A 56,723-nucleotide genomic window follows, 5' to 3' on the forward strand; every position below is an offset into this window, starting at 1 on the left:
GAAGCCACGCGAGAGGGAAGCCACGCGAGAGGGAAGCCACGCGAGGGGGAAGCCACGCGAGGGGGAAGCCACGCGAGGGGAAGCCACGCGAGGGCCACGCCACGCGAGGACGAAGCCACGGGGCGAGCGCCTCATCCGAGGTGGGACGACGCGACGACCTACTGCCCCGACGCGCGACGCTCGAGGAGCCGGCGCACGTGATCCTCGATCTCGGTGTCGTCGACGTAGCCCATCGCGGCGTACGGCGAAGGGGCGGCTGCGGCGACGGGTCGTACCGACTCGATCGGCGTGGGCGCCTGCTCTGCGGCGATCTCGCGGGCCGCCTCTTCGCGAGCGGCCGCGCGGAGGGCCTCACGGGCGATCTGCTCGTCGACGACGGCCGCCGCGCGCGAGCCCGCAGACGCGACCAGGGGACGCGGCAGCTCACGCGGCGTCCAGGTCGGGCGGGGCGTCGGCACCAGGGCGACATCCTGCAGCTCGGGCGACGACGCGCGGACGACGACGGCCTCGACGGGAGCCTTCGCTCCGCGCGAGGCGACGACCGCAAGGCGACGGAGTGCGACGAGAGAGGCCACCACGACGACGGCGCCCGACACGATCAGCACGGGAGCCGCGCCTCCGACAGCCGGTACGACACCCGCGATGATCGCCGCGAGACCGACGATCCCCGAGGTGGCGAGAGCAAGACGGAAGCGCCGACGCGCCTGAGCCCGGCGCGCTTCGGGCCGAACCGCGACCGCCGCGCGTTCCGCGTGGGCGCGCTCGACGGCCGCGATCTTCTCGGCGTGCGTCTTCTCGAGCGCCGCAGCGCGCTCGGCGCGAGCAACCTCGACCGCCGCAGCGCGCTCGGCGCGGGCCAGCTCGACAGCCGCCGCTCGCTCGGCGCGAGCGACCTGCACGGCCGCGGCGCGCTGCTCCCGCACCAGGTCGCGATCGCGTGCGCTCTCGAGCCGCGCGACCTCGAGACGTGCTTTCGCCGCGGCCAGTTCGGTCTTGGTCTTCTTGGCCTGAATCTGGCGGGCGAGCTTCTGCTGCTGGTGGGCCGTGCGCGCGGTCAGTTCGAGCTGCACCTCTCGCGGAATCTCAGCGGTCTCGGCGAGCACCCGAAGGGCCTGATTGAGACGGACGGCATTGCGCTCCGCAGAGGTGAACCGGTGTCGGCTCTGCCATGACGGCAGCAGGTACACCAACCACAGCGCGACCGCGACGAAGACGATCACGCCGCCGCCCAGAACCTGCCCACCCATGGGTCAAAGGTAGGTCACCGGGAGATCACGGCGCGGCATCCTCCCGCGTGTCGTCGCGACCTTTCGGCACGAATGCGGAAGGAACGCTCAGATGCGGTCGGAGGGGGGAACGCGCGCGGCGTCGGGAGGCACCTGGCCGCGGTTCCACCGATCGAGCACGCCGTGCGGGACCTCTTCGCGCACGAGGGCGAACGCGTAGTGGTCGCGCCAATCGCCGTCGATGTGGATGTACTTGCGACGAAGCCCTTCGTAGCGGAAGCCGAGCTTCTCGACGACGCGCAGACTCGCGTGGTTCTCGGGGCGGATGCAGATCTCGACCCGGTGCAGATTGAGCGACGTGAAGCAGATGTCGGTGGCCATGGCGACCGACACGGTGGTGATGCCGCGCCCGGCGTACCCCTCGGCGACCCAGTACCCGATGGTGGCCGAGGCGAGCGAACCGCGCGAGACGCCCCAGACGTTCAACTGACCGGCGACCTCGTCGCCCCACTCCATGACGAAGGGGACGCCGAGGCCGTCGCGGTACTGCTGCAGGAGGCGACGGATACCCAGCCGCATGTCGAACGACACCGGCCCATCCGGGCTCGTCGCCTCCCAGCGTCGCAACCACGTGCGGTTGTCGATCAGCTGCTGCTGGAGGACGCGCGCGTCGCGATTGCGGATGAGACGGATCGACACCTCACCGTGCCGTCTCGGGATGGAAAGATCCATGGAACCTCGCGGAGTCAGAGACCCTGCGCGAACTCCTTGAACCACGGACGCAGGGCCGGGCCCAGGTCGTCACGGTCGGCGGCGAGCTGGACGATCGCCTTGATGTAGTCGACGCGGTCGCCCGTGTCGTAGCGGCGGCCACGGAAGACCACACCGTACACACCGCCGCCGTCGCCGCCACCGGTGGCGAGCTCTTCGAGAGCGTCGGTCAGCTGGATCTCGCCGCCCTTGCCGGGCTCCGTGTGCTCCAGGATGCCGAACACGTCGGGACCGAGCACGTAACGGCCGATGATCGCGAGGTTCGAGGGGGCGTCTTCGGCCTTGGGCTTCTCGACCAGCTTGGTGACCTTGACGACGCCGTCTTCGTCGGTGGGCTCGACCGCGGCGACACCGTAGAGGTGGATGTGCTCGGGGTCGACCTCCATGAGCGCGATGACGGTGGCGCCGCGCTTGTCGTACTCCGCCATCATCTTGGTGAGCAGCGGGTCGCGCTCGTCGATGAGGTCGTCGCCCAGGAGCACGGCGAAGGGGTGGTCGCCGACGTGGCTGCGCGCACGGAGCACGGCGTGGCCGAGACCGCGCGGCTCGCCCTGGCGCACGAGGTGGATGTCGGCCAGGTCGGAGGAGTGCTCGACCTTCGCGAGCTTCGCGTCGTCGCCCTTCTCGCGCAGCTTGGCCTCGAGCTCGGGCATCGAGTCGAAGTGGTTGGCGATGTTGTTCTTGTTGCGCCCGATGATGATCAGGACGTCATCGATTCCGGCTCCGGTCGCCTCTTCGACGACGTACTGGATGGCCGGCTTGTCGACGACGGGGAGCATCTCCTTCGGCATCGCCTTCGTGGCAGGAAGGAAGCGAGTACCGAGACCGGCGGCCGGAATGACGGCCTTGAAGGGCTTATGAGGCATGGGCATACCTTAGCGGGGACCGATGACGCTCCTGTAACAGCCGCGCACGTAGACTTACGCCCATGCCGGACCGGATCGAGCAGGCCAAACGCGCGCTCCGCGCCGACCTGCGCGAACGTCGCCAGACCCTCTCCGCGCACGCGCGCGAGGTCGCCGAGGCCGGTGTCACGCAGCAACTCGACGCGCTGGTCGAGCGTCTGGGTGCGCGCAGCATCTCGTGCTTCCTGTCGACGCCGACCGAGCCCGGCACGCACGCCTTCGTGGCCGGCGCCGTGGCGCGTGGCATCCGGGTCCTGCTTCCGATCTCCCGCGACGACGGGTTGCTCGACTGGAGCGTCGCGACGCCCGACGCCGAGATCGCCGAGGGGTTGTTCGGCATGCCCGAACCCGTCGGCGACGTGCTCGGACCCATCGCGGTCAACGACGTCGATCTGCTGATCATCCCCGCCGCCGCCGTCGACCGCACCGGGATGCGACTGGGGTGGGGCCGTGGCTACTACGACAAGACGCTGGGCTCGATGGAGAGATGCCCGCCGGTGTACGCCGTCGTCTTCGACACCGAGTTCGTCGACGACGTGCCCCGCGACGTGCACGATCAGCCCGTGACGGGCGTGGTCACCCCCACGCGGACGCTCGCGATCTCCGCTCACACCGCCTGAACACCCGAAGGAACCCGATGCCCACCTACTCGTACGCCTGCAAGCAGTGCGGCCACCGTTTCGACGCCGTGCAGTCCTTCTCGGACGCCGCCCTCACCGAGTGCCCCGAGTGCGGCGGCGAGGTGCGCAAGCAGTACGGGTCGATCGGCGTGACCTTCAACGGGTCGGGCTTCTACCGCACCGACTCTCGTGGGTCGTCAGCGACCTCGTCGAACGCAAGCGGTGGCGGCTCGTCGTCATCTTCGACATCATCGAAGTCGGAAACGAAGGCGTCCGCCCCGTCCTCGGCCTCCTGAGCCGCGGTCGGCGCGGCAGAAGGGGAGCCAGCGCATGATCAAGGGATTCAAGGAGTTCATCCTCCGCGGCAACGTCATCGACCTCGCGGTCGCCGTCGTCATCGGCGCCGCATTCACGGCGGTGGTGAACGCCATCGTCACGGCGCTCATCAACCCGCTGATCGAGATCTTCTACGTGCCGAACGAGAGCGGCGAGGTCGGACCGACCTTCACCGGCATCTACGGACAGCAGGTGGTCTTCCCCCTCGGCGGGCTGCTGACCGCGATCATCAGCTTCTTCGCCGTGGCTCTGGTGGTCTATCTCGTGTTCGTCTACCCGATGAACCGGTGGAAGGCGCTCGCTGCGGCACGCGCGGGCGTCAAGGACTCGGCCGCCGACGAGCCGAAGCTCCCGACCGAGCAGGAACTGCTCGTGCAGATCCGCGACCTGCTGGAGCGCCAGAACAACAAGGCGTGACCCGCGAACGGCGTCCGCACCCGGATACTTCCCGGTGCGGGCGCCGTTCCGGTTCTCGCCTCAATAATGCGGCGGGACGTCGCGCAGCATGCGGTCGTCGTTGGGGCCGGATGCCGCGGGCTTCGCGCCGGCGCCTCGCTCGCGGTCATCGGCCGGTGCCGGTTCGGCCGTGGTGCCGGGTGCTGGCAGAAGCCGCGCGCGGCGCGACCCGCGCACGCGGACGACCGGCTGGCGCACGGGCTGGTCGCGGGGCCCGGAGGCTTCGACAGGCTCAGCCTCCTGCGTTCCGGCACGGTGACCGGAGGCTTCGACAGGCTCAGCCTCCTGCGGCGGAGCGGAGGTCCCTGAGCCTGTCGAAGGGACCGGGACCGCGCGCAGGGCGTCGCCCCGGGTGGCATCCGGAGTATCCGTCATCGACGCTCAGCCGGGAAGATCGAGCGGCTCGGTCGTCGACTCGGGCGCGCCCGCGTCGGGCGCGGCTCCGAGCAGTTCGGCGATCTTCGCCGCAACCCCCGCGGGGTCGCTGTACAGGTCGAACGCGTGCACCCGCACGTAGTGCCAGCCGAGGCGGCGCAGGATCTGCGGGCGCAGGCGGAGCGTCTCGCGCAGGGACTCCCCGATCGTCTCGGGGTCGCTTTCGGCGACGACGGCCTTGCCCTTGTATCGCGCGACGAGCGGCAGCAGGCCGCGGTAGTCGACGTCGACCTCGACGCCGAGGCGGCGGAGCTCCCGCGCGAGGGCGCGGGTGAGCGGGTCGGCGAGATCTTCGAGCCGGCTCTCGCGGCCGCGCGAGGCGACGTTGCCGAGGATGCCCATGAGGGTGGCCGCACCGTGCTCGAGGCGACCGTCGTCGAAGGCCGACGGCCGGATCGACGACACGATCACCATCGAGCGGCGCGCACGGGTCATGCCCACCGTCAGCAGTCGTTCGCCGTCGGGCGTGGACAGGTCGCCGAAGTCGCTGAGGACGCGGCCGTGTCGGGTGAGGCCGAACCCGAGCGAGAAGACCACGCGGTCGCGGCTCTCGGCCACCGACTCCTCGAGGGTCAGCACGGCGAAGGGCTCCGCGGCATCGCGCGAGACGAACTCGGCGACATCCGAGCGACCGGCGAGCGCGGCGACCACGGCCGCGCGCACGCGCTCGGCGTGCTTGCGGCTGGCCGTCACCACCATCAGCGACTCGGAGGCGCGGTTCACGGCGTGCTCGACCACGAGGGTCACCACACGGGCGACCTCGGCGTCGGGGCTCTCTACCGCGCCGCTGACCGGGTCGGGCGCACCGACGCCGCCCTCGACGTAGTCGACGCTCAGGCTGCCGCGACCGAGGTACGACCCCGCCCAGGGCAGCGACACGATCTCGCCGCCGTAGAAGGCGTCGTTCACCAGCTGCGACAGGTCTTCGCCGCCGGCGCGGTAGCTGCGGGTGAGCGTCTCGACCGGCAGCAGCTCGGCGACGCGCTCGAAGACCGACACCTCGTCGAACGGCACGTCGTCGGCGTCGTCGGGCGCGGGGGCGATCGCGGCGCTCACGCGGAACGGCGTGGGCTTCTGCACGACCGGATCGCCGAAGAGCACGACCTGGCGGGCGCGGCGCAACGCCGGTGTCGCCTCGGCCAGGCACAGGGCCGCGGCATCCGCGATGATCACCACGTCGAACGCGAGGTCGTTCGGCACGTCGGGCACCTCGTAGGGCGACGCGAGCCACACCGGCGCGAGCGTGCGCAGCAGAAGGGGCGCGGCATCCGAGATCTCCTGCGCGGTGTGCAGGCCGTCTTTCAGCGCGCGTTTGAGGGCGGCGGCCTCGTCGGCGTGATCGACGATGCCGATGCGCCACTGCGTCGCGAGCTGCGCGGCCAGCAGCGGACCGGCCGCCGCGGCGTGGGCTTCGTCGACGAGGCGGAAGTCGCGTTCGAGGCGGTCGACCACGCTGGTGTTCGCGCCCAGCAGCGCGCGGTCGGTGCGCAACAGGTGCTCGAGCGCCGACTGCCACCACGCGAACTCGAGCTCGGCGCCGACGCGCTCCTCGGGGACGTGGCGCACCGAGAGCTCGACGAGCAACTGCTCGAGGCCGAGACGCGCGAGCTCGGAACGCAGCTGCGCGCGCTCGACGAGGTTGTCGAAGAACGTCGACTCCGCGGCCAGGCCCGCGAGCGTGCGCACCAGCCGCTGCACCGGCAGCGTCGCGAGGCGCTCGGATCCCTGTCGGCCGAGGATCTGATCGAGCTCGCCGAGCAGGGCGTCGGTGCGCTGCCAGGCGACGTTCACGTCGGCGAGACCCAGGGGCACCTCGGGGGCGACGCCGGCCTCGACCACGCGCTGCCATTCCGTGCGCTGCTGCTGGATGCGCACCAGCGCCTCGTACATGTCCGGCACGTGGACGCCCGGGCGCACGTACTCCTTCGACAGGCGCTTCAGGCGGCGGCGGTTGGGGCCGCTCATCGCGGAGGCGTCACGGCGGGGCGAGTGCGCGTCGATCAACTCGCCCAGCGGACGCTCGAAGACGGTCGGGCTGAAACGGTCGAGCGACTCGCGGATGCCCTGCAGCAGTTTGAGGTAGGCACCCAGCTCCGACACCGTCTGGAAGGGCCGCATGCGCGTCTTGGCGATGAGCTCGTACCCGCGTTGGAGCAGGCGCGGCACCTCGTGCGTGTGGAGCTTCCCGGCGAGGTCGTGCGCGGCACGCGCGTCGTCGGTGCGCGTGAAGCTGACGCCGTACCAGGGCGAGTCGTCGGGTCCGAACCGGAACTCCCCCAGACGAGCGGCCATCGCGAGGGCGCGCGCCGCGGCATCCCGTCGTCCGGCGAGCTTCTCGAGGGTGGCGATGTCGAATCGGGCCTCGGTCGACGGGGCCGGAGACGTGGATGCCAGGGACGTCAGGGCGCGCAGCACCTCGAGCGCCGAGACGCCCAGGGCCAGGTGCGGCTCGGTCACCGCCGAGCGGTAGTCGCGCAGGACAGTGCGCAGGCGCACCAGCGCGTCGTCGATCTCGGCGACCTTCGGCTGCTCGGCCTTCTCGTTGCGGCTGATCGCGCGGATGAGGTCTCGGCGCACGTGGTTCGGCGAGACGGCGAGGCCCGTGAGCCCCACACCGGCGAGGCGATGCCGGATGCCGTCGAGCGTCGACCGACGCGCGCTCACGACGAGCACGCGCTTGTTGTCGCGCACGAGCTGGCCGATCGCGTTGATGACCGTCTGCGTACCCCCCGTGCCGGGGAGGGTGTGCACCGCGAGCGAGTGGCCGGCGGCGATGCGCGCGAGCACGCGCTCCTGCTCGGCGTCGGCGTCGAGCAGCAGCGTGTCGGCGGCGGGGGTGCGCTCGTCGGGGCTGACGATCACCGGGTCGTCACGGCGCACGGTGATGCGCGCACGGTCGTCGTGGTGGCCGGCGAGCGCGTTGAGCAACGTGTCGTCGAGGTCCATGGTGTCGCGGGCCATGCCCGACGACACGTCGGCGAACGACGAGATCACCAGACGGGGGTGCACGACGAAGGTCGGCACGTGCGTCGTGAGACGACGGATGTGGTCGATGACCGGCTGCGGCTTGAACACGCCCTGGTCGTAGGCGAGACCGGCGAGGGCGGCGCTGTCGATCTGGATGCCGAGGTGCGTGCGGAAGGCGCGAGCCAGCTCGGGGTTCATGACGAAGGCGCCGTGCAGCTTGAGCTCGAAGTCGCCGTGGTGACGACGGATGGCGAGCGGGCGCAGGAGGACGGGGGCCGACCACTCCACTCCCCCGATCTTCCACGCGGAGAGACCGACGGCCAGGTGCACGGGCTCGAGGCCGCGTGCCGTGCGCAGCTCGACGTTCTTGGCGGTGATGCGCTCGGCGGCCAGGCGCGCGGTGCGCAGCGCCACCTCGTCGCGGAAGAGGTTGGACAGCATCGTCGCGCGGCCCGTGATGAACTGCGGCAGCGAGCCCGGGTGCGCCTTGGTGATGTCGATGCCGGCGTCGCGTGCGTCGTCGAAGCGCAGGAGGGTCGATCGTCCGCCGAGGGCCGCCGCCTCGGCACGGATGCGGTCGCGCTCGGGGTCGGCGACGTGGCGCACCACGATGCCGGGCTCCGACAATCGCAGCTCGCCCGGATCGACGGACGACACCGTCTCGTCTCCGTCGGCGCCGTTCACGGCACCGTCCTCAGCTCGCCACACACCTGCCAGACTAAGCCGGGCTCCTGTGGATCGCTTGCAGCGGGCGCGAGTTTCGCGGTAATCGGCGACACGCCGCACCACCGGCACTTCCTCCCCAACGTCGAGGTTCGCGGCATCCTCCACCGATCGGCGAGACGACCCGGCGGGGAGGTTCGAGTCTCGTGAGGATGGGCGCATGAACACAGTCACCAGCACCGAGTACGACAGTCCCATCGGGCCGATCCTGCTCACCTTCGTCGACGACGCCCTCGTGCGGCTGCATGTCGCCCACGACGGGATCGATCCGGCCCGGGCCGAGATCGCGCAGCGATTGGGGGTCGTGCCCGAGCCCGCCTCGTCCGCCGGCGCCGCGCTCGCCCGGCAGCTCGACGAGTACTTCGACGGAAAGCGGCGGGCATTCGACATCGCTCTGGACTGGCGCCTCGTACGCGGTTTCACCCGCGCGGCCCTGGAGGCGTCGCTCGAGATCCCCTACGGCGAGGTCGCCTCGTACGGCGAGGTGGCGGTGATGGCCGGCGCACCTCGCGCCGCGCGCGCGGTCGGAACGGCGTGCGCGTCGAGCCCGTTCTCGATCGTCGTGCCGGTGCACCGGGTCGTGCGGGCCGACGGCGCTCTCGGGGAGTACGGCGGGCATCCCGAGGTGAAGGAGTTCCTGCTGTCGCTCGAGAACGAGACGGTGCTGGCCGAGGGGCTTCGCGTCGGGGCGTGACGGGGAGGGTGGCGCGCGGGCGCAGGGTGCGGTGACCCCGCGGCGGGCGCGTTCGGAGATGCGCGGTCGACGGCCCGTGACGCCTGGGGCGAAGACGGCGGAATGGGCGCGGGCGACGCGTGGGCGGCCCCGGGCGCGACGATGCCCGGCCCCGCGGGCGAGAGCCGGGCGCGACGATGCCCGGCCCCCGCGAGCGGGAACCGGGCATCGGGTGTCGTCAGTGGTTCGACGCCTTCTCGGCGCCGAAGCCGGTGAGCGAGCGCACGTCCATCTCGGCGGCCTTGCGGCGGTCTTCGGCGGTGCGCGAGGTGACCGAGCCGAGCCAGCCGAGCAGGAACCCGAGTGGGATCGACACGATCCCGGGGTTGTTCAGCGGCCAGATCGCCACCCCCGTGTTCGCGAACACGCTGGTGGGCGTGCCCCAGAACACCGGCGAGAGCAGGATCAGCACGAGGGCCGACCCGAGACCGCCGTACATGCTCCACACCGCGCCGCGCGTGGTGAACCTGCGCCAGAAGAGCGAGAACAGGATGGTCGGCAGGTTCGCCGAGGCCGCGACGGCGAAGGCGAGCGCGACCAGGAACGCCACGTTCTGACCCTGCACCCCGATACCACCGAGGATCGCGAGCACGCCGATGACGATCACGGTTCGACGCGCCACCTTGACCTCGCCGTCGGGCGGGACGTCGCCCTTCTTGACGACATTGGCGTAGATGTCGTGAGCGAACGACGCGGCCGCCGTGATCGTCAGCCCCGCCACCACCGCGAGGATTGTCGCGAACGCCACCGCCGAGATGAAGCCGAGCAGGAGGGGGCCGCCGAGAGCGAGCGCGAGCAGCGGTGCCGCCGCGTTCACGCCACCGGGAGCGGCCAGGATCGCCTCGGATCCCACGAGCGCGCCCGCACCGTAGCCCAGCACGAGGGTGAGGATGTAGAACAGACCGATCAGCCAGATGGCCCACACCACCGAGCGACGCGCCTCCTTGGCGGTCGGCACGGTGTAGAAGCGCATCAGCACGTGCGGCAGGCCCGCGGTGCCGAGCACGAGGGCGAGGGCCAGCGAGATGAAGTCCCACGGATTCTTGCCGTACTGCAGGCCCGGGGCCAGGACGGCATCCCCCTTCGGAGAGGCCGCCACCGCGCTCTCGAGCAGCGTGTTGAGGTTGAAGCCGTTGATCGCCAGCACCCATACCGTCATGACGAGCGCGCCGCCGATGAGCAGGAACGCCTTGACGATCTGCACCCAGGTCGTGCCCTTCATGCCGCCGATGAGCACGTACACGATCATCAGGATGCCGACGACCGCGACCACGATCGACTGACCCACCCGCTCGGTGATGCCCAGCAGCAGCGACACCAGTCCGCCGGCGCCGGCCATCTGCGCGAGCAGGTAGAAGAAGCACACGGCGAGGGTGGTGATGGCCGCGGCCATGCGCACGGGCCGCTCCTTCAGTCGGAACGACAGCACGTCGGCCATCGTGAACTTGCCGGTGTTGCGCATGAGCTCGGCCACCAGCAGCAGGGCCACCAGCCACGCCACGAGGAAGCCGATCGAGTAGAGGAAGCCGTCGTAGCCGTTGATCGCGATCGCCCCGACGATCCCGAGGAACGACGCGGCCGACAGGTAGTCCCCGGCGATGGCGAAGCCGTTCTGGGGGCCGGTGAACGACCGGCCGGCAGCGTAGTAGTCGGCCGCGGTCTTGCTGTTGCGGCTGGCGCGGATCACGATGAACAGCGTCACCGCGACGAAGGCGCCGAAGATCGAGATGTTCAGCACCGGGTTGTTCTCGACCGTCTGCACGGCGGCGTCGAGCTGGGCGAAGACGTCGTTCACGACCGACCCCCCTCAGCCTTCTCGAGCTCCGCGCGCAGCTGCTCGGCGCGCGGGTCGAGCCGCCGGTTGGCGTAGGCGACGTAGCCCATCGTGATGGCGAACGTGGTGACGAACTGCCCGAGCCCGAACAGCAGCCCGACCGTGATCGCCCCCGACACCGGCTGGGCCATGAACCCGGGCGCGAACGACGACAGCAGAACGTAGACGAAGTACCAGACGAGGAACGCCACGGCCAGAGGGAAGACGAAGCTGCGCTGGCGCCTCTTCAACTCCTGGAACGGGGCGGACTCCTCGACCGCGATGTAATCGATGCCGCCCGTGGGGGCGTCGTCGATGCGACGATCCGTCATGTGGCCTCCTTGCCTCATGAAACCGACGCAGCACTGCGCCGGAGGGGGGACCGGGCCGTGGAAACGCTCCCGGTGATAGGGTCGACGCTACGAAACGCGGCGATGAAGCCGTCACCCCCGGAAGTAGGTAGTGCGTGGCAGCACCGTCCGCTCTTCGAGACGACGCGAGCCTGGTGTCGCACGCCGTCGCCGAACTCGCTCGGCGCACGCACTTCCCCGTCGCCTTCGGCGGGTTGGAGCACAACGGCGCCGTGCACGTCACGACGATCGTCGGCGCGCGCACCCGCAGCATCGACGGCCTGGTCGTGCACGCGTCCCGCGGGCTGGGCGGCCGCGCACTCGTCGAACGGCGTCCGCGGATGACGCTCGACTACCGCACCTCCCGCTCGATCACCCACGACTACGACCGCGCCATCCTCGGCGAAGGGATCGCGACGCTGTTCGCCGTGCCCGTGCTCGTCGGCGGCGCCGCGCGCGGCGTGCTGTACTGCGGGTCGTGGGCGCAGTCGCCGGTCGACGACGTCCAGGCGCGGCCCGCCTTCGACGTCGCCGGCGAACTCGGTGTCGAGCTGCACGTGCGCGCTGAGGTCGAAAGACGCCTGGCCGACACCCCCGCGCCGGAGGGCGGTCTGGGCGCTGGAGCACGCGAAGAGATCCGGGAGAGCTACGCGCAGTTGCGCAGCATCGCCGCGACGATCGGCGACGACACCGTGCGCCGACGCCTCGAAGACGTCGAGGCCCGCCTCGCCGCCCTCACCGGTGACGCGCCGAGCGCCTCGGTCGACGCCGACCTGCATCTCTCACGGCGCGAGATCGACGTGCTCGCGTGCGCGGCGGTGGGGTCGACGAACGGCGAGATCGCGGCATCCCTCGGTCTTCGGGAGACCACCGTGAAGTCGTACCTCGCCTCGGCGATGTCGAAGCTCGACGCCTCCACGCGCCACGCCGCGGTCACCCGCGCGCGTCGCGCGGGACTGCTCCCCTGACGGCGGCCACGCACGTGGGAAAACCCTGGCAATGGATGCCAGAGGTTGAGGACGCTGCCGATTCTCGGCATCGTGGCTGACTCCTGTCGTCGATCAGAGAAGGAGAGTCACCCATGCTGACGCTCACCGAAGAGGCCACGACCGCTGTGAAGACCATCACCGCGCAGTTCCCGGATGCCGCCGCGGGCGGTGTGCGCATCGAGGGCGCGGGCTCGCCCGAGTCGCAGTTCCGGCTGTCGGTCGTCGACGCGCCCGTCTCGGGCGACGCCGTCGTCGAGAACGCCGGAGCGCGTGTCTTCCTCGACACCGATGCCGCCGCGGTGCTCGACGACCGCGTGCTCGACGCGCAGATCGACCCGCAGGGCGCTGTGCAGTTCGCGGTGACCACCGCCGCCTGAGCGCGTCGCCTGAGCGAACGATGCCCCGGTCATGCGCCGGGGCATCGTCGTGTCTGCGCGGGGTCGCGCGTCGGCCCCGCCGCCCGCGCGACGGCATCCGGCGCGAGACCGTCACGGACCGCAGCCCGGATGCCATCTCGCCGCCGTCCGCGGACAGCGTGACCGGCGCGAGCCGCGCCCGCCTCAGCCGCGGAAGAGCACGACCTCGTTGGTCGGCTGGTCGTAGACGAACTGCAGCGCGGTGTCGGCAGGGAAGTCCGTGTGCTCGAGCTCGGGCGATCCCGGAAGCAGCCGCACCGTTGCGGCGGCGGGGAACGTGCCCGCCGAGCAGGCGGGCGCGATGTACTGCCCGTCGTAGCTCCAGCTCGCCGCCCCCTGGGCGGTGACGAGCGCCGGCTGATAGACGGTCATGCAGTACTCGCCCGCGCCGAGGGCGCCGCCGGGCGGCGTGACGATGGCGCGGAAACCGTGCGTCTCGGTGAAGGCGATGGCCTGATCGGCGGGACCCAGCGCGAAGAAGTCGGGCACGTCGAAAGCCGGGTCGGGGGTGACGCGCGCCACCTGCACGGCATCCGGTTGCAACGGATGGGTCTGCACGCGCTGCACGACGGTGAGCGCGACGGCGCAGCTCACGGCGACGAGGGCTCCGACCGCGACCAGCACGACGGTCGAACGCTGCGGACGCGGCCACGCGAAGCGTCGCAGCCGCCCGTCGTCGGCATCGGTCGTCGGTTCGTCGCGCGTGCCATCGGAGGTCTGCTCTGCGACATCGGTTGCGCGTTCCGCCGGCCCGGGCCCCTGATGGTCGCCCCGGGGCGGCCACGCGGCGGGTTCGGGTGTTCGCTCCGGGAGCGCCGCCGTCGCGGTATCCCGACTCTCCAGCTCGGCCAGGCGGGCGAGGGCGACGGGATCGGAGGCGATGTCGGCGTCTTCGGCGTAGGCGCGCCGCCGGAGGACGGCCAGTTCGTCGTCATCGATCCCCATCACCCGATTCAATCAGGCCGTCGCACCGCGCGCCCCGTCATCCCGGCCCCGTGAACCCGAACCCCCGTGCGGTGAACGACCCTCAGCCGCGGAACACGACGATCTCATCGTTCTCCGCGTCGTAGACGAACTGCAGCGCGGTGCCGGCGGGAAAAACGGTCTGCGCCCGCTCGGGCGAGTCCTCGCGGAGGAAGATCGTGGAGCTCGGGGGGAAGACTCCGGCGCCGCAGGTGCCCATCAGGAACGAGTCGCCGTCGTAGGAGAATCCGCCGCCCTCGTCGGTGGACAGCAGCGCGGGCTGCCACACGGTCATGCAGCGCGACGCGTTCTCCGAGCTGCGGTACGACGGCAGCGTGACGACTCGGAATCCTTCGAACTCGGCATAGGCGGTGATCTCACCCGTGATCCCCTGCGCCAGCGCGGTGGGCACCGGAAAGGCCGGATCCGGCGACAGCCGCGCGATCTGCGTCGCCCCCGCCTGCAGGGGATCGGCCTGCACGCGCTGCACGAGGGTGAGGGCCGTGGCGAGGGTCGCGAGCACGAGGGCCGCGACCACCAGCAGGATCACCGTCGACCGGCGCGGGCGCGGAAACGTGAACGGGGGCGCGGCGGGCTCGGCATCCGGGGTCCGTTCAGCGTCCGGGATCTGCTCGGCACCCGGGGTCTGGTCGGCATGGGCGACGCCGGGGGCCGCTTCCGCCTCCGGCGAGGACGCGACGTCGTTCGTGGCGCTCGCCCGCTCTTCCAGCTCGATCAGCCGACGGAGGGCGGCCGGGTCGGCCGCGATGTCGGCGGAGGGCGAGTAGGCCCGGCGGCGCAGCTGCGCGAGTTCGGCGTCGTCGTCGAAAGACATGAGGCGATTCAATCAAGCGGAGCGGCTCGCGTCGCGTGGCACCCCGGTTGATCGACCATTGCTTACCCTGGCGGGGGTGCGCGGGCTCGACGCCCCCGGGCGTCGGATTGCGCGGACTTGACGCCACGCCCGAGCGCGCAGGCCCCGGGTGCGCGCACGCGACGCCCCGCCGGGCGTCCGGTCGGCAGGCTCCACGCCCCGCCGAGCGTCCGGTCGGTGGGCTCGACGCCCCGCCGCAGGACGGGCAGCGGACACACCTGCAGTCCGTGCTGAAGCGCCCGGGCGCGAAACGGTCAGCGACCGGTGAACGCCGGCGCGCGCTTGGCCTGGAACGCCGCGAAGCCCTCGCGGTAGTCGTCGGTGCGCGCGAGGGCGGCCTGCGCGCGGTTCTCGAGCGCCATCGCCTCCCACAGGCCCAGCCGCTCGTCGCGGATCGCCGTGACGATGCGCTTGCTCGCGCGGAACGCCTCCGTGGGACCGCTCGCCGTGCGACGGGCGGCGAGCTCGGTGGCATCCTGGATCTCGGATGCCGCGACCACCCGCGAGAAGAGTCCGGCGCGCACGGCCTCCTCGCCCGTCAGCAGCCGCCCGGTGTAGATGAGATCGAGCGTCGCGTGCGTACCGAGACGCTCCACGAAGAGGGCGTGACCGCCGGAGTCGAGCGTCGCTCCGAGCGCGGCGAAGGGCGAACCGATCTTCGCGTCGTCGGCGACGAAGACGACGTCGGTCGCGATGAGCAGCCCGAGCCCGACGCCCAGGCACGCCCCGTGGGCGGCCGCGAAGGTGGGAGCAGGGAAGGATGCCATGCGGCGCAGCAGCGGCGAGAGCGTGTCGTCGAGGTATCCGGCGACGTCGTCGGTGGCCGGGTCGACGCCGGAGATGTCGCGGCCTGCGCAGAACGACGGCCCCTCACCGCGCAGCAGCACCGCGCGCGCCCCGTCGGCCTCGGCGCGGTCGTACGCCTCCGCGAGCGCGTGCAGGGCGTCGAGGCCGAGCGCATTGCGGCGGGCGGGCGCGTTCAGCGTGATGACGGCGAGGTCACCGGCGTTCGCGTAGTCGATCACGGCAACCTCTATCCGTCGTAGTCGACGCAAACCGCGTCGGAGGTCGGGTGCGACTGGCAGGTGAGCACGTAGCCGCGCTCGATCTCGTCGGGCTCGAGGGCGTAGTTCTCGGTCATCGACACCGACCCCTCGACCACGCGGGCACGGCAGGTGCCGCACACTCCCCCGGCGCACGCGAACGGCACGTCGGGGCGCACGCGCAGGGCGGCGGCGAGGATCGTCTCGTTCGCGGCGACCGGACTGTCGACGTGGGCGGACTGCCCGTCGAGCGTGAAGTCGATCGAGCGGACGGGCTCGTCGGCGCGCACGCGCACGGGGCGCGCACCCCCGGTCTGGGCGGGGGCGTTTCCGTCGCCCGCGGTGAACAGCTCGAAGCGCACGCGCTCGCGCGGCACACCAGCCTCGGCGAGTGCCTCGCGGCAGACCTCGACGAGTGCGAAGGGTCCGCAGAGGAACCACTCGTCGACGGATGCCGGGTCGATCAGCCGCGACAGGATCAGGCGCAGTCGTTCCTCGTCGAGCCGACCCGAGAAGACGGGCGCCGCGCGCTGCTCGCGCGAGAGCACATGGTGCAGCGTGAGGCGCGAGGGGTAGCGGTCCTTGAGGTCGGCGAGCTCGTCGACGAACATCACGTCGGTCGAGGAGCGGTTCGCGTAGACGATCGTCATGCGGCTGTCGGCGGAGCGCTCGAGGACGTCGGCGGCGAGCGCCATGATCGGCGTGATGCCCGAGCCGGCGGCGATCGCGACGACGTGCCCGGTGGCGGTCGAGGCCTTCGACACGAACGTGCCCTGCGGGCTCATGACGTCGACCTCGTCGCCGGGACGCAGCCCCTCGTGCGCCCAGCTCGAGAACCGGCCGTCGGGGTCGCGCTTGATGCCGACGCTGATCGCGCCACGGGCGGGCGGGCGGCACAGCGAATACGAGCGACGCAGCTCCTCGCCCTCGACCGTGGCCCGCAGGGCGACGTACTGGCCGGGCGCGTAGTCGAAGGCGTCGGCGATGTCGTCGGGGACCGCGAAGGTCACCTCGATCGCGGTCGGGGTGAGGGGTCGCACGTCGGCGACGCGCAGGGTGTGGAAGCGGGCGCGGGTCGGGCGCGCGGCGCCGGCGGTCGAGGTCGCGGCGTCCGCGGCGGTGGGCGCCGGGTCGGTGGTGAGCGCGGCGGGGACCGCGGGGCCCGAGGGAGTGGCATCTGTCATCGTCATCAGAGGGCCTTGAAGTGGTCGAAGGGTTCGAGGCAGGCGCGGCATTCCCACAGCGACTTGCACGAGGTCGAGCCGAAACGTGAGACCTCGCGGGTGTCGAGCGAACCGCAGCGAGGACAGGCGACGCTGAGCTTCAGGCGGATGGGACCCGCCGGAGCGCGTCCGGTGGGCGGGGCGATGCCGTACTCGGTGAGCTTGCGCTTTCCGGCGTCGCTCATCCAGTCGGTCGTCCAGGCGGGGGTGAGCGTCGTCTGCACCACGGCGTGGTCGAACCCGGCGGCGGTGAGGGCGAGCACGATGTCGTCGCGGATCGCCTCGACCGCGGGGCATCCCGAATAGGTGGGCGTGATCGTGACGGTGACGGTGTCGCCGTCGAGACGCACGTCGCGCAGCACGCCGAGATCGTCGATGGTGAGCACCGGCACCTCGGGGTCGACGACCGCGGCCACGACCTCTCGTGCACGGTCCACGCTCACCACGTCGCCCCCGGGTGCCGGCGGGCAAGCACCTGCATCTCGGCGAGCAGGGGCCCGAAGGCGGGGTGGTGGATGCCACGGCGCCCGCCCGCGGACGATGCGGGGATGGTGGGGACCGGCACGTCCTCCTCGGCGAGGACCGCGGAGAGCACGTCGTCGACGCGGGACCGCAGCGTCGACGGCCGCACGGCGACACCGTCGAGGCGGTCGTGCAGCGGCTCGTCGCGGAAGAGCTCGTCGAGGAACGCCCACGTGTCGTCGAGCGCGACGAGAAGTCGCCGGCGCGACTCGTCGGTGCCGCCGGCCAAGCGCAGGGTCCACTGCACGGCGTGATCGCGGTGGTAGTCGACCTCTTTCTCGGCCTTTGCGGCGACCGCGGCGAGGACCGGATCGGTGGATGCCGCGAGGTCGCGGTACAGCTCGAGCAGATACGCCGAGGCTAAGAGCTGACGGGCGATCGTGTGGGCGAAGTCGCCGTTCGGCAGTTCGAAGAGCCAGGCGCTGCGGAACTCCCGCTCGTCGCGCCAGTAGGCGAGGTCGTCTTCGCTGCGCTCGTCGCAACTGCCGGCGTAGCGCAGCAGCGAGCGCGCGTGACCGAGCAGGTCGAGCGCGATGTTGCCGAGGGCGACGTCTTCTTCGAGCTCGGGGGCGCGGGCGACCCAGCCGCAGAGGTTCTGCGCGAGGATCAGCGCGTCGTCGCCGAGCCGCAGCGCATAGGCGGCGACGTCGGGGTCGGTGGCGCGGTCCTCTCCCCCGGCGAACTCGGCGGTGAGGTCGCGGGCGTCGAGCGAGACGTCGCCGTGCGGGTCGGTGGCTTCGACAGGCTCAGCCACCCGCGCGGCGTCAGGTCCCTGAGCCTGTCCGAGGGACCGGGCTTCTGCTTCGACGGGCTCGGCCACCGCCCCTGCGCCGGCCAGAGGTCCCTGAGCCTGTCGAAGGGACCGGGATCCGCTTTCGGTCGAGATGCTCACAGGTGCGGCACCCCCTCGGAGGCGGTGTAGTACACCGCGTGCCGGAAATTCTTGCCCGCCGGCGACTCGAAGAACGCACCCTTCTGTCCCGGATCGCTCGTCGTCACGGCATCCGAGGGCACGACCCAGACCGACACGCCCTCACCGCGACGCGTGTAGAGGTCGCGGGCGTTGCGCACGGCGAGTTCCGCGTCGGGGGCGTGAAGCGATCCGACGTGCACGTGGCTCAGGCCGCGGCCCGCGCGCACGAAGACCTCCCACAGGGGCCAGGTCTCGGCGGGGCTGCCGCCGGGGGTGGCCATCAGGCGGCCGCCTTCGCGCTCTTCTTCGCGGCGTACGCCGCCGCGGCCTCGCGTACCCAGGCGCCCTCTTCGTGGGCGTCGCGACGGTGCTGGCGGCGCATCGTGTTGAGCGGCCCGCGGCCGGCGAGCACCTCGTGGAACTCGGTCCAGTCGATCTCACCCATGTCGTACTGCCCGGTCTCGTCGTTGTAGCGCAGCTCGGGATCGGGCAGCGTGACGCCGAGCACGGCCGCCTGCGGCACGAGCATCGACACGAAACGCTGGCGCAGCTCGTCGTTGCTGAAGCGCTTGATGTTCCACGCCATCGACTGCGCCGAGTTCGGTGAGTCGTCGTCGGGGGGTCCGAACATCATCAGACTCGGCCAGTACCAGCGATCCACGGCATCCTGAGCCATCTCGCGCTGCGCGTCGGTGCCCCGCATGAGCGTCAGCAGGATCTCGAACCCCTGCCGTTGGTGGAACGACTCTTCCTTGCAGATGCGCACCATCGCGCGGCCGTACGGGCCGTAGGACGCGCGGCACAGCGGCACCTGGTTGCAGATCGCGGCGCCGTCGACGAGCCAGCCGATCGCACCCATGTCGGCCCAGGTCGGGGTCGGGTAGTTGAAGATCGACGAGTACCGCGCCTTTCCGTCGACCAGCTGCTGCGTCATCTCGTCGCGCGTGATGCCGAGGGTCTGGGCGGCCGAGTAGAGGTAGAGGCCGTGGCCGGCCTCGTCCTGCACCTTGGCGAGCAGGATCGACTTGCGCTTCAGGCTCGGCGCCCGGGTGATCCAGGCCCCCTCGGGCTGCATGCCGATGATCTCGGAGTGCGCGTGCTGCGAGATCTGGCGGATCAGCGTGCGGCGGTAGCCCTCCGGCATCCAATCGCGCGGCTCGATGCGGCCGTCGGCCTCGATGAGGGCGTCGAACATGGCCTCGCCGTCGAGTGCGTCCGTGGGGGGCGCGGTCATCGTCATCGTCGACTCCTTTACAGACCGATCGTTCAGTAAAACTGTACCCGAGGGCGCAACCCGCCGCAACGGCCCCGCCCACACACCCCACCCCCTGGATGACTTGCGCTCTCTGCACGACGCAACAGCCTCCCAACGAACACACGGCGCAAGTCACCCCACCCGCGCGCGGCCCCGCCGCCGCGCAGACGGCCGCGCGACCTCTTGGATGACTTGCGCCCTACGCCCGGCACGACAGCCTCCCGGCGAACACACGGCGCAAGTCACCCCACCACGCGCGGCCCGGCCCGCCGCGCGGAAAACCCCTCACCCTGGGATGACTTGCGCCCTACGCCCGGCGCAACAGCCTCCCGGCGAACACACGGCGCAAGTCACCCCACCCCGCGCGACCCGGCCCGCCGCGCGGAGAACCCCTCACCCTGGGATGACTTGCGCCCTACGCCCGGCACGACAGCCTCCCAACGAACACACGGCGCAAGTCACCGCACTTCGGGCCGCACGACCGCGAGTCCCCGCCCGCAGGCGAGTGCCACATGCACGGGCCGCGGCCAGCGGGCCGCGGGCCACAGGGCCACAGGGCCACAGGGCCACAGGGCCACAGGCCATCGGGCCACGGCCCGCGCGCCCGCGGCCCCCGGTCAGCGGAGGTCGTACACCCGCTTGTACTTGCCCTCACTGCGGGGCAGCACGCCCGGCTCCTCCACACGCACGTCGACCGTCGTGCCGATCAACACCTTGATGCGCTGCTGCAGCACCACCCCCGCCGCCTCGCAGACCTCCCGCTCCAGGGCGGGGTGGCGTTCGATGCGGACGGTCATGGCATCCATCCGCCCGTCGCGACGCAGCTCGAGCACGAAATGGGGCGTCAGCTTCTCGATGCCGAGCACGATCTCCTCGATCTGCGTCGGGAAGAGGTTCACGCCGCGCAGGATGATCATGTCGTCGTTGCGGCCGGTGATCTTCTCGATGCGCCGCATCGCCGGAAACGCCGTGCCCGGCTGCAGGCGGGTGAGGTCACGGGTGCGGTAGCGGATGACGGGGAACGCCTCTTTCGTCAACGAGGTGAAGACGAGTTCACCCAGGTCGCCGTCGGCCACGGGGGCGCCGGAGTCGCCGTCGATCGTCTCGGGGAGGAAGTGATCCTCCCAGATGTGCGGGCCGTCCTTCGTCAACGCGCTCTCGGATGCCACCCCGGGGCCCATCACCTCGCTCAGGCCGTAGATGTCGACGGCGACGATGTCGAGGCGGCGCTCGATCTCGCGGCGCATTTCGTTGGTCCACGGCTCGGCCCCGAGCACGGCGACGCGGAGCGAGGTCGAACGCGGGTCGGCGCCCGCCGCCTCGAGCGCGTCGGCGATCGTGAGAAGGTAGCTCGGCGTGCACAGGATGGCATCCGGTTCGAAGTCCTGGATGAGCTGCGCCTGGCGCGCGGTCTGCCCGCCCGACATGGGGATGACCGTCGCGCCGAGGCGCTCGATGCCCGCGTGGGCGCCGAGGCCGCCAGTGAACAGGCCGTAGCCGTAGGCGTTGTGCACCCGGTCGCCCGCGCGGATGCCCGCGGCGCTCAGCGAGCGGGCGACGATGTCGGCCCAGCGGTCGAGATCTCCCGCGGTGTATCCGACGACGGTGGGGCGGCCGGTTGTTCCCGAGGAGGCGTGGATGCGGCGGACGTCGGCCATCGGCACGGCGAACATGCCGAACGGGTAGGTCTCGCGCAGGTCGGCCTTGGTGGTGAAGGGCAGCAACCGGATGTCATCGAGACTGCGGATGTCGTCGGGAACCACACCGGCCTCGTCGAATTTGCGGCGGTAGAGGGCGACGTTCTCGTACGCGTGGCGCACCGTCCACTGCAGGCGCTCGAGCTGCAGCGCGCGCAGGCGTTCGAGCGGGATGCCGGTGGGATCGACGGATGCCAGGAAGTCGGGGCGCGAGGGAACGGTCATGGTCATCGAGACACCTCCGTGGTGGAGAGCGCGCCGTCGCGCTCGGGGTCGCTGAAGGATCGGAGACCGGAGGCTTCGACAGGCTCAGCCACCGGCGCAACCGAGGTCCCCGCCGCGGCGGAGGACCCCGCCGCGACCGAGGTCCCCGCCGCGGCGGAGGTCCCTGAGCCTGTCGAAGGGACCGCGGACACCACCGGCGGCCGGCGATCGGTCGTGATGCTGCGGCCGCGCACCTCGGCGACGAGGTCGCCCGTCTCGTCGGTCACGCGGATGTCGTAGAGGCCGGTGCGGCCGCTCCGGGCCCGCCGAGCGGCCGTCGCCGTGAGCGTCTGCCCCGCGGTCGTCGACTTGAGGAACGTGATGTCGGCGCCGCCGGCGACGGTCACCCGATCGTCCTCGTTGCACGCGATCGCGAATGCGGTGTCGGCGAGGGTGAAGACGAGCCCGCCGTGGGTGATGGCGAAGCCGTTGAGCATGTCGTCGCGCACGGTCATCGACACGCGCGACTCCCCCGGCGCGTCGTGCTCGACGACCATCCCGAGCATCGCCGACGCCCGATCGCGCTGCATCATCGGCCGCAGGCTCATGCGAGCGCTCCCGCGGGCTGCACCGCGGACTCCGCGACGGGCGCCCCCGCCGGAGCCCACGTCTTCGCCACGAGCGTCAGCACGTCGTACTGCGCGACGATCTCGTCGTCCTGGTTGCGGATGACGGCGTCCCACCGCACCTCGCCGTACTCGTCGGTCTCGCGCGGGGTGATCTGCTTCGCGGTCAGCGCGACGCGGATGCGGTCGCCGGGTGAGACGGGGGTGACGAAGCGAAGGTTCTCGAGCCCCGAGTTGGCGAGCACCGGCCCGGGAGCCGGGTCGACGAAGAGCCCCGCCGCCCACGACACGAGCAGGTAGCCGTGTGCGACGCGCCCCGGGAAGAAGGGGTTCGCCGCGGCCGACTCCTCGTCCATGTGGGCATAGAACGTGTCGCCTGTGAATCGTGCGAACACCTCGATGTCGTCGAGGGTGACCTCGCGTTCGGCCGACTCCACGGCATCCCCGATCCGAAGATCGGAGAGGGACTTGCGGAACGGGTGGGTCCCGGCGGAGTCGGTGTCGGCTCCCGGATGCCACACCCCGGTGAGCGCGGTCAGCATGCGGGGCGAACCCTGGATCGCGGTGCGCTGCATGTGATGGAGCACCGAACGGATGCCGCCGAGCTCCTCGCCGCCGCCGGCGCGGCCGGGTCCGCCGTGCACGAGGTGAGGGACGGGCGCGCCGTGGCCGGTCGAGGTGCGGGCGTCGTCGCGGTCGAGGAAGAGCACGCGGCCGTTCATCGCGCCCATGCGGGTCAGCAGCTCGGTCGCGACGTCGGGGTCGTGCGTGGCGACGCTCGTGACGAGCGAGCCGCCTCCTCGGGCGACGATGGCCGCCGCCTCGGCGACGTCGGCGTACTCGACGATGCTCGCGACCGGGCCGAACGCCTCGATGTCGTTGACGGCCGGGGTCGCGGCATCCGCGAAGGACAGGAGCATCGGCTGCAGGAAGGCACCCTCGGCGGGCACCCCGTCAGGCGCCTCGGCCGAGCCGACGACGAACCGTCCCCCGGCGTCGGTGAGCCGGCGCACCTGGCGCAGCACCTCGTCGCGCTGCTCGACCGACACGACGGGCCCCATCGTCACGCCCTCGGCGCGCGGGTCGCCGACGACGACCCGCTCGGCGATCTTCGCGCGCAACGCCTCGGCCACGGCATCCGTCATCCCCGAGGGCACGATCGCGCGGCGTATCGCGGTGCACTTCTGGCCCGCCTTCGTCGTCAGCTCGACGAGCAGTTGCTTGGTGTACGCGTCGAACTCGGGGGTGCCGGGTCCGGCGTCGGGGCCGAGGATCGAGGCGTTGATCGAGTCGGTCTCGCTGGTGAAGCGCACGCCGGGCTTCGCCTGGGCGCGCAGGCGTTCGGCGGTCGACGCGCTGCCGGTGAAGCCGACGGTGTCGCCCAGGTCGAGCAGGTCGAAGAGGCCCGGGACGCTGCCGCTGACCAGCTGCAGCGACCCCTCGGGCAGCAGGCCGGTCTCGACGATCATGCGAACCCACGCCTCGGCGATGTGCGCGGTCGGGGTGGCCGGCTTGACGATCGTGGGAAGGCCGGCGAGGAACGCCGGCGCGAACTTCTCGAGCGCGCCCCACATCGGGAAGTTGAAGGCGTTGATCTGCACCGCCACGCCGGGAAGGCGCGTGTAGACGTGTCGGCCGAGGAACGAGCCGTCCTTCGACAGGGGCTCGATCGGGCCGTCGAGCACCACCTTCCCCGCGGGCAGTTCGCGCCGCGCCTTCGACGAGTAGGTGAAGAGCACGCCGATACCGCCGTCGATGTCGCTGAGCGAATCACGACGCGTCGAGCCCGAGCGCTCCGACAGGGCGTAGAGCTCTTCGCGGCGGTCGTTCAGCGCGATCGCGAGGTTCTTCAGCACCATCGCGCGCTGGTGAAAGGTGAGGGCGCCGAGACTCCGCTGCCCGGTCTCGCGGGCGTATGCGACGGCTCCCGCCAGATCGAGCCCCTTCGTGCTCACGCGCGTGATCTCCTCACCGGTCGAGGCGTCGCGCACGATCGCGCCGTCGGGGTCGCTCTCCGGGGCCCACCAGGCGCCGTTCACGTAGCTGGGGAGAAACGTCATCATTCGCTCCATTCGTAGAATCCGCGGCCGGTCTTGCGGCCCAGGTGACCCTGGGCGACGAGCTCTCGCAGCAGCGCGGGCGGGGTGAAGCGCGCGCCGAACGCGCGCTCGAGTTCTTCGGCGATGCCCAGGCGCACGTCGAGCCCGACGATGTCGGTCGTGCGAAGGGGGCCCATTGGATGCCGGTAGCCCAGCTCCATCGCCGTGTCGATGTCGTGCGCACTCGCCACTCCGTCTTCGAGCATGCGAATGGCTTCGAGGCCGAGGGCGACGCCGAGGCGGCTCGACGCGAAGCCCGGCGCATCGCGCACGACGACGGCGGTCTTGCCGATGGCCTCGACCCAGGTCGTCGCCGCGCTGACCACCTGAGGTGCCGTGGCCGCTCCCGTGACGACCTCGACCAGCGCCGACGCGGGCACGGGGTTGAAGAAGTGCAGGCCGAGGAAGCGTTCGGGCCGGACGAGCGATGCAGCGAGCGCGTCGATCGAGATGGAGGAGGTGTTGGATGCCACGACCGCGCCGTCGTGCACGGCTGCCTCGATGCGCGCGAGGGCGTCGAGCTTCAGGGCGCGGTCCTCGGGGACGGCCTCGATGACGAGGCCCGCGTCGGCGAACGAGGCCGGGTCGGTGCCGGTGGTGAGGGTGTCGGCATCCGGGACCGTCCGACCTCGGGCCGCGGAGCGTTCGATGGCCGTCTCGACGCGCTCGCGCGCAGCGTCGGCCGCCGCGGCGTCGCGCTCGACGACGTGCACGCGGGCACCGGCGAGCAGGAATGCATGCGCGATCCCCGCGCCCATGCGTCCGCCTCCGAGCACGCCGACCGTGGCGGGAAGGGATGCCGTCGTCTCGGCCATCGTGGTCGAGGGCGCGGACGTGGTGTCGGACTGGGTCACTTCTTCTTCCTCTCCAGGAACGCGGTCATGCGGGCGCGCTTGTCGGCGCTGTCGAAGAGCTCGGCCTGCAGCTCGCCGTCGATCGCGGGGTGGTCGGCGCGGGGCGCGAGCAGCGCGCGCTTGGTGAGGATCGTCGCGCGTACGGAGTTGGCCGCGATGCGGTCGGCGATCGCGTGGGCGGCGGTGAGGAGCGCGTCGGGCTCGTGCACGCTCGACAACAGTCCCCACGCGAGCGCCTCGTCGGCTTCGATCACCCGCGCGGTGAGCAACAGGTCGCTCGCGCGGGCGTGCCCGACGATCTCGGGCAGTCGCCACGATGCTCCCGCCGCGGCGATGATGCCGAGGCCCGGTTCGGGGTTGCCGAAGCGCACGCGCGATGTGCCGATGCGGATGTCGGCCGCGTAGGCGAGTTCGGCTCCCCCGCCGAGCGCGAAGCCGTCGACCGCGGCGATCACGGGCATGGGTAGATGACGGGTGCGGTCGAAGACGGTGGCGTTGATGCCGCGGCGGGCGTCGTCGCCGGTACGCTCGCGCAGCTCGGCGATGTCGGCGCCGGCGGCGAAGATGCCGCCCGCGCCGGTGATGATGAGTGTGCGCGGGCGCTCCTCGAGTTCGTCGCACAGCGCGTGCAGCTCGTCGACCGTGGCCTGGTCGATCGCATTGCGGCGCTCGGGGCGGTCGAGGGTGGCGACGACGCGGTCGTCACGGGCGTCGACTCGGATGCGCGGTACCGCGGTGGTCCCGGTCCCTTCGACGAGCTCGGGGACCTCCGACGTGCCGGTGGCCGGCGCGCCGGCGGCTGAGCCCGTCGAAGCCTCCGGCCCCACGCGAGCACCGGCCGTCGGCTCACCCATCGACCCGCTCCACGATCATCGCCGTGCCCTGCCCGACGCCGACGCACATCGTCGCGAGGCCGTATCGCGCCCCCTCGCGTTCGAGCCGCCCCAGCAGCGTCACGAGCAGCCGCGATCCGCTCGACCCGAGCGGGTGGCCGAGCGCGATCGCCCCTCCGTCGGCGTTGACGATCTCGGGGTCGAGACCGAGCCGGCGGATGCACGCCAGCGACTGCGACGCAAAGGCCTCATTGAGCTCGACGGCGCCGAGATCGGATGCCGTGAGCCCGGCCTTCGCGAGAGCCTTCTCGGTCGCGGGCACGGGACCAAGGCCCATGACCTCGGGCGCGACGCCCGCCGAGGCGTGCGCGACGATCCGGGCGCGCGGGCGAAGGCCGTAACGCTCGACCGCCTCGGCGCTGGCCACGACGATCGCCGACGCCCCGTCGTTGAGCGAGCTCGCGTTGCCCGCGGTCACCACCTCGCCGCCCTTCACGACGGGTCGAAGTCCCGCGAGCACCTCGAGGGAGGTGTCCCGGCGGGGCCCCTCATCGGTGTCGACGGTTCCTCGGGCGGTCTCGACGGCGACGATCTCGTCGGTGAAGCGTCCGGCATCCTGTGCCCCGATCGCCCGCTCGTGGCTTCGCAACGCGAAGGCGTCGGCGTCGGCGCGCGAGATGCCGTCGACGCGGGCCACCTCTTCGGCGGTCTCGGGCATGGTGAAGGTCGCCTTGTCGCGCGCGGCGAGGCGCGGGTTCGTGAAGCGCCACCCGATCGAGGTGTCGAACACCGCACCGGGCTTCGTCCACGCCTTCTCGGGTTTCGCCTGCACCCAGGGCGCGCGGGTCATCGATTCCACCCCGCCCGCCACCACGATGTCGGCGTCGCCCGCGCGCACGGCCTGCGCGGCGAGCGCGATCGCGCTCATGCCCGAGGCGCAGAGGCGGTTCACGGTGAGCCCCGGCACGGCATCCGGAAGCCCCGCCAGCAGCACGGCCATGCGCGCGACGTTGCGGTTGTCCTCTCCCGCCTGATTGGCGGCGCCGAGGATCACCTCGTCGATTGCCTCGACGGGAACCCCGGCGCGCGCCACGGCTTCGCCGACCACCCGCGCCGCCAGATCGTCGGGACGAACGGATGCCAGAGCCCCGCCGTACCGCCCGACCGGGGTGCGCGCACCGCCGATGAGAAACGCCTGCGACATCGCCATCCTCTCCCCCGCCGACTCTGGCGGGGCCGTCTCCACCTCACCCGCGAGGTTTTCCGACCGATCGTTCAGTAATCATGTCAGATGGATGCCGTGCGGGCAATGCGTGCATCGCACGAGGCCCGGGTCCGTCACCGATCGGAGGAGATTCGCGCGGCGGAGAGCGGGCGGCCGGCGCGTGACCCTCCGCTCGCGGAATCTCCTCCCCAGGGCGGGCGCCGGGAGCCGTTGCCCGGCGGAGGGGGCACGCAGCGGAGGGGGCACGCAGCGGAGGGGGGCACGCAGCGGAGGGGGCACGCAGCGGAGGAGAATCGCGCAGCGGAGGACCGATGCCGCCCGCGGCATCCTCCGCCCGCAGAATCCCCTCCCGCGAGCGTGCCCCGAGAGGCTTCCACGCAGCGGAGGAGAATCGCGCAGCGGAGGACCGACGCCGCCCGCGGCATCCTCCGCCCGCAGAATCCCCTCCCGTAGCGACGGCGCCAAGCGACTCCGCCCGCAGAATCCCCTCCCGCAACGACGGCGCGAGCGACTGTGCCGCGAGAAACGGGCACGGCGGCAGCCGGCGATTGAAGGAAGGGTACCCCCGACAGGATTCGAACCTGCGACGCCCGCGTTAGGAGTGCGGCGCTCTATCCCCTGAGCTACGGAGGCGGGGTGCGTCCAGCCTACTGCGCCGCGATCGGTCGATCGGATGAGGAACCGGTGACGTCGGTGTCGGCGAGGCCGCCTCGCAGCCCCGAGATCAGCCCCTCGTCCCATCGGCCGGGTTCGACGGGGGTCGCCTGGCGCACGTCGATCCCGTCCGCGCCCACGGTGGCCGCGCACACCAGGAGGGACTCGAGCACGTGACCGTCATGCTCGTCGCGCCGCAGCACCGACGCCGACGGATCGCCCGTCGACCGTGCGACGACGTCGAGCCATGGCATCCACCAGTCCTCGCCGCCGGCGACGCCCGCTCGACGGAAAGCGTCGAGCCAGTGCCCGATCCGCGGCGTGGCGGGATCGTCGATCGCGTGGTGGGCGACCATGTGGATGCCGGGAGCGATGCGCGTGCGCCGGGCCTGGAGGCCGTCCCACTCCACGAGGTGCGCGCCGTCGGCATCCACCTCGACGAGGTTGAAGCCGCGCGTGCGTGGACGATCCGGGATGCCGGCCCCCACCGCGTCGAGCGGGATGCTGCCGCGACTGACCACCTCGGCATCGGAGCGATCCGACAGGTCCTCACGATTGAGCAGCACCGCCAGGCGCCGGGCGTCGGGGTCGACGGCGAGCCACGCTCCGCCCGCGCGATCGTCGCGCACACCCAGGATGCCGTCGCGTTCCGGCCACCACGGCCCGAGTCCGCGCCACGGGCGGTCGCGCTCCTCGTCACGAACGGCGAGCAGCCGGACGGGCTCGCCCGCGGCCCGTGGGACGTGGATCACGACCGTGCACATTCCGTCCACGCTACCCGCGCCGCCGGTGGTCGGGGCGGCGGGCGCCCGGTCGCCGCCCCGGGCCAGGGCCGCCGCCGGTGGTCGGAGCGGCGGGCGCCCGGTCGCCGCCCCGGGCCAGGGCCGCCGCCGGTGGTCGGAGCGGCGGGCGCCCGGTCGCCGCCCCGGGCCAAGGCCGCCGCCGCTGCCTGCGGGCGGTCGGCACGCGCGACCGTCAGCGCCCGCGACGATTAGCCCCCGACTGCCGACCCGGGTGCCCGATCGCCGCCCAGGCCCGGCCCGCAGCGGGACACGACGCAGGAGAACCGTCGGCGCACCCGCGATGAGCCGCCGCGCGGCCGCGTCGCCGACCGGGACTCTCCTGCGTTGTGTCGCGCCGGTGCCCCAGCGCTGCCGCGCCAGCCCCCGCGGGACCGCGCCCCTCGCGAGCCGGGCACCTGGAAGACTGGGGGGATGTTCGTCGTGGTGGGAGTGACCGGGGGCATCGCCGCCTACAAGACCGTCAGCCTCGTGCGGATGCTGGTGAAGGCCGGACACGACGTGCACGTCGTCCCCACCGACGATGCCCTGCGCTTCGTCGGCCTGCCCACCTGGGAGGCGCTCAGCCGGAACGCCGTCACGACCTCGGTGCACGACGACGTCGCGCGCGTGCGGCACGTGTCGCTCGGCCAGTCCGCCGACCTCGTCATCGTGGCCCCCGCGACCGCCAACACCCTCGCCGCGATGACGGCGGGCTTGGCATCCGACCTGCTGGGCACAACCCTGCTGGCCACGACCGCGCCGGTGGTCGTCGCCCCCGCGATGCACACCGAGATGTGGCGGCATCCCGCCACCGTGCACAACATGGAGGTGCTCCGCGCCCGCGGCGTGCACGTGATCGGACCGGCCGACGGCGTTCTGACCGGTGGTGACTCCGGTCCCGGACGTATGTCGGAGCCCGAGGAGATCGTCGCCGCCGCCCTCGCGCTCGTCGAACGGCCCCGCGACCTCGACGGCGTCTCGATCGTGGTGAGCGCCGGCGGCACCCGCGAGCCCATCGACCCGGTGCGCTATCTCGGCAACCGTTCGAGCGGACGCCAGGGAGTCGCCATCGCCCGCGCCGCCGCCGATCGCGGTGCGCGCGTCACCCTCGTCGCCGCGCACCTCGACGCCGACGTGCGACCCGATCCGCGGGTCGAGGTCATCGCGGCGGGCACGGCCGAAGAGCTCGGAAGAGCGATGGATGCCACGGCCCCCGACGCCGACGTGATCGTCATGGCGGCGGCCGTCGCCGACTACTCCGTGGCCGCCGTCGCCCAGGACAAGCTCCGCAAACAGGACTCCCCCGGCGGGCTGACCCTCGAACTGGTCGAGAATCGCGACATCGTCGCGGGCCTCGTCGCCGGGCGGCGCGTCGGACAGACCGTCGTCGCGTTCGCGGCGGAGACGGTGGCCGACGACGACGAGTTGCGGGAGCGCGCCCGGGCGAAGGCGGCGCGCAAGGGCGTCGACCTGCTCGCGGCGAACGCGGTGGGCTGGACGCAAGGGTTCGAAAGCGCCGACAACGCCCTCACGATCGTGGGACGCGACGGAGAGGTCGTGGCGACGGCATCCGGGTCCAAGGACGACACCGCCCACGCCCTTCTCGACGCGATCGTCGCGGTCCGGGCGGTGTCGGCCGACTGAGCGCTCCCGCTCCCGGCGGCGGGCGTCGACCGGGGACGGCACCGGCTGTCGGACCCCAGCCCGACCCGCCGCCGGACGCTCGCGACCCGGTCGCTACGCTCGGCGGAGCTCGTCCAGCGCGGCAAAGATCCGCTCGGGCTCTGTGCGCGTGGTGTAGTCGACGCGCACGTCGGCGAAGCGGATGACGCCGTCCTCGTCGATGACGAACACCGACGGGAAGGGGATGCGGGCGGTGTCGTCGGCGTTGCTGTCGGCGACGTCGAAGCCGAGCTCCGTGTGGGCCGCGCGAGCTGCGGCGCTGGGCCCCGTCACGATTCCGAAGCGCTCGGCGAGGGCGTTCCCGGGGTCGGACAACACGGTGAACTCGAGGGAACCGTTCGTCACGCTCTGCGACGACGCATCCGGGGTCTGCGGCGACACCGCGAGCAGCCTCACGCCCCGCTCGCGCAGCGCCGGCACCAGCGCTTGCTGGTACGAGCGCAACGCGATGTTGCAATAGGGGCACCAGGCGCCGCGATAGAACACGACGACCGATGCCGTCTCGCCCCGCGCCGCGGAAAACGACGTCTGCACACCCTCGACGGTGAGGACGGTGGCATCCGGAGCATCGTCACCCACGCCGAGCGCCGAATCGGGCACACCGGCTCCGCGCAGGTCGGCTTGCCCCCCGCCGAACACGCCGGCGAGGCGATCACCGATCTGCGCCTCGAACGCTGCGTTGAAGTCGTCGATCTGCTGAGCGATGGACGGTGCGGACATGGGTGCCTCCTCGAGGTGAGCGGCGTCTGACGCCGGTTCGAGGAGCGTATGCGCGCCCGCCGCCCCTCGGCGCGATCATGACACCCGGAGAGATACGGCGTCACGGGGCGTCACAGATGTATCGACGCAGACCTCCCGCGCCGGCCGAGCGGGCGCCGCCATCTGATGCGGCGCCCGCTCTCTGATCACCCGTAGGTGTACTGCAACTCCTGCACGAGCGAGAACACCAGCGTCAGCAGCATGACGACCCAGATGCTGACGACGATCCAGGTCACGACGGTGACCGCGATGGCCGCCCAGAGCGGGGCGAGTCCCTTGCCAGTGTGGCGGCGCACGATGACGCTGCGGCCGATGATGTAGACCAGACCGCTACCGATGGCCAGGACGAAGAAGCTCCACGCCCAGTGGAACGGCCGCTCGATACCGCGGGCTCGCAGGGCACGCCAATCGAGGAACGCGAACAGCACGGTCGCGGCGCACAGCACGATGCTGAGGATCGACGACACCGCGGTCAGAACGACGCCGGCCATCGACGGCGATGCGAACGGATCCGCGTACAACTCCGCGTACACCGACTCGCGGATGTAGGAGTCCCAATCGAAAGCGAACAAGCTCACGACGCTCACCAACGGCAGGGCGACCAGCAACCAGATCCAGACCGTGCTGGTGGGGATGTCGCGCCGGGGCGCGGTGTCGTAGCCGACGGTCGGCGCGCTGGGATAGCCACCGGCGGCGGGAGTCGTTCCCGGGTACGCCGGTGCACCCGCGTAGGCCGGCGGGGTGGCACCACTCGCCGATGCCGGGGCGGTCGAGTACGCGGGCGGGACCGGCGCGTTCGTCGGTGATGCGGGGGGTGCGCTCGCCGCGGCGGCAGCGAGGGCGGCGGCCCCGGCGGGCGTGGCGGCGGGGCTTGCGGCAGGAGCCGCGGCGGGACCGGCGTCGGGAGTTGCGGCGGCAGGGCTCGATGCGGATGCCGGCGCGGCGGGTGTGGACGAATCGGCGCTCGATCGCGTGCCGGATGAGCCGGACGTCGATTCGTCGACAACGTCGGAAGCTCCGGATGCCGTGCCCGCATCGCCTGCGTACGGCGCCGCGGCCGAGGTGGCGCCGGGCGTCGAGGGAGTGATCGACGGTGCGCCGTCGTGCGCAGCCGGTGACGCGGCGTCGGCGGACGCGGGCTCTGCGGAGGCGCGCTCGGCAGACGCCGACTCGGCGGACGCGGGCTCGGCGTAGGCGGCGGTCGCGTCGGCGGCGAGCGCCGGGGACGGGGCGCCGTCATCCGAGGGCTCCGCGCCGGTCACGCCGCGCTCCGTTGCGTGCGTCTCAGCGGCCGCGGAATCGAGATCACCGCCGAAGTCACCTTCGTCGCTGTGGTCGCGCTCGGGCGCGGAAAGCGGGGCGCCGCCGTCCACGGCGCGCACCTCGTCGGTCCACGACGTCCCGTTCCATCGGCGCAGGCCGCCGCCGCCCGCGGGGTCGGGGTACCAGCCGTCGGGCGGAGTGGGCGTGTCGGTCATGTCGTTCCCCTATCTGGTGCGGAACCGGCGAGATGGCCCGAGTCTAGTGACGCCCGCTCCCCGCACCCGGCGTCCGTCGCGGCGGGCCGCCGAGACGCCGCCTGGGGAGAAAGCGTCGCTCCCGCGGGCCGCAGACGCTTCGTCGACGGCCGCGCGTCGTCGCGGTCGCCGAGCCCCGGATGCCGCGGGGCCCGGCTCGCCATCGCTCAGGGCGCGGCGGGACGCTCGTTCTCATAGAGCGCCCGCACCTGATCCGCGGTGAGCGCCCGGTCCCAGACGCGCACCCGGGCGAAGGTGCCCTCGGCGTAGTTGCCCACGGTCGAGGCCATTTGCACCGCGCCGACGGTGAACTCGGCGGGGGTGGGGTTCAGACCGTCCGGGTAGGGGTAGGGGTTCTTCACGTAGGTGTTGCCGAATTTGTCCGTCATGGGCCCGTAGGCCACGGCCGCTCCGTCGAGATACGACACCGCTTCCCGGCCGTCGTAGGTTCCGACGTGCAGCTGCCAGACGTGGCGGGTGAAGGTCTGTCCTGACGCGGAATAGTCGAGCGAGAACTTCTGACCCGGCGTCGGCCCCCCCGTCCGGGAGACGTGGAAGTTGGTCCGCTCATCACCCCCGTAGGTGCTGAGGTCGTAGAACAGTCCGTACGACCGTCGGGGGTCGGTGCTCGCCTCCGACCACATGCCCGCGACGAAGCCGGCGTTGTCGTCGGTCATGAGCACCCAGGCGGCGACGGTGACCTTCCCACTGCCCGCTCCGACGTTGAGTCGTCCGACGGCGTCGCGGTGCAGGCGGAGGAAGCTCTTGCCCGGGAGGTTCACGCCCCTGCCGAACGGTGTCGCGACGGTGGTCGAGCGCACGGAGCCCGCCTGTTGGAGCGGCAGATCACCGGCAGTGGTGCGGAACGGCGGCGCGGCCTCATCGAACCGCCACTCCGCGAGGGGAAGGGGCACCGGAAGGTCGGCCGTCGGTGTCGGTTCGGGCGTCGGAGTCGGCGTGGAGGTCGGCGTCGCGGACGGCGCGGGCGTCGCGCTCGGAACCGCGGTCGCGGTCGGCGTCGGCGTCGCGGACGGCGCGGGCGTCGCGCTCGGCGCCACGGTCGCGGTCGGCGTCGGAGACGGTGCGGCGGTCACACTCGGCGTCGCGCTCGGCGACGGTGTGGGGTCGGGAGTCGGCGAGGTCGGCGGGCTCGGCTCGGCGTCGGTGGAGGTCACGGTGAGCGCGTCGAGCGTGACGTTGGTGTTCTGGGCGGCGGCGGTCTTCTGACCGGTCGCAGTGACGGTGAGTGTGTGAGCGCCCGAGACGAGGTCGGACCGCTCGAAGAGCACCGTGTGGAAGACGTTCGTGGGTGCATAGGCGTCGACGCGCGCTACGAGGGCACCGTCGATGCGCACCTCGCTGATTCCGCTGAGCGGAGTCAGCCGTCCGTGGATGCGGATGCCGGTACCGACGAAACGGTACGTGTACGAGGCTTTCGCGGTGTTCGCGTACTGAACGGAGCCCTTGTAGTCGGCGCGGTTCGAGGTCGTGCGCCACGCTCCGCTGTAGGTGATGGCGGGGTCGAGACCGTCGATGGTCTGGACGGTGGATGCCGGGTCGGCCGCGAACGACGGGGCACTGGCGACCGAGGCGGGTGCGATGACGGCGATCGCCACGAGGACGGCGATCAGCCGCGAACGCGATGTGTGTGCGGGCATCGTGCGACTCCTTCGGCGCGAGACGAGTGCAGCCACGAAAGACGCGAGGCCTCCCCCTGACCTGCGGCCCATCATGCCGCACCCCGTCCGAAGCGCGAAGGACGAAGCACGAAAGGACGAAAACCGAAGGGCGATGCGTCCTTTCAGCGGAAGTCCCGTGACGCGTGGGCGACGCCCACCCGCAGATCGGTGAAACCGTCGGCGACGACGTTGGTCACGCCTTCGACGGAGCGTTCGAGCATGCCGCGCACGATGAGCGCGGGTGATTCTCGCGCGACCCGTCGGTACCTGTTCCACACGCCCACCGAGCAGATGATGTTCATCAGGCCGTGCTCGTCCTCGAGGTTGAGGAACGTGATCCCGGATGCCGTGGCCGGTCGCTGGCGGTGGGTGACGAGCCCTGCCACCTCGATGCGCCGATCGGTCTCGAACGAACGCAGCTCACGCGAGGTGAGCACCCCCCGTGCATCGAGCGCCGCCCGGAAGTGGGTGAGGGGGTGGTCGTCCGCCGAGAGACCCGTCGCCCAGAGGTCGGAGGCGAGGATCTCGTAGCTCGACGGGTCGGTGAACAACGGCGGTTGCACGGCGACGAGGGAGTCGGGGAGGAACTCGGCGCGGTCCAGCGCCGCGGATCCCGACAGCCAGATCGCCTCGCGCCGCGTGTGTCCGAGGCATTCGAACGCGCCGGCCGTGGCGAGCGCTTCGAGTTGGGCGGTGACCAGGCCGGTGCGGCGTACGAGGTCGCGAAGGTCGCGGTAGGGCCCTCCCCGCTGACGCTCGGCGACGATGCGCTCGGCGACCTTCGTGCCGATGCCCGTGACCCCGGCGAGTCCGAGGCGCACCGCGAACCCGCCGTCGCGGCGGTGCGCGAGGGTCTCGTCGGGCTCGGAGGGATCGAAGTCGCCGGTCGGGGGCTGCTCGGCGTGGGCGCACGCGTCGAGTCCGGTCGGCCGCCCCCTTCCCCGGCGTCCCGTCCCTCCTGCCTCATCCGTGTCGGCGGCATCCCCTTCTTCGACGTTCGCCGCCCCGGCATCCATCGCCGCGTCGCCCGTGACCCCGGAAGCACCCGCCGCTGCGATGTCGACCGCTTCGAGCGTCGCCTCGACCCCCGACCGCAGCAGGTCGGGCCGGCGCACCACCACCCCGTGACGGCGCGCATCGGCGGTGAGGGTCGCGGGCGAGTAGAACCCCATCGGCTGCGCGCGCAGGAGTCCCGCGAGGAACGCCGCCGGGTAGTGCAGTTTGATCCACGAGCTGGCATAGACCAGCAGGGCGAACGACAGCGAATGCGACTCGGCGAAGCCGAAGTTCGCGAACGCCTGGATCTTGGCGTACAGCTCGTCGGCGACACGGCCGACCAGCCCGTTCTCGGCCATGCCCTTGTAGAGCGTCTCGCGCAGCGAGTCGATGCGCTCCAGGCCGCGCTTCGACCCCATCGCGCGGCGCAGCAGGTCGGCGTCTTCGGCGGAGCAGTTGCCGACGGCGACCGCCATCTGCATGAGCTGCTCCTGGAAGACCGGTACGCCCATCGTGCGCTCCAGCACGGGACGCAGCTTCTCGTGCACGTAGGTGATCTTCTCCTGCCCGAGCTTGCGCCGCACGAAGGGGTGCACCGCCCCGCCCTGGATGGGACCTGGCCGGATGAGCGCGATCTGCACGACGAGGTCGTAGAACTTCCGCGGCTGCAGACGCGGCAGCAGTCCCATCTGCGCGCGCGACTCCACCTGGAACACCCCGATCGAGTCAGCTCGGCAGAGCATGTCGTACACGGCCTTCTCTTCTTTGGGCAGCGTCGACAGCTCCCACGCCTCGCCCGTGGCATCCCTAATCAGGTCGAAGCAGTACTGCAGGGCCGCGAGCATGCCGAGGCCCAGCAGGTCGAACTTGACCAGGCCCATCCACGCGGCGTCGTCTTTGTCCCACTGGATGACCGTGCGATCCTCCATGCGCGCGTGTTCGATCGGCACGACCTCACCCACGGGGCGATCCGTGAGCACCATGCCGCCGGAGTGGATGCCGAGGTGCCGCGGCGCCTTCAGCAGCTCCGACGCGAACTCGATGACCTGGTCGGGGATGTCGTGGTCGGCCCCCGTCTCGAGCGTCGCTCCCCACCGCTCGACCTGCTTCGACCACGCGTCCTGCTGCCCCGGAGAGTGCCCGAGCGCCCGGGCCATGTCGCGCACGGCGTTCTTGGGTCGGTACTGGATGACGTTGGCCACCTGCGCCGCCCGCTCGCGCCCGTACTCCTGATAGACCCATTGGATGATCTCTTCGCGGCGGTCGGAGTCGAAGTCGACGTCGATGTCGGGCTCCTCGTCGCGCAGACTCGAGAGAAATCGCTCGAACGGCAGCTTGTAGAAGATCGAGTCGACGGCGGTGATGTCGAGCAGATAGCAGACCGCGCTGTTGGCGGCCGATCCGCGCCCCTGGCACAGGATGCCGCGACGTCGGGCCTCGGCGACGATGCCGTAGACGATGAGGAAGTACCCGGGAAAGTCCTTCATCTCGATGACGCCGAGCTCGCGCTCGATGCGACGCCGGTCGTCGTCGGAGAGGTTCGGGTACTTGCGGGGCACGGCCTCCCACACCAGGTGCCGCAACCACGACATGGGCGTATGCCCCTCGGGGACCTTCTGCTTCGGAAGCGCGGGTTTGGCGCGACGCAGCGGGAAGGCGATCTCATCGGCGAGGGCCACCGTGCGCGCGACCGCGCCCGGGTAGCGCGCGAACCGCGCCGCCATCTCGACGCCCGATCGCAGGTGCGCACCGGCGTGCGCGGGCAGCCAGCCGTCGAGCTCGTCGAGACCCCGGTTCGCGCGCACCGCGGCGACGGCCGCGGCGAGCAGCTCTTTCTGCGGCGCGGCGTAGTGCACGTTGTTGGTGGCGAGGGTCGGCAGCCCTCGCTCGGCGGCGAGGGCGGCGAGTACGTCGTTGCGGCGCGAGTCGAGCGGATCGCCCTGGTCCATCAGCTCGACGTAGACGGCCTCGGCGCCGAACAGGTCGACGAGGGTGTCGAGTTCTCGCGCGGCTCCCGCCGGCCCCTCGGATGCCAGGGCCTGCCGCACCGCGCCCTTGCGGCATCCGGTGAGCACCGCCCAGTGCGGATCACGGGGGCCACCGGATCGCTCGGCCAGGTCGGCGAGGTCGTAGACGGGGCGCCCCTTCTCGGCGCCGGTGAGCTGCGCGTGCGTGATCGCGGCGGCCAGACGGTGGTACCCCTCTTCTCGCCGGGCCAGCACGAGCAGGTGGGAGCCCTCGGGATCGGCCTGGCCGTTCTGCGGTCCGGGGAGTCCCAGCGACAGTTCCGCCCCGAACACGGTCTTCACGGTGCGTGCTTCAGCCGCTTCGGCGAAGCGCACGATGCCGTAGAAGCCGTCGTGATCGGTGAGGGCGAGGGCGTGCAGGCCGAGGCGTTCGGCTTCTTCGACGAGTTCTTCGGGCGAGGAGGCACCGTCGAGGAACGAGTACGACGAGTGCGCGTGCAGTTCGGCGTAGGGCACGGTCTCGGCCGGCCGATCGATCGACGGCGGCACGTAGGCGCCGCGCTTGTGCGACCATGCCGGACTGTCGCCGCCGTCGCCGTTCGGCGGGGCGCCGGTGGGCCGGCGGGCGTCGCTGAGCAGTCGCTCGAGCTCCGACCACTTCACGGGCGGGTTGGTCCATCCCATCAGGGCACCCCCGCCTCGCCATGCGGTGCCGGCACCGCTCGAGACGTTTCCGCCCGGGGGCGGACGCGCACCGCTGTCACGCCACGGAATGCGCCCGACGTCGAGTACACCGTCCCTCCGCGGGGCGCGTGCACCGACGGCCGTCGCGACACCGACATCGCGCGCTCAGTCATACCGCCCCTCCGCCCGCCACTCGCCCTCTTCGACGACCAGCAGCCACGCCCCTCCATCGGCGTCGACCACCTGGAACCGGTGCGCGCGGCGTGCGCGCAACGGATCCCACCCGCGCTCGCTGATCGGCCAGGGGCCCGCCCATTCACGGATGCGGCGTCGCTGCCCGGCCGTCTCGAGCACCGCCGGCGGGGCGCTCAGCACGTCGCGCTCCCCCACCGTGACGGAAGCGCCCGCGATGTCGGTCACGCCCACCAGGCGCGGCTCGGGGTAGACGGTGGCCGGCAGGGGGTCGGGAAGGCTTCCGGGCCAGGGCCGTGCACGGTCTTTCGCCGTGACGGCCCGGTCACCCCACGGGACGTTCACCTGACGCTCGGCGAGCCATCGTCCGCCGCCGATGACCGGTGTCACGACGGCGCGATGACCGAGCATGGCCTGCACACGCGAGAGCGCGTGGTGCACGCGTTCGTCGGGGCCGGCCCCGAACAGCCCTTTTGCGTGGTGGGCGGCGGCATCCACGGCTTCGGGTTCGATGTGCACGCCCGCGACACCGCTGCCGAAGATGCCCTGCGCGTCTTCGGCGAGCTGCCAGCGCACCCGGTCGACCACGGCTGCGGCGTCGAACGACCCGGGATGCAGCCAGACGCGCTCGCTGCGCTCGGCCCGTTCGCCGGTGAGGACGACCCGCAGCTCGGTGCACACGAGGTCGTGGGCACCCAGTCGGGCGATGAACTCCTCAGCCGCCACGCGCATGCCGAAGGCGATCTGGTCGGCGAGCTCGAGGGGAGGCTCGAAGGCGACGTCGCGGTGCAGCTCGGGCGGAGGGGTGCGGGGCTGCACCGGTTGCGAGTCGAGCCCTCCGGACAGGGCGTGCAACCGCACGCCCCGGGCGCCGAAGCGCTCGCGCACCCGCTCCACAGGCAACGCGGCCAACTCGCCGAGGGTGTGCACGCCCAGTCGCGAGAGCAGGCTCCCGAACTCGTCGTCGTCGAGCGTCGCCACCGACAGAGGCGCCAGGAATGCGCCCGCGTCGCCCGGCTCCACGATCCGCACGGGGGCGTCGGCGCGTGCCGACCGCGCCGCCTGCTCGGCGGTGAAGACCCCGTCGGCGACGCTCGCCCGCACGTCGGAGAAGCCGTCGTCGTCGAGGAGTCGCAGGAGCGTGCGCGCAGCCTCGAGCTCTCCGCCGTAATACCGGGCCGGGCCCCGCGCCTTCAGCGCGCACAGCCCCGGGCGCACCACCTGCACGCCGGGGGCGTGCTCTTCGACGCGCGCGACGACGGGGGCGAAGGCTCGTGCATCGCGCACGGGGTCGGCGGGTACGACCTGCAACGTCGGACACAGCGCCTGCGCGTCGCGGCGCTTCTGCCCGCGACGCACACCCTGTGCCCGAGCGGCCCACGAGCAGGCCACGACGATGTTGTTCGCGAACACCGCCACCGCGGCATCCGGCGTGGGGGGCGACACGGCCTCATGGGCGAAGGCCGTGATCGGCCAGTCGGGGAACCACAGCACGAGGCTGCGCGTGGGCGCCTGCATCAACCCACCGCCCGCACCGGATAGACGTCGCGCTCGCGCGGCACGAGGCGTTCGGCGGGTGCGCCCAGCAGCTCGATCGACCCGTCGGCGGCGGGCAGCAGCATTCGCGCCCGTCGGGCGTTCGGCGAGCGTCGACTGCTGACCGACACCGTGAGCTCTCGACCGGCGAGGTAGCCGTGCCCCTGGCCGAGCCCCGACCACTGCGGGTCGGCCACGTCGATCACCGCCTCGGCCTGCGGCCACGCGCCCTGCACGAGCAGCACCGATCCGCGGTCGCGCAGACGCGCGGCCAGACGGGTCGTCTCGGCTCCCCCGCGTGCCGCCGTGGAGCCCGCCGGCGGGCGCACGGCCACGACCGGGAGCACCTCGGTGATGGTCGCGGTCACCGCGAGCCACCGGGGACCCGGGTCGGGGATGAACACGAGCCGGTCGAGGTCGAGCCCGTACTTCTCGGCGGCTTCTGCTCCCAGTTCGGGCATGCCGATCACGCCGCACCACGCCCCGTCTTGCGAGGGCCGGGCCATGAGTGCCAGCAGCAGCGAGGCCGAGCGGGCCAGCGCATACGCCGAACCCGGGCGGAGGCCGCCACCGGGCAGCAACGACGAGAAGGCGGGATGCGTCGGCAGCACGGGGGCGTCCATGCGTCGCCCCTGCATGCGTTCGAGGCGATCGCGCAGCGCATGGATGTCGGGGACGGCCTGTACCTGGTCTCTCACGATCGCCCTCACTCCCACAGGTTAGAACATGTGTTCTATTCCCTCAATCCCTGTGGGTCGAAGATACGATCGACCTCCGACATCGGCGTCGGAGGCGGTGTGCAGAGGCATCGGGCCGGCTTGAGAGCACGCCGAACACCCGGATGCCGCAGAAGACGCCCGTCCGCTCAGGCCGCCAGAGCCAGGTACGGCTCCCACCGCGGGTCGCTCTTGTCGACGCCGCGCACCGTCCACGACGAACCGCGGGGAGGGGCGGGGACGAGCCGGAGCTCCCAGCGCATCTCCTGCGGCGTGCGGTCGCCCTTGACGTTGTTGCACAGCAGGCAGCACGCGACGAGGTTCTCCCACGTGTCCTTGCCTCCGCGCGACCGCGGCAGCACGTGGTCGATCGTGGAGGCCGCCTTGCCGCAGTAGCCGCAGCGGTGGCCGTCGCGGCGCAGGACGCCGCGCCGGGTCACCGGCACGCGCCGAGCCCCCGGTACCCGCACGTAGCGGGTGAGGATGATCACCGCCGGGCGGTCGAACGTGCCGGCGGCGGCCCAGACGGGGTCCTCCTCCACGCGTTCGACGACGACGGCCTTCTCGTTCATCACGAGCACGAGCGCCCGCTTGAACGACACGACGGCGAGGGGCTCGTAGCCCGCGTTGAGCACCAGTGTGCGCATGTACGTCTTCCTCTCGAATGGCCGAGACGGCTTCTCGGATGTTCGACTCGCGACGACGGCAGGTGCGGAGGGATGAAAAAAGGCGCTGTCTAGGCAGACAGCGCCTTCGAACGCGCGGCAGGGCCGCGGCATCCGAACTCACGATGCCGAAGAACGAGCAGCCCGAGCGCATCCATGGTGCGGATGCGCGGACTGGTGTTCATCGGCGTTCCCTCCGGTTCTTCCGACGTCGGTGACAGGCTAACCCACTGCGACACGCCCGGGGTCGGACGGAAGAGGAAACAGAAGACGGCGTGTCGGAGAACGATGTCCTCCGGCACGCCGTCTCGAGAAGGCTCAGCCCGCGTTCTGCTGGAGCCAGGCGTAGGGGTCGACGACCGAGCCGTTGATGTGCACCTCGAAGTGCAGGTGGTTCGCGGTCGAGCTGCCGGTCGAGCCCACGAGGCCGATCAGCTGGCCCGCGGCGACGGTCTGTCCGGCCTGAACCGCGCGGCTGCCGTAGGTCATGTGGCCGTAGGTGGTCGACACCTTCTGGCCGTTGATGACGTGCTCGAGCACGATGGCGACGCCGTACCCGCCGTAGCTCTCCTGCGAGATGCTCACGACACCGGCGGCGGCGGCGAAGATCGGCTGGCCGCCGGGGGCGAGAAGGTCGACGCCCTGGTGGTAACCGGAGTCCCACAGTCCACGACCGAGGACGTAGCTGGTCAGGGGCCAGCGCACCTCGCCCGAGCCGGGGGCCGTCATGTTGAGATCCATCGACGAGACGGTGGTACTGGCGGTGGTCGCCGCCTGACGTGCGCGCTCTGCGGCAGCGGCCGCCGCTGCGGCCGCGGCCTCCTCGTCTTTCTTCTTCTTGATCTCGTCCGCGGTGGTGGCGGAGTAGCTGCTGCGATCGAGCGTCTCGGCGGTGGCATCGGACGCGACGACCAGCGATTGATTGTCGGCCGCCGACATCTGCTGCAGCGTCATGGTCTCGGCGGCGGGCATGGTCGCGGCATAGGCCGGGATGGCGACCGTGGCCACGAGGCCCGCCACCATCGACAGGATCACGGCGCTGCGCAGCGGCTTGCCGAAGCGGTGCGACGACGAGGGGCGCGAGACGACGACGGTGCGGGCGACCGGTGCGGCCGCGGCGGATGCGACCGGATCGGCCGCGAGGCGAGCGGGGCGCTTCGTCGTTCGGACGACGGCACGCGTGCTCTTTCGGGTAGGGCCCGTCACGGAGACCTCGGGTAGGTCCGCAGCGGGATCGTTGTGTTCAGCCAAAGTTCCTCCGGCGCCTCTGCGTCTTCGGGGACGCTGGCTCGTCAGCACTCGATCATGGGGGCACGATGTGCGGGCTAGGCCCTCTGCGGACGACGAGCCGATGAGGCAAACCGCGAGGGGTCCGACGGCGGGCTTCCAGCCTGTGGACTCCTTGAGGCTACCGGAAGATAACGAACAAGTCACGCTTCGGTCAGCGGTCCCCGGCGAACACCCGGGTTCGGCCGGGCGATCAGCTGTCGGCGACGAGGAAGATGTGCGACGCCACCTCGACGGGCAGCTCGAGTCCTTCGTCGACACCGTCCATCAGCACGAGCACGTATCCCTCGTTGAAGCGGTAGTCGCCACGCTTTCCGGGGAGGACTCCGGCGGCCTTCAGCTGCTGCAGCAGTTCGGGGTCGACCTGCGCGGGCTCGGCCAGGCGTCGGATCGTGCCGGTGATGGGACCCCCGGCATCCGTCAGCCGGCGGACGAGACCCACCACACCGTCGTCGAAGGTGGCGGTGGCGGCGTCGCCGAGCTGGTCGAGGCCGGGGATCGGGTTGCCGTAGGGCGACTCGGTCGGGTGACCCAGCAGCTCGACGAGGCGCCGCTCGACCTGCTCGCTCATGACGTGCTCCCACCGGCAGGCCTCGTCGTGCACGTAGGCCCAATCGAGACCGATGACGTCGCTGAGCAGTCGCTCGGCGAGACGGTGCTTGCGCATGACGTCGACGGCCTTCTGGCGGCCGTCGTCGGTGAGCTCGAGGCGGCGGTCTTCGGAGACGACGACGAGCCCGTCGCGCTCCATGCGCCCGACCGTCTGCGAGACCGTGGGTCCGGAGTGCCCGAGTCGCTCGGAGATGCGCGCGCGCAGCGGCACGATCTTCTCTTCTTCGAGCTCGAGGATCGTGCGCAGGTACATCTCGGTGGTGTCGATGAGATCGGTCATTCAGGTGTCCTCGATGTCGCGCGGCAAGTGCCTCCAGCCTACCGACCCCCTCCGACACGAGCGCGGGAGCGCCGTGACGGGGACCCTAGAATCGGTCCCATGCCGCACGTGGAACTCCCCACCGACCTCCTGCCCGCCGACGGCCGCTTCGGGTGCGGCCCCTCGAAGGTGCGCGGCGCGCAGCTCGAGGCCCTCGTCACCCGGGGGGCGTCGATCCTCGGCACCTCGCACCGCCAGGCGCCGGTGAAGAACCTCGTCGCCAGCACCCGCGAGCGCCTGTCGCAGCTGTTCCGTCTGCCCGAGGGCTACGAGATCATCCTCGGCAACGGCGGATCGACCGCGTTCTGGGATGCCGCCGCCTTCGGCCTCATCGAGAACCGCAGCCAGAACCTCGTCTTCGGCGAGTTCGGCGGAAAGTTCGCCGCGGCTGCCGCCGCCCCGTGGCTGCAGGCGCCCGATGTGCGCAAGGCCGAGCCGGGCACGCGCACCGTGGCCGAGGCCGTCGAGGGCGTCGACGTCTACGCCTGGCCTCACAACGAGACCTCCACCGGCGTGTCCGCCCCGATCGAGCGAGTCCACGCGGATGCCGGGGCACTCACCGTCATCGACGCCACCAGCGCCGCCGGCGGCATCGACTTCGATGAGACCCAGGCCGACGTCTACTACTTCGCGCCGCAGAAGAACCTCGGCTCCGACGGCGGGCTGTGGTACGCCGCCGTGTCGCCGGCCGCCATCGAACGCATCGAACGGATCGCGGCATCCGACCGCTACATCCCCGAGTTCCTGAGCCTGAAGAACGCTGTCGACAATTCCCGCCTGCAGCAGACGCTCAACACGCCGGCGCTGGCGACTCTGCTGCTGCTCGACGAGCAGCTCGGCTGGATCCTCGACAACGGCGGGCTGTCGTGGGCCGGCGCCCGCACCGCGGAGTCGTCGTCGGCGCTGTACGAGTGGGCGGATGCCAGTGACGTCGCGGCACCCTTCGTCGCCGACCCCGCCGACCGATCCCCCGTCGTGGTCACGATCGACTTCGACGACAGCATCGACGCCGCCGCCATCGCCAAGAGCCTGCGCGCCAACGGCATCGTCGACACCGAGCCCTACCGCAAGCTCGGCCGCAATCAGCTGCGCATCGCGACGTTCGTCTCGATCGAGCCGGCCGACGTGCGCCGCCTCATCGGCGCGATCGACTACACGATCGAGCACCTGCCCGGCGCCTGACGCCCGCGACGTCGAAGGCCGTCCCGCATCACGCGGGACGGCCTTCGACGTTCACAGGTCAGTAGCTGCGGTCTCGTTCGTCGAGATCGTCGTCGTCCGAATCGTCGTCGACCTCGTCATCGTCGTCTTCGGCGTCGGCGTGGTCGCCGTCGTCGGTCTGATCGTCGTCGAACTCGTCGATGTCGACGCCGTCGAGATCACCGGCGTGGAATCGGGCCTTGGGCTCGTCGTCGTGCTCGTCATCGTCGTGCTCGTCATCGTCGTCCGACTCGTCGTCGTCCGCGTCGACGTCGTCGAGATCGTCGTCGTCGTCGTCGAGATCATCGCCGTCCGCGGCGGCCGCGGCCGCCTGGGCCGCCTGATACTCGGCCAAGCGGGTCGCCCACGGCACCCAGTCGGGAGCCAGGAGCGCCCCGTCACCCGGCAACAGCTCGACCTCGAGAACGGTGGGGTCGGAGTCGTCGACCACCGCGACGCTGACCGTCCAGAACCACCCCGGGTACCCCGAGAGGCGCGTGTGGAAGCGCAACGAGACGACCCCGTCGTCTTCGGCGGTGTACCCGGCCGCGGGTCCGACGGTGTCGGCGGGGGTGATCTCGTGCAGGGCGGCGAGCGCGAGGTCGTGAGCGCCGGTCAGGCGCTCATCGGCGACCTGCTCAGGCTTCGAAGTCATCGGCGACCTTGCGCAGCACGGCCGCGATCTTCTGCGCGTGCGGGCCGCTGGGGTACCGGCCGCGGCGCAGGTCGCCGCCGATGCCGTCGAGCAGCTTCACGAGGTCTTCGACGATGATCGCCATGTCGTCGGCGGGCTTGCGGGAGCGCTTGGACAGGCTCACGGGGGCGTCGATGACCCGCACCGACAGCGCCTGCAGGCCGCGCTTGCCGTCGGCCACACCGAACTCCAGCCGCGTGCCGGCCTTGGGCGCGGGGGTTCCGGCGGGCAGAGCCGTGGCGTGAAGGAACACGTCCTGGCCGTCATCGGTGCTGATGAAGCCGAAGCCCTTCTCGTCGTCGTAGAACCTGACCTTGCCGGTGGGCATGGAAACCTCGCTGGGTGAGTGCGCGATCGCGCGGCGGAACGCGGGAGCCGATCGGATCCCGGTCTTCCAGCCTACGACACCTGCGCCAGGCAGTAGGCTGAGCCCGATGAGCACCCGCACCTCCGGCGGCAGCACGCCGGGCGACGACGTTCCCGTCCGACGCATCGATCGCATCCTCGCGTTCATGTCGCTGGGGCTGCTCGTGCTGGCGCTCGTGTGCTTCTTCGCCATCATCATCGGCTCCACCGCCGGCGCCGATCTGGCATCCGGCGTCTGGCCGGTGGTGAGCCTGCTCGTCCTCGTCACGCCCCCGGTGGCGTTCGGTTGCCTGCTGGCCGTGCTCATCATGAGCTTCGTCCGAAGGGCTCGGGCCAACAAGGCTCGCTGACGTGCCCGAGACCTCCGCTCAACGCGCTCTGGCGGTCTCGTTGGGTGCGCGCTCCGACGCCGAACTCGCCCGCCTCCTCGCCGAGCGTCAGGTGTCGCCGTCGGTCACGTGGCGCGACATGTTCGACGTCGCCGAGGCGCTGCTCGAGCCCGCGTCGATCGCCCGGGCCCTGCCCGCCCTGACGCGCCCCGAGGCCGTCGCCCTGCTGGCGGGACTCGACGGACGCCCCGCGACCGGTACCGCCCGCGACGACCTCGTCTCGCGCGCCCTGATCGCAGAAGACGGTCTGCCGTTCCCCCGCACGGCCGAGGTGGTCCGCGAGGCCCTGCCCCATGGCATCCCGGATGCCGTCACCCCGGCGTCCGTGCCCGCCGCGGTCGAGACGGCCGCCGCGTCGGAGGCGGCGTTCACGTACGCCGCATCCGTGGCCGACATCCTCATGCAGACGCTCGAGGCCCCGCTCGGTCGTATCGGGTCGGGTTCGCTCGGGGCGACGGAGCGACGCCGGCTCGTCGATTCGGGCGCCGTCTCCACAGCCGCCGACGCCGACCTGCTCGTGGGCCTCGCTGCGGACTCGGGCCTACTGGGCTCGAACGACCGCGCGTGGCTCGTGTCCCCGGCCGGTCGGGAGTGGTTGCGCCTTCCCACCCTCGAGCGATGGCAGCGCACCGCGGTCGCGCTGCGCGACGCCCTGCCCCGTGCCTATCGCTCGGCAGACGGCGGATGGATCCCCGTCGAGCAGTGGGCCGGGGCGACACCTTTCGACCCCGAGGGTCCGGATCGCGCCGCGCTGTGGACGGGACGGCTGCAACGGTGGGGACTCCTCGATGCCGCCGGCCGCACCGCCCCGTGGGCGGAACCGCTCGCGCGAGGGGGCGACGTCGACACATCGGCGCTGCGCGAGCTGCTGCCGCCCGAGGTCGATCGGGTCTACCTGCAGAACGATCTGACGGCGATCGCTCCGGGGCCGCTCGCGCCGCACCTCGACGTGCGGCTGCGGTCGATGGCCGTGCGCGAATCGCGCGCCCAGGCCTCCAGCTACCGGTTCAGCGCCACCTCGATCGGCGCGGCCATAACCGCGGGCGAGACGGCGGAGTCTCTCCGCGAGTTCCTCACCGGCATCTCGCTGACCGGACTCCCGCAACCGCTCGCGTACGTCATCGAACGCACCTCGGCCGAGCACGGGCGCGTGCGTGTGATGAGCGATCCCGCCACGCACCTGACGCGCGTGGTGACCGACGACGAGACGCTTCTGCGGTCGATGGAGATCGACCAGTCGCTGCGCTCGATCGCGCTCTCGCGCACCGACGACGACGAACTCGTCTCGCACGTGTCGAGCGACGTGGTGTTCTGGGCGCTGACCGACGCGCACTACCCGGCGGTGGCCGTCGACGCCGACGGACGGCCTCGCGCTCTGGAGCGGGCGAAGCTGGCCGCCGACGCACAGCCCGCTCCCGACCCCGTCGACACCTATGGCGACCTGTTGGAGCGCCTGCGCAAGGGCGTCGGCGACTCGGATGCCGCGTGGCTCGAGCGCGAGCTCGACCAGGCCGTACGCGCTCGCGCCGTCATCGACGTCACCGTGCGCCTCCCCGACGGCTCGGCCCGCGTCTTCCGCTTGGAGGCGACGGGACTCGGCGGGGGGCGCCTGCGCGGTCGCGACCGCGGTGCCGACGTCGAGCGCACGCTGCCGCTGTCGCACATCGACGGCGTCACCCCCGTCGACTGACCCCTCCGGAACCGAGGCGGTCGGCCTCCCGGTTCACGACCCCGGTAGACTCGAACGCTATGGCTGACGGCCCCCTCATCGTGCAGAGCGATCGCACCGTCCTCCTCGAGGTCGCACACCCCGAGGCGGAGACGGCGCGGCATGAGCTCGCGGTCTTCGCCGAGCTCGAGCGCGCACCCGAGCACATCCACACGTATCGCATCACCCGCCTGGGTCTGTGGAACGCCCGTGCAGCCGGTCACGACGCCGACGCGATGCTCGGCACCCTCGACCGATGGTCGCGCTTCCCGGTGCCGGCGTCGGTCAGCACCGACATCCGCGAGACGGTCGATCGCTACGGCCGCCTGGTGATCGAGCGCAACGACGACAAGGAGCTCGTGCTCCGCTCGTCGGATGCCGCTGTGCTCAGCGAGGTCTCGCGCAACAAGCGCATCGCGCCGCTGCTCATCGGCCACCCCACTGCCGACAGCTATCTCGTCGATGCGTGGGCGCGCGGCCACATCAAGCAGGAACTGCTCAAGATCGGCTGGCCAGCCGAAGACCTCGCCGGCTACACCCCCGGTACGCCCCACCCCATCGACCTCGCCGAAGACGGCTGGAGCCTCCGCCCCTATCAGCGGCAGGCGGTCGACTCCTTCTCCGAGGGCGGTTCCGGCGTCGTGGTGCTGCCCTGCGGCGCCGGCAAGACGCTCGTGGGCGCGGGCGCCATGGCCGATACCCGCACGACGACGCTCATCCTCGTCACCAACACCGTCAGCGCCCGCCAGTGGCGCGACGAGCTGCTGCGCCGCACCACCCTCACGCCCGAAGAGATCGGCGAGTACTCGGGCCAGGTCAAAGAGATCAAGCCTGTCACCATCGCGACCTATCAGATCCTCACCGCCAAGCGGAAAGGCCAGTACGCCCACCTGGCGCTGCTCGACGCCCTCGACTGGGGCCTCGTTCTCTACGACGAGGTGCACCTGCTGCCCGCTCCCGTGTTCAAGCTGACGGCCGATCTGCAGGCGCGACGCCGCCTGGGCCTGACCGCGACGCTGGTGCGGGAAGACGGCCGAGAGGGCGACGTCTTCAGCCTCATCGGCCCCAAGCGATTCGACGCACCCTGGAAGGAGATCGAGGCGCAGGGCTTCATCTCCCCCGCGGCCTGCTATGAGGTGCGCATCGACCTCCCCGCAGACGAGCGCCTCGAGTACGCCGCCGCGGCCGACGAGGACCGCTACCGGCTCGCCGCGACCGCTCCCGCCAAGATCGACGTCGCCCGACGCCTGGTACAGCGGCATCCGGGCGAGCGCGTGCTCGTCATCGGGCAGTACCTCGACCAGATCGACGAGCTCGCCGAGGCCCTGGGCGCTCCGCAGATCACCGGTGCCACGCCGATCCCGGAACGCGAGGAGCTGTTCCAGGGCTTCCGCGACGGCAGCATCCCCCTGCTGGTGGTGTCGAAGGTCGCCAACTTCTCGGTCGATCTGCCCGAAGCCTCGGTCGCCATCCAGGTGTCGGGCTCATTCGGGTCGCGTCAAGAAGAGGCCCAGCGCCTCGGCCGCCTGCTCCGCCCGAAGCAGTCGAACCACACGGCGAGCTTCTACACGCTCATCGCCCGTGACACCGTCGACCAGGATTTCGCGCAGAACCGCCAGCGCTTCCTCGCCGAACAGGGCTACTCGTACACGATCCTGGATGCCGACGGGATCGACGCCGCGGCGGCGTGACCCATAGCAGGGCGCGCCCATCGGTTCCATATCCAGCGGATTGCTGGGTCGCTTCACGATAATGAGGGCATGACAGCACCTCGCATCCTCGTCGTCGACGACGAACCGAACATTCGCGACCTGCTCATCACGAGCCTGCGCTTCGCCGGGTTCCAGGTGCGAGCCGTGGCCAACGGCGCGCAGACGATCTCCGCCGTGCTCGAAGAAGAACCCGACCTCATCGTGCTCGATGTGATGCTGCCCGACATGAACGGGTTCAGCGTCACCAAGCGTCTGCGTGGCGCCGGCTACACCGCGCCGATCCTCTTCCTGACCGCCAAGGACGAGACGGAAGACAAGATCGAGGGTCTGAACGCCGGCGGCGACGACTACGTCACCAAGCCCTTCAGCCTCGACGAGATCGTGGCCCGCATCCAGGCGATCCTGCGACGCACGATGCAGGCCGACGAGGAGTCGATCATCCGCACGGGTGAGCTGACGATGGACCAGGACACCCACGACGTCAGCGTGGGCGACGTGTCGATCGATCTCAGCCCGACCGAGTTCAAGCTGCTGCGCTACCTCATGCTCAATCCCAACCGCGTGCTGAGCAAGGCGCAGATCCTCGACCACGTCTGGGAATACGACTTCAATGGCGACGCCGGCATCGTCGAGAGCTACATCTCGTACCTGCGCCGCAAGATCGACCCGCACTCCTCCGAGCCGCTGATCCAGACCAAGCGCGGCTTCGGCTACATGCTGAAGTCGGGCAAGACCGCCTGAGCGAAAGGCGTTCCCCCTGTCGCATCCCGACGATGCCCTCACGCGCTGGTGGCGCGGACTGAGCCTTCGCACCAAGGTCACCGGCGTCACCGTCGTGCTTCTCGCGATCGGGTTGTTCACGGCGGGCATCGGCACGATGGTGTTCCTGCGCACCACGCTCGTGAACAACCTCGACGAGCAGCTCGCGCAGCAGGCGGCGGGAAACATCGCCGACAGCGTCTTCACGATGACGCCTGCCGACGGGCAGATCGTGTTCTCGCAGATCGACAACGCCCCGCAGATCGGATCGATGGTCGTCGTCTACGGTCCCGACGGCGAACGCAAGGCGTTCTACAACGGCACGGCATCCAAAGCCCTCCCCGAGCTGCCCTCCACCTTCACCGTCGAGCAGACGTACGGCCAGATCGATCGGCGCATCGAGTTGAGCGACGGCGATTCGGGCCAGCACTTCCTGGCCCGCGTGGGCGTCCTCCAGGTCAACGGCAGTCCCGGTGTCTACACGCAGATGGTGATCCAACCGCTGGCGCCGACCGACCGGATCGTGACCGCCTACATCGGCATCTACGCCTTCGTGGCCCTTCTGATCCTGATCGCGACCGCACTGCTCACGCGGTGGCTCGTGACCCTCGCGTTCCGAAATCTTCGGCAGGTCGAGACCACGGCGATGGACATCGCGGCGGGCGACTTCAGCCAGCGCCTGACCGACATCGTCCCCGACACCGAGGTGGGCCGGCTCAAGACCGCGATCAACGCGATGCTTGCCCGCATCGACGGGGCGCTCGGACAACGGGATGCCACCGTGCGGCAGATGCGCCGGTTCATCGGCGACGCGAGTCACGAACTGCGCACCCCCCTCGTCACGATGCGCGGATACGCGGAGCTGTACCGCATGGGCGCGATCCGCTCCGACCAGGACGTCGCCCAGTCGATGGAGCGCATCGAGAAAGAGGCCATCCGCATGGGCGCGCTCGTGGAGGACCTCCTCGCCCTCGCCCGTCTCGACGAGCGCCGTGACGTCACGATCACCCCGCTCGATCTGCGGCCGATCGCCCGCGACGCCGCCCTCGACCTGCGCGTGACCTCGCCGCAGCGCGAGGTCACGGTCGATGACACGACCACTCGTCGCGAGATCGTGCTGCCCACGATGACCCTCGATCCCCTGCTGGATGCCGAGGGCGACGCGGCTTCGCCCGCCAACCGCCGCCGCGCCGCGCCGACGACGTCGGCCATGGCGATCGCGGGCGCGACGCTGTCGCGCCTGCGGCGCAAGCCGAAGGAAGGCGGCGAGACGACACCCTCACCCGCCGAGGGTGCCCCGGTCGCCTCCCCGGCGCCGCCGGCCGGCGTCGTGCGCACGGCGCCGCGCCCCGCGCCCATCGTCCTCGGCGACGAGAACAAGGTGCGCCAGGTCGTGGCGAACCTTCTCGGCAACGCGCGACGTTTCACCGCCGACGATTCGCCCATCGGCCTCCGGGTGGGCGTCGACGTCGAACGCGACATGGGGTGGATCGAGATCATCGACCACGGTGAAGGCGTGCCCGAGCAGATCCGCGACCAGATCTTCCAGCGCTTCTGGCGCGCCGACACGTCTCGCACGCGCGAGACCGGCGGCTCCGGTCTCGGCCTGTCGATCGTGGCATCCATCGTCGATCTGCTGCACGGAACGGTCGAGGTGGTCGACACCCCCGGCGGTGGCGCGACGTTCCGTGTCTCGCTCCCCCTCGCCGACCGTCGCGACGCCCAGGAACACGCGTTGATCGAGACGCAGCCGCTCGAGCGGCTCCCCGAGAACTTCAGCCCCACCGCGGACTGATCCCCGCTGCGGTCGGCCCCGCCGCTTCCCCGCTGACTCGCGCCCTACGCACGCGCGACAAGCCCCCGCGCGAACACAGCCCGCAAGTCACCCCCACACCCCCACCGATGACTCGCGCCCTACGCACGCGCGACAAGCCCCCGCGCGAACACACCCCGCAAGTCACCGCAGAACGACGGCACCTCGACGACGAGGCCACGACGAGCGACGACGGCGTCGGACCGACATGCGCGATCACCACGGCGCCGCGACCGCGCCGCAACGACGACACCGCAACGACGACACCGTCGCGACGACACCGCCGCACCCGACACCGTCGCGGCGGCAGCCGTCGCCCGCGCCGACGAAGAACGCCCCCTCCCGAAGGAGGGGGCGTTCTCAGGCGTCAGGCGTGGATCAGAAGTCCATGCCACCCGTCGGGTCGCCCGCGGGAGCGGCGGCCTTCTCGGGCTTGTCGGCGACGACGACCTCGGTGGTGAGGAAGAGGCCGGCGATCGACGCGGCGTTCTGCAGCGCGGAGCGCGTGACCTTCGCCGGGTCGATGATGCCCTGGGCGAACAGGTCGCCGTACTCGCCGGTCGCGGCGTTGAGGCCGTGTCCGACGGGCAGGTCGGCGACCTTGTTGGCGACGACACCGGGCTCGAGACCGGCGTTGAGCGCGATCTGCTTGAGCGGCGCCTCGATGGCGACCTTGACGATGTTCGCACCGGTGGCCTCGTCGCCGACGAGCTCGAGCGAGCCGAAGGCGTTCTTGCCGGCCTGGATCAGGGCGACGCCACCACCGGCGACGACACCCTCTTCGACGGCGGCCTTCGCGTTGCGAACGGCGTCCTCGATGCGGTGCTTACGCTCCTTGAGCTCGACCTCGGTGGCCGCACCCGCCTTGATGACGGCGACGCCGCCGGCGAGCTTGGCGAGGCGCTCCTGGAGCTTCTCGCGGTCGTAGTCGCTGTCGGTGTTCTCGATCTCGCGACGGATCTGCGTGACGCGACCCTCGATGAGCTCGGACTCGCCGGCGCCCTCGACGATCGTGGTCTCGTCCTTGGTGATGATGACCTTGCGCGCACGGCCGAGCAGGTCGACGGTCGCGTTCTCGAGCTTGAGGCCGACCTCTTCGGTGATGACCTGGCCGCCGGTGAGGATCGCGATGTCCTGCAGCTGCGCCTTGCGGCGGTCGCCGAAGCCGGGAGCCTTGACGGCCGCCGACTTGAAGATGCCGCGGATCTTGTTGAGCACGAGCGTCGCGAGAGCCTCGCCCTCGACGTCCTCGGCGATGATGAGGAGCTCCTTGCCCTCCTGGATCACCTTGTCGACGATGGGCAGAAGGTCCTTGATGTTCGAGATCTTCTGGTTCGCGATCAGGATGTACGGGTCTTCGAAGACCGCTTCCTGACGCTCGGGGTCGGTGACGAAGTAGGGGTTGATGTAGCCCTTGTCGAAGCGCATGCCCTCGGTGAGCTCGAGCTCGGTGCCGAAGGTGTTGGACTCCTCGACGGTGACGACGCCTTCCTTGCCGACCTTGTCGATGGCCTCGGCGATGAGCTCACCGATGGCGGGGTCGGCGGCGGAGATCGACGCGGTGGCGGCGATCTGCTCCTTCGACTCGACCTCCTTGGCGGCGGAGAGCAGTTCGTCGGTGACGGCCTTGACGGCCTTCTCGATGCCCTTCTTGAGCGAGATGGGGTCGGCGCCGGCGGCGACGTTGCGCAGGCCCTCGCGCACGAGCGCCTGAGCCAGGACGGTGGCGGTGGTGGTGCCGTCACCCGCGACGTCGTCGGTCTTCTTGGCGACCTCCTTGACCAGCTCTGCGCCGATCTTCTCGTACGGGTCGTCGAGCTCGATCTCCTTGGCGATCGAGACACCGTCGTTCGTGATCGTGGGGGCGCCCCACTTCTTCTCGAGCACGACGTTGCGACCGCGCGGGCCCAGGGTCACCTTGACGGCGTCGGCCAGCGTGTTGAGGCCACGCTCGAGGCCACGGCGTGCCTCTTCGTCGAAAGCGATGATCTTTGCCATAAGTGTGTCGTCCCTCCCGGACGGGTGACTTCCAGATTTTGGCACTCGACGAAAGCGAGTGCTAACTCATTCTGGCACTCGACCCTAGGGAGTGCAAGCCACGCGGCCCGGCACGAACGTCGAACGCCGCGGCATCCGGATGAGGGATGCCGCGGCGTTCGGTGGCGTTCGGTTCAGCGTCTCAGGCGAGGCGGACGGACTCCGCCTGGGGTCCCTTCTGTCCGGTTCCGACGGTGAACTCCACCGCCTGGCCCTCCTCGAGGACCCGGAAGCCCGGCATCTCGATGCTGGAGTAGTGAACGAAGACGTCCTGACCGTCGGCGACGGTGATGAACCCGAAGCCCTTCTCGGCGTTGAACCATTTGACAGTGCCCTGCGTCATGCGAATCTCCTGTTGCTGAATGACGAGGTCATCGTAAGCACGGAGCATGCCGCCGAATGGGGGTTCGGGGGCATTGTTGACGCCCGTGCCGTCAAGTTGTTACCCCGCGGAAACACGGGGCACCCACGGGTCAGGACGCCGGCGTCTCGGAGGTCTGACCGGCCGCCCGGTCGAGGCCGATGACGACGATCAGGCGCTTCACGTCGCTCTCGTCGTCGGGGGTGTTCGGGTCGTCGGTGGGCTGCAGGAAGTCGCTCTGCGCCACCGACGCGCCACCGATCGTCTGCGCCAGTCCCTCGGCGGCCGCCTCGTCGGTGTCACGAAGGTAGAAGACTGTCGTCTGCGCGAAATCGGTGCTGTCGGAGTCGCCCGTCTCGACGGCGTCGCCCGGCCACCCCGCGGCGACGATCCGGTCGCGCAGCGTGCCCGCGAGCCCCTCGTCGGCGGTGCCGTTGAGCACGACCACCGAATAGGAGGTGTCGACGACGGCCGGAGTCGTCGCCTCGACCGTGGGGTTCGGAGCCGTTTCCGCGTCGGGGCCGAGCGAGATGCGTCCCGAGACGACGAGGGTCGCGAAGATTCCGGCGATGATCAGCACGAGCGTGGCGATGGCCGCCCACAGGAAGATGATCCAGCCGCGCAGCCGCGGGTTCTCGGCGCGGTGCGCCCCGACGCGTCCGGCCGGATCGGGCAGGTCGTCGAAGCGATCCCGAGGGAAGGTCGATCTGGCCATTGGACGATGCTATCGGTCGGAGCCTCAGCGCCCCGTCAGCGCGATGCGGCCCGGCCGAGACGGGAGCGGTGCTGATCGGCGGCGTCGTCGCGGCGCCGGCGCAGGCGCCGCACGAGCATGGGGTCGTGGGCGAGGGCGTCGGGGGTGTCGATCAGGCGACCGAGCACCTGGTAGTAGCGGGCGGGCGTCAAGCCGAACTCGGCGCGGATCGCCTCCTCTTTCGCACCCGCATGGCGTCGCCATTCACCCTCGAAGGCGAGGAAGGCGAGATCACGGTCCGACAGGGTCACCCGTCCACGCTAACCGCGGTGCGCGGTGGATCCCGGATGCCACGCCACCCAGGCGCCCAGCGGATCCACCTCGGCGACGACGTCACCGTCGAGAGCCAGCGAGAACCCGCCCCGGACCGACTCGACGCGCCGGGTCCACCCGTCATGCAGCCCCGGCGCATCGAGGGTGATCCACCGACCCGCCGAACGTGCCGCGTCGATCACGGCGGCGCGGTGCGGTGCCGGCACGTGGGCGAGGACGCCGGGGGTCGTGACGACGAGGGTGGCGTCGCGCGGCGCCCGGGCGGCGAGGGCGGGCAACGCGTCGGCCCCGTCGCCGGCCACGAGCAGAGGCGGGTCGCCGGCGGCGATGTCGATCGCCCGCGAGATGCGCTCCCGGCGCTCCTCCTCGCCCGGCCAGACCAGGTCCATGAGCCACGACCGGTCCTCGGCGCGGCCGACGTCGAGCGGGTTCAGATCGATGCCGGCACGCCACACGATGTGCGGCATCCGCAGCTCCGGCGCACCGTCGAGCTCGCACGCCAGCTCGACGCGACCGACGCCCGCGACAGGGTCGAGAGGGAGGGTCTCGGAGCCTCGTCGGTAGCGGTACGAGTACCGGTCGGGATACAGGCACAGGCCCGCGCTCGCGCCCACCTCCAGCAGGGCGATGGGCCCGTCGATGAGGGAGAGCGCCGGCAGGAGGGCCGCGCACCGCAGCGGCTCGTTGGTCTGCACGCTCCGCCGCCCGCATTCGGCGGCGATCTCCTCGGCGTGGGACTGCACCCACGACGCCCAGGCATCGATGTCGTCCATCGGCGCGCCGAGCAGGCGCAGAACCGCGAACACGAGCGGGGGTTGACGCCGCGAAGCCGGAACCCGCGCGAGCGCCGCCGCCACGGCGGGATCAGCGATCACGCGGCGCGCCCAGGCCTCGTAGACCGCCGATCGACCGGGCGCCTCGTCGCGGGCGAAGCGCCCGAACCGGTCGACGACGGCGGTCACGGCATCCTGATCCATCCCGCAGATTATGCCGGGCCGACTTGACCGCTCCGGGGCACGACAGAATGGATGCCGGAGAAGGGAAAATTCCATGACGTATGCCGTCGACAAGTCCGACGACCAGTGGCGCGCTGAGCTGTCACCCGAGCAGTACGCGGTGCTGCGCCAGGCCGGAACCGAGCGCGCCTGGACCGGTGAGCTGCTCGACGAGAGCCGCGCCGGCCTCTACACGTGCGCCGCGTGCGGCGCGGAGCTGTTCCAGAGCGGCACGAAGTTCGACTCGCACTGCGGATGGCCGAGCTTCTACGAGTCGGTGCGCCCCGAGGCCGTCGAACTCATCGACGACAACAGCCACGGCATGCAGCGCACCGAGGTGCGGTGCGCGAACTGCGGCTCGCACCTGGGCCACGTCTTCCCCGACGGCTTCGGCACCCCCACGGGCGACCGGTACTGCATGAACTCGCTGTCGCTCAACTTCACGCCGGAAGAGAAGGCGTGAGCGCACTCGAGGCGATGCGCGACCGCCGGTCGTGGTCGAAGGTCACCGACCTCGCCCCCACCGGGCCCGAACTCGAGGCG

53 protein-coding genes and 1 tRNA gene (1 of these 54 running past the window's edge) are annotated in these 56,723 nt (G+C 71.1%); 15 read left to right on the plus strand and 39 right to left on the minus strand.

The genetic code is table 11. The features are described 5' to 3' along the window. Positions 1-158 precede the first annotated feature (158 nt). The 3 genes from AS029_RS12320 to galU form a co-directional block, all read right to left on the minus strand. Positions 159-1,247 (minus strand): hypothetical protein, encoded by a 1,089-nt coding sequence (locus AS029_RS12320; protein WP_058232892.1) that lies wholly within the window; start codon positions 1,245-1,247, stop codon positions 159-161. 87 nt (positions 1,248-1,334) lie between these two features. Continuing rightward, the gene (locus AS029_RS12325; protein WP_058232893.1) at positions 1,335-1,958 is read right to left on the minus strand and encodes a GNAT family N-acetyltransferase; all 624 of its coding nucleotides are present in this window, start codon (positions 1,956-1,958) and stop codon (positions 1,335-1,337) included. 14 nt (positions 1,959-1,972) lie between these two features. Beyond that, on the minus strand, positions 1,973-2,863 hold the full coding sequence (galU, locus tag AS029_RS12330) for a UTP--glucose-1-phosphate uridylyltransferase GalU (RefSeq protein WP_058232894.1): 891 nt from the start codon (positions 2,861-2,863) through the stop codon (positions 1,973-1,975). A 62-nt stretch (positions 2,864-2,925) separates the two neighbouring features. Here galU and AS029_RS12335 point away from each other — a divergent pair, with 62 nt between their 5' ends. From AS029_RS12335 to mscL, 3 genes are read left to right on the plus strand one after another with little or no spacing between them, the layout of a single operon-like run. Further along, entirely contained in the window at positions 2,926-3,522 is a 597-nt protein-coding gene (locus AS029_RS12335; RefSeq protein WP_058232895.1) for a 5-formyltetrahydrofolate cyclo-ligase, read from the plus strand. Between the two features lie 17 nt (positions 3,523-3,539). Then, positions 3,540-3,818, plus strand: a complete 279-nt coding sequence (locus AS029_RS12340; protein ID WP_058232896.1) for an FmdB family zinc ribbon protein — start codon at positions 3,540-3,542, stop codon at positions 3,816-3,818. Between the two features lie 34 nt (positions 3,819-3,852). Beyond that, positions 3,853-4,275 carry a large conductance mechanosensitive channel protein MscL gene (mscL, locus tag AS029_RS12345; protein ID WP_058232897.1) on the plus strand — a complete coding sequence of 141 codons (423 nt, stop codon included), beginning with the start codon at positions 3,853-3,855 and terminating at the stop codon, positions 4,273-4,275. 60 nt (positions 4,276-4,335) lie between these two features. Here mscL and AS029_RS17360 read toward each other — a convergent pair whose 3' ends face one another. Next, positions 4,336-4,689 (minus strand): flagellar biosynthesis protein FlhF, encoded by a 354-nt coding sequence (locus tag AS029_RS17360; protein WP_139168112.1) that lies wholly within the window; start codon positions 4,687-4,689, stop codon positions 4,336-4,338. Between the two features lie 6 nt (positions 4,690-4,695). Then, on the minus strand, positions 4,696-8,400 hold the full coding sequence (locus tag AS029_RS12350; protein WP_175456661.1) for an AAA family ATPase: 3,705 nt from the start codon (positions 8,398-8,400) through the stop codon (positions 4,696-4,698). A 199-nt stretch (positions 8,401-8,599) separates the two neighbouring features. Here AS029_RS12350 and AS029_RS12355 point away from each other — a divergent pair, with 199 nt between their 5' ends. After that, entirely contained in the window at positions 8,600-9,133 is a 534-nt protein-coding gene (locus AS029_RS12355; RefSeq protein ID WP_058232898.1) for a methylated-DNA--[protein]-cysteine S-methyltransferase, read from the plus strand. A gap of 217 nt (positions 9,134-9,350) precedes the next feature. Here the strand turns inward: AS029_RS12355 and AS029_RS12360 are convergent, their stop codons facing one another. Continuing rightward, on the minus strand, positions 9,351-10,967 hold the full coding sequence (locus tag AS029_RS12360; protein ID WP_058232899.1) for a solute symporter family protein: 1,617 nt from the start codon (positions 10,965-10,967) through the stop codon (positions 9,351-9,353). Beyond that, positions 10,964-11,317 (minus strand): DUF485 domain-containing protein, encoded by a 354-nt coding sequence (locus AS029_RS12365; RefSeq protein ID WP_058232900.1) that lies wholly within the window; start codon positions 11,315-11,317, stop codon positions 10,964-10,966. The genes AS029_RS12360 and AS029_RS12365 overlap by 4 nt, the downstream gene beginning before the upstream one ends. Positions 11,318-11,451: 134 nt before the next feature. On the opposite strand from AS029_RS12365, the gene AS029_RS12370 reads away from it, so the two are divergent. Continuing rightward, positions 11,452-12,303: a helix-turn-helix transcriptional regulator gene (locus AS029_RS12370; protein ID WP_058232901.1), complete on the plus strand. Its 852-nt coding sequence runs from the start codon at positions 11,452-11,454 to the stop codon at positions 12,301-12,303. A 113-nt stretch (positions 12,304-12,416) separates the two neighbouring features. Beyond that, complete coding sequence (locus tag AS029_RS12375) at positions 12,417-12,701, plus strand: hypothetical protein (RefSeq protein ID WP_058232902.1); 285 nt, start codon at positions 12,417-12,419, stop codon at positions 12,699-12,701. Positions 12,702-12,884: 183 nt separating this feature from the next. Here AS029_RS12375 and AS029_RS12380 read toward each other — a convergent pair whose 3' ends face one another. From AS029_RS12380 to AS029_RS12455, 16 genes are all read right to left on the minus strand, one after another. Then, positions 12,885-13,685, minus strand: a complete 801-nt coding sequence (locus AS029_RS12380) for a hypothetical protein (RefSeq protein WP_058232903.1) — start codon at positions 13,683-13,685, stop codon at positions 12,885-12,887. 82 nt (positions 13,686-13,767) lie between these two features. Continuing rightward, positions 13,768-14,538 carry a hypothetical protein gene (locus AS029_RS12385; RefSeq protein ID WP_058232904.1) on the minus strand — a complete coding sequence of 257 codons (771 nt, stop codon included), beginning with the start codon at positions 14,536-14,538 and terminating at the stop codon, positions 13,768-13,770. Between the two features lie 293 nt (positions 14,539-14,831). Continuing rightward, the gene (locus AS029_RS12390; RefSeq protein ID WP_058232905.1) at positions 14,832-15,602 is read right to left on the minus strand and encodes an enoyl-CoA hydratase/isomerase family protein; all 771 of its coding nucleotides are present in this window, start codon (positions 15,600-15,602) and stop codon (positions 14,832-14,834) included. An 8-nt stretch (positions 15,603-15,610) separates the two neighbouring features. Further along, positions 15,611-16,804 carry a 1,2-phenylacetyl-CoA epoxidase subunit PaaE gene (paaE, locus tag AS029_RS12395; protein WP_414683041.1) on the minus strand — a complete coding sequence of 398 codons (1,194 nt, stop codon included), beginning with the start codon at positions 16,802-16,804 and terminating at the stop codon, positions 15,611-15,613. Between the two features lie 5 nt (positions 16,805-16,809). Continuing rightward, a complete protein-coding gene (paaD, locus tag AS029_RS12400; protein ID WP_058232907.1) occupies positions 16,810-17,289 on the minus strand; it encodes a 1,2-phenylacetyl-CoA epoxidase subunit PaaD in 480 nt (159 codons plus the stop codon). Then, the gene (gene paaC / locus AS029_RS12405) at positions 17,283-18,119 is read right to left on the minus strand and encodes a 1,2-phenylacetyl-CoA epoxidase subunit PaaC (protein ID WP_058233089.1); all 837 of its coding nucleotides are present in this window, start codon (positions 18,117-18,119) and stop codon (positions 17,283-17,285) included. Before paaC ends, paaD begins: the two co-directional genes overlap by 7 nt. A 134-nt stretch (positions 18,120-18,253) precedes the next feature. After that, positions 18,254-18,559 (minus strand): 1,2-phenylacetyl-CoA epoxidase subunit PaaB, encoded by a 306-nt coding sequence (paaB, locus tag AS029_RS12410; protein WP_058232908.1) that lies wholly within the window; start codon positions 18,557-18,559, stop codon positions 18,254-18,256. After that, entirely contained in the window at positions 18,559-19,518 is a 960-nt protein-coding gene (paaA, locus tag AS029_RS12415) for a 1,2-phenylacetyl-CoA epoxidase subunit PaaA (protein ID WP_058232909.1), read from the minus strand. The genes paaB and paaA overlap by 1 nt, the downstream gene beginning before the upstream one ends. Positions 19,519-20,150: 632 nt before the next feature. After that, positions 20,151-21,461 (minus strand): phenylacetate--CoA ligase PaaK, encoded by a 1,311-nt coding sequence (gene paaK, locus AS029_RS12420; protein ID WP_058232910.1) that lies wholly within the window; start codon positions 21,459-21,461, stop codon positions 20,151-20,153. Continuing rightward, complete coding sequence (gene paaI / locus AS029_RS18045) at positions 21,458-22,027, minus strand: hydroxyphenylacetyl-CoA thioesterase PaaI (protein WP_323339641.1); 570 nt, start codon at positions 22,025-22,027, stop codon at positions 21,458-21,460. The genes paaK and paaI overlap by 4 nt, the downstream gene beginning before the upstream one ends. A gap of 11 nt (positions 22,028-22,038) precedes the next feature. Beyond that, positions 22,039-24,123, minus strand: coding sequence for a phenylacetic acid degradation bifunctional protein PaaZ (gene paaZ / locus AS029_RS12430; protein WP_058232911.1), 2,085 nt, complete (start codon positions 24,121-24,123; stop codon positions 22,039-22,041). Next, positions 24,120-24,974 carry a 3-hydroxyacyl-CoA dehydrogenase family protein gene (locus AS029_RS12435; protein WP_058233090.1) on the minus strand — a complete coding sequence of 285 codons (855 nt, stop codon included), beginning with the start codon at positions 24,972-24,974 and terminating at the stop codon, positions 24,120-24,122. The genes paaZ and AS029_RS12435 overlap by 4 nt, the downstream gene beginning before the upstream one ends. Positions 24,975-25,009: 35 nt before the next feature. Next, positions 25,010-25,867 carry an enoyl-CoA hydratase/isomerase family protein gene (locus AS029_RS12440; RefSeq protein WP_082642295.1) on the minus strand — a complete coding sequence of 286 codons (858 nt, stop codon included), beginning with the start codon at positions 25,865-25,867 and terminating at the stop codon, positions 25,010-25,012. Beyond that, positions 25,860-27,050 carry a thiolase family protein gene (locus AS029_RS12445; RefSeq protein ID WP_058232912.1) on the minus strand — a complete coding sequence of 397 codons (1,191 nt, stop codon included), beginning with the start codon at positions 27,048-27,050 and terminating at the stop codon, positions 25,860-25,862. The genes AS029_RS12440 and AS029_RS12445 overlap by 8 nt, the downstream gene beginning before the upstream one ends. Positions 27,051-27,631: 581 nt before the next feature. After that, positions 27,632-27,704, minus strand: a tRNA-Arg gene (locus AS029_RS12450). A gap of 14 nt (positions 27,705-27,718) precedes the next feature. Continuing rightward, the gene (locus tag AS029_RS12455; protein ID WP_082642308.1) at positions 27,719-28,489 is read right to left on the minus strand and encodes an NRDE family protein; all 771 of its coding nucleotides are present in this window, start codon (positions 28,487-28,489) and stop codon (positions 27,719-27,721) included. 450 nt (positions 28,490-28,939) lie between these two features. Here AS029_RS12455 and coaBC point away from each other — a divergent pair, with 450 nt between their 5' ends. After that, entirely contained in the window at positions 28,940-30,151 is a 1,212-nt protein-coding gene (gene coaBC / locus AS029_RS12460; RefSeq protein WP_058232913.1) for a bifunctional phosphopantothenoylcysteine decarboxylase/phosphopantothenate--cysteine ligase CoaBC, read from the plus strand. 93 nt (positions 30,152-30,244) lie between these two features. Here coaBC and AS029_RS12465 read toward each other — a convergent pair whose 3' ends face one another. The 9 genes from AS029_RS12465 to AS029_RS12505 all read right to left on the minus strand — a co-directional run bounded on the left by AS029_RS12465 (position 30,245) and on the right by AS029_RS12505 (position 43,080). Continuing rightward, the gene (locus AS029_RS12465; RefSeq protein ID WP_058232914.1) at positions 30,245-30,910 is read right to left on the minus strand and encodes a peroxiredoxin-like family protein; all 666 of its coding nucleotides are present in this window, start codon (positions 30,908-30,910) and stop codon (positions 30,245-30,247) included. Between the two features lie 185 nt (positions 30,911-31,095). Further along, positions 31,096-32,427, minus strand: coding sequence for a DUF2510 domain-containing protein (locus AS029_RS17365; RefSeq protein WP_058232915.1), 1,332 nt, complete (start codon positions 32,425-32,427; stop codon positions 31,096-31,098). Between the two features lie 206 nt (positions 32,428-32,633). Beyond that, on the minus strand, positions 32,634-34,124 hold the full coding sequence (locus AS029_RS17370) for a LamG-like jellyroll fold domain-containing protein (RefSeq protein WP_058232916.1): 1,491 nt from the start codon (positions 34,122-34,124) through the stop codon (positions 32,634-32,636). 143 nt (positions 34,125-34,267) lie between these two features. Then, entirely contained in the window at positions 34,268-37,792 is a 3,525-nt protein-coding gene (locus tag AS029_RS12480; protein WP_058232917.1) for an error-prone DNA polymerase, read from the minus strand. A gap of 165 nt (positions 37,793-37,957) precedes the next feature. Further along, on the minus strand, positions 37,958-39,502 hold the full coding sequence (locus tag AS029_RS12485) for a DNA polymerase Y family protein (RefSeq protein WP_058232918.1): 1,545 nt from the start codon (positions 39,500-39,502) through the stop codon (positions 37,958-37,960). Continuing rightward, entirely contained in the window at positions 39,502-40,218 is a 717-nt protein-coding gene (locus AS029_RS12490; RefSeq protein ID WP_058233093.1) for a non-ribosomal peptide synthetase domain-containing protein, read from the minus strand. The genes AS029_RS12485 and AS029_RS12490 overlap by 1 nt, the downstream gene beginning before the upstream one ends. 167 nt (positions 40,219-40,385) lie before the next feature. Then, a complete protein-coding gene (locus tag AS029_RS12495; protein WP_058232919.1) occupies positions 40,386-40,883 on the minus strand; it encodes an HNH endonuclease in 498 nt (165 codons plus the stop codon). Between the two features lie 336 nt (positions 40,884-41,219). After that, positions 41,220-42,107 (minus strand): M23 family metallopeptidase, encoded by an 888-nt coding sequence (locus tag AS029_RS12500; protein ID WP_228375950.1) that lies wholly within the window; start codon positions 42,105-42,107, stop codon positions 41,220-41,222. 274 nt (positions 42,108-42,381) lie between these two features. Next, positions 42,382-43,080 (minus strand): iron-dependent transcriptional repressor DtxR, encoded by a 699-nt coding sequence (locus AS029_RS12505; RefSeq protein ID WP_058232920.1) that lies wholly within the window; start codon positions 43,078-43,080, stop codon positions 42,382-42,384. A 99-nt stretch (positions 43,081-43,179) separates the two neighbouring features. On the opposite strand from AS029_RS12505, the gene serC reads away from it, so the two are divergent. After that, a complete protein-coding gene (gene serC / locus AS029_RS12510) occupies positions 43,180-44,301 on the plus strand; it encodes a phosphoserine transaminase (protein WP_058232921.1) in 1,122 nt (373 codons plus the stop codon). Positions 44,302-44,359: 58 nt separating this feature from the next. Here the strand turns inward: serC and AS029_RS12515 are convergent, their stop codons facing one another. Both AS029_RS12515 and AS029_RS12520 read right to left on the minus strand, forming a co-directional pair. After that, positions 44,360-44,974 carry a DUF3027 domain-containing protein gene (locus AS029_RS12515; RefSeq protein ID WP_058232922.1) on the minus strand — a complete coding sequence of 205 codons (615 nt, stop codon included), beginning with the start codon at positions 44,972-44,974 and terminating at the stop codon, positions 44,360-44,362. Continuing rightward, positions 44,958-45,341 carry a cold-shock protein gene (locus AS029_RS12520; RefSeq protein WP_058232923.1) on the minus strand — a complete coding sequence of 128 codons (384 nt, stop codon included), beginning with the start codon at positions 45,339-45,341 and terminating at the stop codon, positions 44,958-44,960. The genes AS029_RS12515 and AS029_RS12520 overlap by 17 nt, the downstream gene beginning before the upstream one ends. 106 nt (positions 45,342-45,447) lie before the next feature. Here AS029_RS12520 and AS029_RS12525 point away from each other — a divergent pair, with 106 nt between their 5' ends. The 5 genes from AS029_RS12525 to AS029_RS12545 all read left to right on the plus strand — a co-directional run bounded on the left by AS029_RS12525 (position 45,448) and on the right by AS029_RS12545 (position 51,742). Further along, positions 45,448-45,729, plus strand: coding sequence for a hypothetical protein (locus tag AS029_RS12525; protein WP_058232924.1), 282 nt, complete (start codon positions 45,448-45,450; stop codon positions 45,727-45,729). A gap of 1 nt (position 45,730) precedes the next feature. Continuing rightward, entirely contained in the window at positions 45,731-47,458 is a 1,728-nt protein-coding gene (locus AS029_RS12530) for a helicase-associated domain-containing protein (RefSeq protein ID WP_139168113.1), read from the plus strand. Positions 47,459-47,517: 59 nt separating this feature from the next. Beyond that, the gene (locus tag AS029_RS12535) at positions 47,518-49,167 is read left to right on the plus strand and encodes a DNA repair helicase XPB (protein WP_058232925.1); all 1,650 of its coding nucleotides are present in this window, start codon (positions 47,518-47,520) and stop codon (positions 49,165-49,167) included. Between the two features lie 69 nt (positions 49,168-49,236). Further along, complete coding sequence (locus AS029_RS12540) at positions 49,237-49,929, plus strand: response regulator transcription factor (RefSeq protein ID WP_055956651.1); 693 nt, start codon at positions 49,237-49,239, stop codon at positions 49,927-49,929. A gap of 136 nt (positions 49,930-50,065) precedes the next feature. Then, positions 50,066-51,742: a sensor histidine kinase gene (locus AS029_RS12545; protein WP_058233096.1), complete on the plus strand. Its 1,677-nt coding sequence runs from the start codon at positions 50,066-50,068 to the stop codon at positions 51,740-51,742. Positions 51,743-52,138: 396 nt separating this feature from the next. Here AS029_RS12545 and groL read toward each other — a convergent pair whose 3' ends face one another. The 5 genes from groL to AS029_RS12570 all read right to left on the minus strand — a co-directional run bounded on the left by groL (position 52,139) and on the right by AS029_RS12570 (position 56,162). Further along, positions 52,139-53,758 carry a chaperonin GroEL gene (gene groL / locus AS029_RS12550; RefSeq protein ID WP_058232926.1) on the minus strand — a complete coding sequence of 540 codons (1,620 nt, stop codon included), beginning with the start codon at positions 53,756-53,758 and terminating at the stop codon, positions 52,139-52,141. A gap of 181 nt (positions 53,759-53,939) precedes the next feature. Beyond that, the gene (locus tag AS029_RS12555; protein WP_058233097.1) at positions 53,940-54,140 is read right to left on the minus strand and encodes a cold-shock protein; all 201 of its coding nucleotides are present in this window, start codon (positions 54,138-54,140) and stop codon (positions 53,940-53,942) included. A gap of 130 nt (positions 54,141-54,270) precedes the next feature. Beyond that, a complete protein-coding gene (locus tag AS029_RS12560) occupies positions 54,271-54,873 on the minus strand; it encodes a LytR C-terminal domain-containing protein (protein WP_058232927.1) in 603 nt (200 codons plus the stop codon). Positions 54,874-54,908: 35 nt separating this feature from the next. Beyond that, positions 54,909-55,163: a DUF3263 domain-containing protein gene (locus tag AS029_RS12565; protein ID WP_058232928.1), complete on the minus strand. Its 255-nt coding sequence runs from the start codon at positions 55,161-55,163 to the stop codon at positions 54,909-54,911. Between the two features lie 9 nt (positions 55,164-55,172). Beyond that, on the minus strand, positions 55,173-56,162 hold the full coding sequence (locus AS029_RS12570) for a DUF2332 domain-containing protein (RefSeq protein ID WP_058232929.1): 990 nt from the start codon (positions 56,160-56,162) through the stop codon (positions 55,173-55,175). 73 nt (positions 56,163-56,235) lie between these two features. On the opposite strand from AS029_RS12570, the gene msrB reads away from it, so the two are divergent. Together msrB and AS029_RS12580 are read left to right on the plus strand one after the other, a co-directional pair. Further along, the gene (gene msrB, locus AS029_RS12575; protein WP_058232930.1) at positions 56,236-56,643 is read left to right on the plus strand and encodes a peptide-methionine (R)-S-oxide reductase MsrB; all 408 of its coding nucleotides are present in this window, start codon (positions 56,236-56,238) and stop codon (positions 56,641-56,643) included. 14 nt (positions 56,644-56,657) lie between these two features. Continuing rightward, positions 56,658-56,723 carry the start of a nitroreductase family protein gene (locus tag AS029_RS12580; protein ID WP_058233098.1) on the plus strand. Its footprint extends 486 nt past the window's final position, so the window shows 66 of its 552 coding nt (coding positions 1-66); it begins with the start codon at positions 56,658-56,660; the stop codon falls past the right edge of the window.

The sequence above is a fragment of the Microbacterium enclense genome (assembly GCF_001456955.1).
In the GTDB taxonomy this organism is placed as follows: domain Bacteria; phylum Actinomycetota; class Actinomycetes; order Actinomycetales; family Microbacteriaceae; genus Microbacterium; species Microbacterium enclense.

Bases quoted from the DNA above. Each gene is read 5' to 3' on its own strand.
- AS029_RS12320 (WP_058232892.1), bottom strand. From the start codon at position 1,247: ATGGGTGGGCAGGTTCTGGGCGGCGGCGTGATCGTCTTCGTCGCGGTC.
- AS029_RS12325 (WP_058232893.1), bottom strand. From the start codon at position 1,958: ATGGATCTTTCCATCCCGAGACGGCACGGTGAGGTGTCGATCCGTCTC.
- galU (WP_058232894.1), bottom strand. From the start codon at position 2,863: ATGCCTCATAAGCCCTTCAAGGCCGTCATTCCGGCCGCCGGTCTCGGT.
- AS029_RS12335 (WP_058232895.1), top strand. From the start codon at position 2,926: ATGCCGGACCGGATCGAGCAGGCCAAACGCGCGCTCCGCGCCGACCTG.
- AS029_RS12340 (WP_058232896.1), top strand. From the start codon at position 3,540: ATGCCCACCTACTCGTACGCCTGCAAGCAGTGCGGCCACCGTTTCGAC.
- mscL (WP_058232897.1), top strand. From the start codon at position 3,853: ATGATCAAGGGATTCAAGGAGTTCATCCTCCGCGGCAACGTCATCGAC.
- AS029_RS17360 (WP_139168112.1), bottom strand. From the start codon at position 4,689: ATGACGGATACTCCGGATGCCACCCGGGGCGACGCCCTGCGCGCGGTC.
- AS029_RS12355 (WP_058232898.1), top strand. From the start codon at position 8,600: ATGAACACAGTCACCAGCACCGAGTACGACAGTCCCATCGGGCCGATC.
- AS029_RS12365 (WP_058232900.1), bottom strand. From the start codon at position 11,317: ATGACGGATCGTCGCATCGACGACGCCCCCACGGGCGGCATCGATTAC.
- AS029_RS12375 (WP_058232902.1), top strand. From the start codon at position 12,417: ATGCTGACGCTCACCGAAGAGGCCACGACCGCTGTGAAGACCATCACC.
- AS029_RS12380 (WP_058232903.1), bottom strand. From the start codon at position 13,685: ATGGGGATCGATGACGACGAACTGGCCGTCCTCCGGCGGCGCGCCTAC.
- AS029_RS12385 (WP_058232904.1), bottom strand. From the start codon at position 14,538: ATGTCTTTCGACGACGACGCCGAACTCGCGCAGCTGCGCCGCCGGGCC.
- paaE (WP_414683041.1), bottom strand. From the start codon at position 16,804: ATGACAGATGCCACTCCCTCGGGCCCCGCGGTCCCCGCCGCGCTCACC.
- paaB (WP_058232908.1), bottom strand. From the start codon at position 18,559: ATGGCCACCCCCGGCGGCAGCCCCGCCGAGACCTGGCCCCTGTGGGAG.
- paaA (WP_058232909.1), bottom strand. From the start codon at position 19,518: ATGACGATGACCGCGCCCCCCACGGACGCACTCGACGGCGAGGCCATG.
- paaK (WP_058232910.1), bottom strand. From the start codon at position 21,461: ATGACCATGACCGTTCCCTCGCGCCCCGACTTCCTGGCATCCGTCGAT.
- paaI (WP_323339641.1), bottom strand. From the start codon at position 22,027: ATGATGCAGCGCGATCGGGCGTCGGCGATGCTCGGGATGGTCGTCGAG.
- paaZ (WP_058232911.1), bottom strand. From the start codon at position 24,123: ATGATGACGTTTCTCCCCAGCTACGTGAACGGCGCCTGGTGGGCCCCG.
- AS029_RS12435 (WP_058233090.1), bottom strand. From the start codon at position 24,974: ATGGCCGAGACGACGGCATCCCTTCCCGCCACGGTCGGCGTGCTCGGA.
- AS029_RS12440 (WP_082642295.1), bottom strand. From the start codon at position 25,867: ATGGGTGAGCCGACGGCCGGTGCTCGCGTGGGGCCGGAGGCTTCGACG.
- AS029_RS12445 (WP_058232912.1), bottom strand. From the start codon at position 27,050: ATGTCGCAGGCGTTTCTCATCGGCGGTGCGCGCACCCCGGTCGGGCGG.
- AS029_RS12455 (WP_082642308.1), bottom strand. From the start codon at position 28,489: ATGTGCACGGTCGTGATCCACGTCCCACGGGCCGCGGGCGAGCCCGTC.
- coaBC (WP_058232913.1), top strand. From the start codon at position 28,940: ATGTTCGTCGTGGTGGGAGTGACCGGGGGCATCGCCGCCTACAAGACC.
- AS029_RS12465 (WP_058232914.1), bottom strand. From the start codon at position 30,910: ATGTCCGCACCGTCCATCGCTCAGCAGATCGACGACTTCAACGCAGCG.
- AS029_RS17365 (WP_058232915.1), bottom strand. From the start codon at position 32,427: ATGACCGACACGCCCACTCCGCCCGACGGCTGGTACCCCGACCCCGCG.
- AS029_RS17370 (WP_058232916.1), bottom strand. From the start codon at position 34,124: ATGCCCGCACACACATCGCGTTCGCGGCTGATCGCCGTCCTCGTGGCG.
- AS029_RS12480 (WP_058232917.1), bottom strand. From the start codon at position 37,792: ATGGGATGGACCAACCCGCCCGTGAAGTGGTCGGAGCTCGAGCGACTG.
- AS029_RS12485 (WP_058232918.1), bottom strand. From the start codon at position 39,502: ATGCAGGCGCCCACGCGCAGCCTCGTGCTGTGGTTCCCCGACTGGCCG.
- AS029_RS12495 (WP_058232919.1), bottom strand. From the start codon at position 40,883: ATGCGCACACTGGTGCTCAACGCGGGCTACGAGCCCCTCGCCGTCGTG.
- AS029_RS12505 (WP_058232920.1), bottom strand. From the start codon at position 43,080: ATGACCGATCTCATCGACACCACCGAGATGTACCTGCGCACGATCCTC.
- serC (WP_058232921.1), top strand. From the start codon at position 43,180: ATGCCGCACGTGGAACTCCCCACCGACCTCCTGCCCGCCGACGGCCGC.
- AS029_RS12515 (WP_058232922.1), bottom strand. From the start codon at position 44,974: ATGACTTCGAAGCCTGAGCAGGTCGCCGATGAGCGCCTGACCGGCGCT.
- AS029_RS12520 (WP_058232923.1), bottom strand. From the start codon at position 45,341: ATGCCCACCGGCAAGGTCAGGTTCTACGACGACGAGAAGGGCTTCGGC.
- AS029_RS12525 (WP_058232924.1), top strand. From the start codon at position 45,448: ATGAGCACCCGCACCTCCGGCGGCAGCACGCCGGGCGACGACGTTCCC.
- AS029_RS12535 (WP_058232925.1), top strand. From the start codon at position 47,518: ATGGCTGACGGCCCCCTCATCGTGCAGAGCGATCGCACCGTCCTCCTC.
- AS029_RS12540 (WP_055956651.1), top strand. From the start codon at position 49,237: ATGACAGCACCTCGCATCCTCGTCGTCGACGACGAACCGAACATTCGC.
- AS029_RS12545 (WP_058233096.1), top strand. From the start codon at position 50,066: ATGGTGTTCCTGCGCACCACGCTCGTGAACAACCTCGACGAGCAGCTC.
- groL (WP_058232926.1), bottom strand. From the start codon at position 53,758: ATGGCAAAGATCATCGCTTTCGACGAAGAGGCACGCCGTGGCCTCGAG.
- AS029_RS12555 (WP_058233097.1), bottom strand. From the start codon at position 54,140: ATGACGCAGGGCACTGTCAAATGGTTCAACGCCGAGAAGGGCTTCGGG.
- AS029_RS12560 (WP_058232927.1), bottom strand. From the start codon at position 54,873: ATGGCCAGATCGACCTTCCCTCGGGATCGCTTCGACGACCTGCCCGAT.
- AS029_RS12570 (WP_058232929.1), bottom strand. From the start codon at position 56,162: ATGGATCAGGATGCCGTGACCGCCGTCGTCGACCGGTTCGGGCGCTTC.
- msrB (WP_058232930.1), top strand. From the start codon at position 56,236: ATGACGTATGCCGTCGACAAGTCCGACGACCAGTGGCGCGCTGAGCTG.